Below are 57,671 nucleotides of genomic sequence, written 5' to 3'. Positions count from 1 at the left end.
GGCTGCAACAGGTACCAAGGGTAAACGTGAACCGCATATCATCAACTCCCTCTACCTCTCCCCCGACGAATTGGAAGCCCACAACAAAAAGCTCATTAAAAAATACGAAGCCATTACTGCAAACGAAAAACGCGCAGAAGTTGTGGATGTAGAAGACGCCGACATCGTCTTTACCGCATTCGGTACCACGAGCCGTATTTGCAAATCCGCCGGCGAACTCTTAAAAGCCAAAGGATACAAAGTCGGCCACATTCGCCCGATCACCCTCTGGCCCTTCCCCGACGGAGCATACCATAAGATCAACGACAATGTAAAAGTGATCTTAGACGTCGAGTTGAACCAAGGCCAAATGGTAGAAGACGTTCGACTCGCTGTCAACGGCAAACATCCCGTTCATTTCTACGGCCGTCAAGGTGGCATGATCCCCACGGCCGAAGAAATCGCAGATGTAGCCTTAGAACTATTGGAGGCGTAAAATGGATAAACTCATCTATACCAGAAGTAAAGCTTTAACCGATGCTCCTACTCACTACTGCCCGGGCTGTACCCACGGCGTCGTTCATAAACTCGTCGCCGAAGTTTTGGAAGAACTCGGCATCACCGGCGACACCATCGGCGTCGCTCCCGTAGGATGTGCCGTTCTCGCATACAAATACTTTAACTGCGATATGTTTGAAGCCGCTCACGGCCGTGCACCGGCTGTTGCTACCGGTATTAAACGCTCCAACCCCGACAAATTCGTCTTCACCTACCAAGGCGACGGCGACTTGGCTTCCATCGGTAGTGGTGAAATCGTACAAGTTGCACACCGCGGCGAAAAAATTTCCACCATCTTCATTAACAACGGTATCTACGGCATGACCGGCGGCCAAATGGCTCCGACGACCCTCGTCGGCCAAAAGACCACCACCTCTCCCTTGGGCCGCGACGAAAACTGGTCGGGACGCCCGATCCGCATCGCCGAAATGCTCGCCACCATTAATGGTGCAAAATTCGTAGAACGCGTTGCCGTCAACACACCTGCCAACATTCGCAAAGCAAAACGCGCCATCAAGGAATGCTTCCAACTTCAATTAGACGGCAAAGGCTTCGGTATCGTCGAAGTACTTTCCTCCTGCCCGACCAACTGGGGATTCCCGCCGGCAGAAGCTTTGAAATGGTTAGAAGACAACATGATTCCCTACTATCCTTTGGGAAATTTGCGTAACGGGGAGGATCTATAATGACGACTAACAGAGTAATTGTATCCGGCTTCGGCGGACAAGGCGTTATGGGTATCGGTCAATTATTGACCTATGCCGGCATGTTCGACGACAAACACGTATCCTGGTTACCTTCCTACGGCCCCGCCATGCGTGGTGGCGCCGCCAACTGCTCGGTAATTATTTCCGACGAACCCATCGGCGCACCGAACATTTCCACAGCCGATGCGGCCATCGTTATGAACGAACCCTCGTTGGATAAATTCGAATCCTACGTAAAACCCGGCGGACACATTTTTATTAACAGCTCCCTCGTTAACAAAGATACGTCCAGAAAAGACATTACCTCCCACTTCTTGCCCGTCAACGAACTGACAGCAGAATTCGGCAACCCGAGAGTATTAAACATGATTATGATCGGCGCATTTAACGAAATTCTCAACATGGTAAGCCAAGAAGCGCTGGAAAAATCCGTCGATAAACTTTACGGCAAAAAAGGTGCCAAAATTACCGCTATGAACTTGGAAGCCCTCCAATTCGGCGAAAGAAGAATGAAGGAGATCCTCAATGCAAAATGAAGTTAAAATCCTAAGACAAGCGATGCTCAACGAAGTCGAAGGCGCTGAATTTTACAAGCTCTCCGCAGATAAATTTGCACCCTCCGGCACAAAAGACGCTCTCTTAGATCTCGCTCGCCAAGAAGAAGAACACGTAGAATATTTAAAATCCCTTTCCGAAAAATTAATCGACAACGCAAAAGACATCAACTTCGATCCCGAAACACTAAAAGAGGAAGTACCCTCTCCGGGCATCTTCAACTGGGACAAAGTCGATGAAGACATGGTGCGCTTAGCCGTTACCGTCTTCTCCGTCGGTCTAAACATGGAAAAAGATTCCGTCAAATTCTACGAAGACGCCAAGAGCAAAGTGGAAAGCGAAGAATCCAAAAAACTCTTCGACATCTTGGTGAAATGGGAACAATCCCACGTCGACACCCTTCAAAAACAATATGATATCTACCAACAAGAATGGTGGAACATGCAAAACTTCGAACCTTTCTAAAATAATGATACATTCCTATTAAAAAGGCCCGCATCGGCGGGCTTTTTTAATGGGCGAAACCCGGGCAATTCAAACAGCAGATGCGAATCAAAATCCAAACCCCTTTTAGTGGTACAATACCTATAGCAGACATTGCCCATATCAAAACAATCCGCAGGCGACGACATGGGGCATGACACCGTCGCCCATACCAATAGACAATAAGTGAGAGATCAACATGAAGCAAACGGACAAAATTCAACAGTTTATAAACGCCCATCCCCTTTCCGAATCCCTTGAAAGCCGCATACCCGATCCCAGGTTTCAATACCACGGCGACACCGTTTGGCAAGCCGCCACATCCGCCATCCTTTCGGGAAAAAACATACTCCTCGTCGGCGACAAATCCACGGGGAAAAACGTGTTGGCGGAAAACCTGGCCGCACGATTTAAACGACCCCTTTGGAATGTTTCCCTCCATATGAGCGTGGACGCCTCCTCCCTCATCGGCGACGACAGCTTAAAAAACGGCGCCGTGTACTTTCGGGAAGGCCCCATTACCATGGCGTCAAAAGTCGGCGGCTTTGCTGTTCTCGATGAAATCAACATGGCAAAAAACGAAGCCATGGCCGTGCTCCACTCCGCCCTGGACTACCGCCGCATCATCGACATTCCCGGCTACGATCTCATCAAAATACATCCGGCGACGCGCTTTATCGCCACCATGAACTACGGCTACGAAGGCACAAGAGATTTAAACGAAGCCCTGCTCTCCCGCTTCGTCGTCATAAAAATGCCCACTATTTCCGAAGACGATCTGAAACAACTCATTGCCGAAGCGTACCCCGCCCTGAAAAAAACCTTTATTCACGACCTCTCCCAATTTGTCGCGGATTTAAAGCGAAAAGCCAAAGCCAACGAAATTACGAGCCACGCCACCGATATTCGCGGCATTTTCGACGCCCTGGATTTAGTAGAAGAAGGGCTCGAACTGAAAGAAGCGCTCAACCTAACGATTACCAACAAAATCTTCGACCCCTATGAAGAAGAACTGGTCGCCGATTTATTAAAAGCGCGCTTTCAAGACCATCTCTACCGCAGCGATCTAATGGAATAAACGCCATGGGAACACGTGCAACTAACAGAGCCGACAATCTTCAATGGGCAGGCGCGGAAAATTACCGGTTTAAACCCCTCCTCTACGGAGAAGATCTCGCCGGCAATCCCGACTTTTACTTAAACCTTATCCTCGGCCTCGCCGTAAAATACTTCGGCGACGACACTTTAAAATCCCTCTTTAACCGATGGGCCGGCCACTGGCAACGGGGAAAATACGATTTGCTCGCCCTCTACCTATTGGAAGAACACCTTTACCTGCGGGAAATAAACGATCGCGCCGTCCTCCGGGATTTACGAGAAGATTTCGCACGGCGCTTCTTAGACGATCGCTACGATTTGCGCCGCCGCACCTTGGCATTGCGAGTGCCCCTCTTTTACACATTGCAAATGAAGCGCGCCCACGACATCCTCGGACTGCCCTATACGAAACTAAATAAAAAAGAGCGGCAAATCTACGATCACCTTCACCTGCCCGACGACACCGACGGCGGCAACCTGGAAGAGCACGTCATCGCCCTTTTCGCCGACTACCTCCATTACAGAGAAAACAATAATCCACGGCCGAAGTGGCTCCCCGAATTTCATCTCTTCGCCATTCCAAGCTACGTCTCCATCGAGCGTTCCAACACCCCTTCCCTATTTAAGGACTCCGGCACCAAAGGAGATGCACCCTTTTTCCTAAACCTGTTGAAACCCTTCACCAAAGATCACAGCGCCTACATTGAAAAAACCTTCGGCAAAAACCTTTTTTCCGACGAAAAAAGCTTGGCGCTGAACCGCGCCATCTGCACCGAAGGCCATAGAAAATCCCATATTTACTTTACAAAAGGCATCGACGAACAAGACGAGCGACTCGACCGCGAACTGAACGATCGCACTGTGCGCCGCCACCTGCTCCGCTTTCAACAAAATAAAAACGTCTACCGCCGCGCCATCAACGATCTTACAAAAGCCCTGGAACTGAAACTGGCATCCGTCGCCACCCCCGAAGGCGAGCCTGCCAAGCGGGGCAAACTCATAAGCCGCCGCGCCTTTCGCGCCGAAATATCCAATCGCGCCGCCATCTTCGAGCGGAAAAACTTAGTGCCCGCACCGAGCTTTAAAGTAGACCTCGTGCTGGACGCCTCCACTTCCCTTTTGGACATCGAATCGGACATCGCCATCGAAGCTTACATCCTTTCCAAATCCTTGGAAAACAATCAAATACAAAATCGCATCCTCTCCTACCAAACCGTAGAAGACTACACGATCATCACCCTATTAAAAGATTACGACGACAAAAGCGACATGAAAAAAATCTTTCGCTACAAATCCATGGGCTGGAACCGCGACGGCCTCTTCTTTAAAGCCTACCCCACCCTTATACCGTCGGACGAACGTCTGTTGAGCATTATTTTAACCGACGCCAACCCAAGCGATTTTAAACCCCTTGCGGGAAAAGGGCTCGCCCTTAGTAAAGCCTACGCCGATGATGCCGCCCTTTTCGATACGAAACACTACCTGGATGCGCTGCGCCGCAAAAACATAAACATCCTGGCACTTTTAAACAGCAACCACGTAGAAAATGCCGACATGCTCTACCACAAACAATTTGTCAAAATCAACAAAATCGAGCAAATCGCCCACGTCGCGGGGAAATGGATCCAAAAAGAACTGGTTAAAATGAATTAAGAGCACACAAAAAGACGCCGATTCCTCGGCGCCTTTTTAAATTCTCAAATTTTGAAAGGAACAAGCCTTAATCCTTCCCCGTCGTCGACTGTAGCTTCACCAAATCTTCCATCGCCTTGACATCTCCTCGGCGCACCACATCCGCCGGAACTTCGTAGGCCGAATACATATCCTTCCAGGTTTCCACCTCGCCCTCTTTGCCCCGATCCTTTTCCGGCACGAGATCGATGGCGTAGTCCACCACCTCCAGGCCCTCTTTATCCATAATCTGTTGAAGCTGCTTTAAAACCGCCATAGCTTCATCCGCCGTGGCATCCTTCCCCACGCCGTAGGCCTGAGCCTGAAGCTTATAGGGCAAATGCTTTATATCCACCGGCTGATCCACCTTTAAATACTCCGCGGGATCCTCCTTGTCCCAAGAAGAAAGAGTAATCGTATAGGGGAAACCATATTTCTTTTCAAGACTCCTTCCGTATTGCGCCACGACGCGATCGAAGCGCATCATCGTGTTGAAGATGCGGTCGTCGTAAGAATCCCATGTTAAACGGCCGAAGGAATCGAAGTGCAATGCAAATTGAGAGTCCTCACTGTTTTTATCCTGCAAAAACACATTGTATTCGGCCATTTTAAAATTATATACCACCTTATTGCGGTCAAGATCCAAATGGCTATACTTTTGGGCGATCACCTTATCCGCAGCCCGATCCGCCAAAAACTTGGAAACGGGATTGCCGACTAAAGCATTGGCGACAAAAAGCACGAAAAGCACGAGTACAGTTAAAAAAATCCTTTTCAATGTAAACTTCATACCTGCCTCCTTCATATAAGCGATCGACCTTCCTACCATCATTTTACCTTATAAAACCAAATACAAATCAAGAATATACCAAAGAAAAAGCGAGCAGGCGGACAATGGACAAGAAAAAATCCACGAAAGTTTCCCCTCGTGGATTGTGTTATCTTTATTCTTCATCTCGTCTTTTCTTTGAACCGATGAACCCTAAGGCTGCAACGGATAAAGATGCGAGACCTGCCCATAAATTCATGTCGAAACCGTCACCTGTTTGAGGTGCACCCGGATTGCCGGGTTTATTCGGTTTATCAGGTTTATCGGGAACATCGGGAGTTTCCGGTGTTTCCGGTTCATTGGGCTTACCCGGTTTTTCAGGCTCTTCCGGAGGAGTTTCCGGAGGTATCTCCGGTTTTTCCTTGTTCGTAATCACGAAGCCGGAATCCATAGAACCTTCATAACTAACGTCGAAATCCCTGTCGCCAATGCGAAGGAAACCGCCGTTTTCGCCTCGTTCCTTCACCGTATAGATGTAATCTCGGGAAGGATCGCTTCCGTCTCTCACTTCTAAACCGGTAAAAGAACCGGACCAGTTGTTGCTTTCGTTAAGTTCGAGCACCTTACCGGTGGCCTTGCCATCGCGGTAAAGCTCGACCTCGATACGAGCCACAGGTTTCTCATTCCCTACAAGATCCCACTTCTTTACAATGTGAATATCCCTTGTGGGAGGAGTGGGTGGTGTTTCCGGAGGTATTTCCGGCTTTTCCTTGTTAGTAAGGATGAAGCCGCTTTCCATGTCGCCGGAATAGCTCACTTCAAAGGTTTTGCTTCCAAATTGGATCAGGCCGTTAACTTCGCCAACTTCTTTAATAGAGTAGCGATATTCGACGGCCGGCGTATTTTTATCGGCAATTTCTAAACCTTTAAATTCGCCGCTCCAATTGTTGCCTGCGTTTAATTCCAGCTTTTTACCGGTAGATTCGCCGTTGCGATAAAGTTCCACGTCGATTTTATCTACAGGCTTTTCGCCGTCTACAAGATCCCAACGCTTGGTAACTTTAATGTCGCGCGTTTTCGGTTCCTCCGGCTTTTCCTTATTAGTAATGGTAAAGCCTTTTTCTTTGTCGCCGGTTACAGTGGATTCATAACCTTTAATGCCAACTTCTTTTACAAAATAGGAAATTTCTCCTTTTTCGGAATACATGGGAAGATTTGAAAACGTCGCTTTCCAATTATCATCTTTGGATACTTTTTTCGTTTCCACAAGATACTCTTCATCGCCGATTCTGGCTAAAAGTTGTACCTCGATGGTACTTGGACGTTTGTTATTGGCGTTGTCGCCGTCGTCCCACTTCTTTTCAACCTTTACTTTGGTCGTTTTATCGTCTGTTCCGATAGTGACACTTCCATTACTTCCAATGCCGCCCCCGCGCGTTGCGGAGTGGTTTCCGGAAATAATAACCTTGGTAAGCACTTCTGTAAGTGCATTACCTTTAGAATTTGCATTCAATGCCAGGCCATTTCCCGGAAGGAAAAAACCCGTACCGGCCGGTAATATGCCCTCATGCTTATCATCTGCTAACGGTTTACCATCAGGAGTCGTCCAATTAAAAGGAGCACCGCCAAGCATCCACTTAGAAAGTTTATACTTAGCTTCACCACTATGTGCACCATATCGTTTGTTAGAGTAGGCAAAAAAATCATTTCCTTCTCTTTCAGCGTGGTTACCATATATAGCCGCACCATCGTTCACATAAATCGTAGTTTTCGAAATGGGACAGTTGGCCATACCGGCACCTTGCCACTTAGCAGTATTATCGGTGATTAAAACATTTTTAATGTGCAATTCACCATTAGCACCATAGTAAGTGTGGCCTTGCCATGTCCAAGGATTGGCTACACCGTTAACGTAAATACCGCCGCCACCAAAGGCTTTGTCTGTTTTACCTTTGCCGGTCATTGTATTATTCGTAATCTTTCCTGCCGTAATCTCAGCAATGGATTGATGCCCGTTTCGTATACCACCTTGAATAAAAAGGCCACCGCCGGCAGACCCGGCAGTATTACCGTCGATGGTACCGCCGGTCATATAAAGGTGGTTAGTGCCACCTGCTTGATTTGTTCCAAGGCTAATGCCACCGCCAATTTCTGCGGCGGTGTTTCCTGAAACCTCTGCTTCGCCGGACATTTTTATAGTAGATCCTTCATAAGCAGCGATTCCGCCACCGGCAGAATAATATTGACTATAGGCTGTATCGTGGACTAATTTCGATTCGTTTGCTTTGATAGTACCGCCGGAAAAATTCAAAGTCGATCCGTGAAGATAAACCCCGCCACCATACGTCGCTTGATTTTCTTCGATAAGCCCGCCGGTCATATTGACTGTTGCATTATTTGCATAAACGGCTCCGCCTCTGGTCGCGGTATTCTCGATTTTCTTAATCTTATTGTTTCGCAAAACGGCGCCTTCTTCGATATTTAAGGTACCGCCATCGACATAGACTAAAGAGTTTTCGATGGTTTTATTTTCATCTGAATTGCCATCGATGGTAATATTCTTTAAAGTAGCGGTTTTACCTTCATTTACTTTAAGTAAATAGCCATTGAACTCTTTGTCACGAACAAGTTTTGCATCCTTATCTTTAAGGCTGATGTCGCCTTCTACAGAAGTGGTACCGGTTACGAAGATCTTCGTAATCGCCTTGTTGACCTCTTTCTCGATCAATTCCTTCGCCTTTTTAAAGGTATTCACGGCAGTTTCTTTGGTTAAACCGTCGTTCTCATCTTTTCCGGACTCACCATTAAGATAGATTCCCTTGGCCTCCGGATCATCGGAAGCTACAGATTCCGCTTCCTTTTCTTCGGCTACCTCCAAGGTAGCTTCTTTTTTATCGAGAGCGTCACTCTCTTCGGAAGATTTTAAATCTTTCCCTTGTTCCGCCAAATTCTTACCATCTTGAGACGGCGCTTCAGATTTGGCGTTTTCGTCGTTCACTGCGGAAGTCGCTTCATCGTCGGGAATAGTTTTCTCTTCGTTCAGAGAGTTAACATCGCTTTTCAGTTCATGAACAGATTCAGATTTTACTCCTGTACCCCCCCCGGATAGAATTTTTTGATCCTCATCCGAGAGTTTCCCTTCTGAAATGGCGGGGCTTTCCCGATCGACCGCTGCGTTAGCTTCCGCATCCGCTTTTACTTCGCCGGCCTCGATTGCCATTTCCGCCGTGGAATTCATCTCTTCGGCAAAAGCCTGTGAATTCAGCGAAAACAAACCAAAGACAAACGCCAGTAAAAACGTAAAATAAAGTTTTCTTTTACGGTTCATTATCGACCCCTTTCTAAAATAAGTAGTTTAAATCCGGATAAAATCACAGACTTAAAGCTCGAAGCTTATTGTAGCACAATAGTATAGATCTGTACAATCTGTCATAGCAAGCAATGCTCATGTTCTTTTCATGTTATCTATATATTCTTCGAAAAATACTTAAGACGCCTGCCACAAAAATAAAACGTGTCGACGCATACAAGTAATCATTCCATAAAAAACCGCACAAAAAATCCACGAAGGTTTCCCCTCGTGGATCGCGTTTCTATTTTATTTGCTGTAATCGTAGAAGCCTTTGCCGCTTGTAACGCCCAGTTCTCCTTTTTCGATTTTTTCGCCGACCATTTCGATGAGGCGATAGGTTACGGATTCGGGGTCTTTCGCGTCGGGTTTCATTTTCAATACGTTGCTTACGGTTTGCAGGCCGATGACGTCCATCATTTGGAAGGGGCCTACGGGCGCGCCTGTGCCGATGCGCCAGGATGCGTCGATGGTTTCGGGATCGGCGATGCCTCTCGCCCAAAGGTTTTGCCCTGCATCGAGTAAAGGCACGAGTAGGGAGTTTAAGACGTAGCCCGGTTGTTCTTTGTGCACTTCGATGGGCACCATGTTAATGTCTTTTGCAAATTGAACCACTTGTTTGTAAATGTCTGGATCGGTTCCTTCGTGACCCATACATTCCGCCGTGTTGTGTGCCCAAATGGAGTTGGCGAAGTGAAGCGCCATGTATTTTTCCGGGCGGCCGGTGTGTTCGGCGAAGGTGGAAGGTAAGAGTGTGGACGAGTTGGTGCAGAGTATGGTTTTGTCGTCGAGAATGTCCTTAATACTTTCGTAGAATGTAATTTTTTCCTCGATGTTTTCTGCCATGGCCTCGATGGCAATGTCCGCATCGCTCAGTGCTTTTTTAACATCTAATTCCAGATGGAGATTGTCCTTCATGTTTTTCTTGCCTTCGGCGATGAGGGCGTCGATCCCTTCGACGGTAATGTTGTTCCAATCGGGAATGAGGGCTTTCGGGTAAACGTAAGCGCCCAAGGGGTTGCCGACGAATTTTTTCGCTTGTTCCAATGCGTCCAGTATGGCTTTTGTGTAGTATTCGATTTTTGGTTCTGTTCGGCCGATGGAGCCTTCGCTTCTAAGCCAAATGGTGGTGTCGTGGCCGCTGTAGGCGGACATGAGGGCGATTTGCGTGCCGAGGACGCCTCCGCCTAAGAGTACAACTTTTTTGAATTCCATGGTTTCCTCCTTAATCTATCTATAAAAACAAATCCTTTTCTTTTTTATGAGAAGGGCGTTAAGCCTTTCTGTATTTTATTTATTACCCATGGTTTTTGATTCTATTCTTGTTTTTTATAGTTGTTTTTATAACGAGGCATGGTTTCGCGGCGTTTTGGGCAATAAAAAAATCGGACTGCTTTTGCAATCCGACTTTTGTGGTGGACAGTACTGGACTTGAACCAGCGACCCCTACGATGTCAACGTAGTGCTCTACCAACTGAGCTAACTCTCCTCACCTTTTGTAACAATGAGTAGTATACCAAGTTTTTGTGTTTTTGGCAAGGAGATTTTACCGTTTTTACGCCATGAGCATCAGGGCCATTTTCATTTTGCCCTTCGCTTCTACGGAATGTAGGCCACCTTCTTCAAAATAGATCATGTCCCCTGCTTTCAGCTCGTGTGCGTCGCCTTCGTAATCGACTTTCCCTTCCCCTTCTAATATGGTGAGGATGGCGTTAGCAGGTGCGCGATGGGGGCTTAATTTTTCTCCGGTGTCGAATGCCATGAGGATAAGTTTCATTCCCGCGTTGGATGCGATTTCTTTTTTCGCTACGGTGTCGGCTTCGTACGTGATAAGTTCTTTTAACGTGGCGACGTCGCCGCCTTTAAATAGTGGATTCATTGTTCCTCCTTATGATCTAATGTTTCTTCTATCCATTCTTTTAATACGCGCGCATGGTTTATTTCTTTGCTTTTGGTGCCGTAAACGAGGGTGACGGGCCCATCTTGAAGGGCTTTGAGAATATCGTCTCGCCACGTTTTCGCTGCCTCCGATGCGTTTAATTCTTCCCGATATTTTTCGGCGAATTCCGTAAAGCGATCGGCGCGGTGATCGAACCATTTTCGAAGCCCTGTCGATGGGCACACTTCTTTCGCCCAGCTGTGGAGTTTTGCCGCTTCTTTTTTCACGCCTCTCGGCCAATAGCGATCGACGAGGATGCGCTTCCCGTCGTCGGGGGTCGCTTCTTCGTATGCTCTTTTGATGTTAAGTGGATTCATTTTTATCACCTGAGTCTATAATAGATCCATTTTTGTTTTTATTCCGTTTCATTTGTTACGCTATCCCACGTAGCGATTGTTTTCCATAATAAAGGGCGGGGCGACTTGAGGATCGGTGTAGTCTTTGAATTTATTTTTTAAATAGCGGTAACATGCTTCTTTGGTTTTGAATTTGATGGCTTGGTAAGGTTCTTCAAATGAAATTTTTTCCACGAATAGGTAGCCGTCGCCGTCTTTTACGAGGACGCCTACGTGGCCGATAAATAAGCAGTTGCCGTCGAGATTATCGTGGAGCACCACCGAAACCATGGCGACGTTTTTCGGAAACTGTATTTTGGAGAGGAAGGACGCCATTACTTTTCCCTGTTCCGCCGGATTTTTGCTGCCGCCGGTTTTGACGCGGCTAAAGAGGCGCATAAAATCCGCCATTTCCTTTTCGTTTAGTAGTTTGGAGCGCGTAAGGGCTTCCCGATCCATAAAGAGGAGATCGCCGTCTACCGGCGTGTTGTCGCTGATGTTCATGTCGTTTTTTAATAGAAGGTAAGTGGTAATGCGGCAATTGGTATTGGGATAGGTCATTCCCTTTTTCGTTTGGGCTTCGGTAATTTTGCCCACGTCGTAAGTGGGGGCAATCTTTTTCGTAAAGTCCGCCGTAAGGTACGGGGCGGCAGCGCTATTGTAATCGTCTACGAGGGTCATGAGCTGATCGACGCCGGCGGGCTGTAATGATGCCTTTAGTTTTTCCGCTACATACTGTTTGTCCTCCGCCTTGACCATGTTGGAGATGACGGGCGCTTCCCCTTTTTCTTTGGATGGTTTTTGTTTTTTTGCGGCGGTTTTTATTTTCCGTCTAGAAACCCGCCGTTTGGCGGAGCGTTTTCTTCTTCCCGTGGCTTTTCCCCGTTTGCGCATGGTGGCCGTTACGCTTCTGCGCGCTCCTCGTCTCGATGTTTTTTTCGGGCCTGCGCCGCAAGCGATGATAAGCGTGGCCAGCGCTAAGAGTAAGATTAGAATGTGTTTGATTTTCATTTTGTTTTCCTCATCTCGTTGATTTGCGCTTATTTTATTCTCTCTTATTGAAAAAATTGTGATTAAACGGAAAATTTACGGTGGCGATTGTTTCCATTAAAAAACCGGCGCATGGCGGCGCCGATTTTTTTGAGCTATCTAGTTGATTTCCGCTTTTGCGGCTTTTGCCTTTTTGTATTCTTCGATGAGTTTCGGCAAGACTTTGTTCAAGTCGCCGACGATGCCGAGGTCGGCTACATCGAAAATGGGGGCGCCGTCGTTTTTGTTGACGGCGATGATCAGGCCGGATTCTTCCATGCCTGCCAAGTGTTGAATGGCGCCGGAAATACCGAAGGCGAAGTAAATATCGGGGCGCACGGTTTTGCCCGTTTGGCCGACTTGGCGATCTTTTTCGATCCAGCCGGCGTCTACTGTAGCCCGGGATGTGGAGACTTCCCCGTCCATTAAATCGGCGAGTTCTTGCAAGCGATCGAATCCTTCCGGCCCGCCGATGCCGCGGCCGCCGGATACGAGGACGTTGGCTTCTGTAATGTCGAGTTTTTTCTTGTCGTCTTTGGAAACTTCCAAAATCTTGACGTTCATGTCCTTATCCGTAAGGCCCACATCTTCCATAATGACGTCGCCTTTTCGCCCGTCGTCATTAGCAAGGGGAGTCATAACGCCGGGGCGTACGGTGGCCATTTGGGGGCGGAAGTCTTCGCAAATAATGGTGGCCATTAAGTTGCCGCCGAAAGCGGGGCGGGTCATGCGGAGAAGTTTGGATTCTTCGTCTATTTCAAGGCCGGTACAGTCGGCGGTAAGGCCGGTGTGAATGCGCGCGGCGAGGCGAGGCGCCAAATCTCTGCCGATGGAGCTTGCGCCGTAAAGTACGATTTCGGGATCGTATTTTTTTACGATTTCATAAATTGCCTTGGCGTAAGGTTCGGTGACGTATTCTTTTAATAAGGGGTGATCCACGACGATGACGTGGTCGGCGCCGTGGTGAATTAAGACATCGGCTTTTCCTTTAATGTTGTCGCCCAATAAGACGGCGTAAACTTCTTGGCCGAGATCGTCGGCAAGTTCTCTTGCTTTTCCTAAAAGTTCTGTGGAAACTTTTTGCAGTTCCCCATCGCGCTGTTCGGCAATGACAAATACATTTTTACTCATTTATTTCACGCTCCTTGTTCGGCTCGATTAAATCAAATATTTTTCTTCCAACTTGGAGATAATGGCCTTGGCCGCTTCGTCGGGAGAAAGATCTTTAAGCACGATGCCGGCGCCTTTGCCTTGTTTCGCTTCGGATTTTTTAACTTTCGTCGGCGATCCTTTAAGGCCTAAATTGGCTAAGTCCACATTGTCTTTAACATCGTCTAAATGCCAAACGGTGACGTCTTTATCGTATGCGTCGTATACGCCGCCTACGGTCATGTAACGAGGAGCGGCAAGTTCGGCGAGAGCCGTAATAACGCAAGGTGTCTTCACTTCGATGATATGGTAGCGATCTTCAAATTGTCGTTTTACATGAAGGGTGTTCTCGTCGATTACGTTTAGATCTTCCGCATAGGATACTTGGGGAAGACCTAGGTGTTCTGCAATTTGCGGGCCGACTTGGGCGGTATCGCCGTCGATGGCTTGGCGGCCTGCGAGAATAAGATCATAATCGCCTACGGTTTTAAGGCCGGCGGCAATGGTTTGGCTCGTAGCCCACGTATCCGCTCCGCCAAAGGCTCTGTCGGTTAAGAGAATGGCTTCGTCGGCGCCCATGGCCAGGGCTTCACGCAAAGCATCTTCCGCTTGGGGCGGGCCCATGGAAAGGACGGTAACTTTTGTGTCCGGGTGTTCGTCTTTAATGCGAAGAGCCATTTCGATGGCGGCTTTGTCGTCGGGATTGATAATGCTCGGAACGCCTTCGCGAATTAATGTATTGGTTTTCGGATCCAGTCGAACTTCTGTGGTGTCCGGTACCTGTTTTGCACAGACTATAATTTTCATGTTAACCCTCCTGTTAATTAACGCCCATCCAGCCGGAAATGACCATGCGCATAACTTCAGATGTACCTTCGTAAATTTCGGTGATCTTGGCATCGCGCATCATGCGTTCCACAGGGTAGTCTTTAATGAAGCCGTAGCCGCCTAAAAGTTGCACGGCTTTGTTGGTAACTTCCGATGCCGTTTCCGCTGCGAATAATTTCGCCATAGCGGCGTAGTGGCCGTAGGGAAGGCCGTGGCCTTTTGTGTCGGCAGCTCTGTAAACGAGAAGTCTCGCCGCATCGGCTTTAGTTTGCATATTGGCAAGTTGGAATTGGGTGTTTTGGAATTGGGAAATTCTTCTGCCGAATTGTTTTCTCTCTTTGGTGTATTGAACGGCTTCGTCGATGGCGCCTTGTGCAATACCTGCAGCTTGGGCGGCAATGCCGACGCGGCCACCGTCCAAAGTCTTCATGGCGAGGGCAAAGCCTTTGCCTTCTCTGCCTAAGAGGTTTTCTTTCGGAATGCGGCAATCTTCCATAATCAGTTCGCAAGTGGAAGATGCACGAATCCCCATTTTGTTTTCAGGTTCGCCGACGCGGAATCCCGGAGCGTCTCGATCGACGATAAAGGCGGAAATGCCCCGCGTGCCCTTGGCTTCTCTATCCGTAATGGCGATGATAATAAAGACATCGGCAAAACCGGAGTTGGTGATGAAAATCTTCGTGCCGTTTAAAACATATTCGTCGCCGTCTAAAACCGCTACCGTTTGTTGACCGGACGCGTCGGTGCCGGCGTTCGGTTCCGTTAAACCGAAAGCGCCGATTTTACGGCCGCTTAATAAATCAGGTAAGTACTTTTTCTTTTGCTCTTCCGTTCCGTTTTCATAAATGGGAGCGCAGCAAAGCGAAGTGTGTGCCGACACAATAACCCCTGTGGTGGCGCATTTTTTCGAAAGCTCTTCCACGAGCATAGCGTAAGCTAAATAATCTCCGCCTTGTCCGCCGTATTCCTTCGGAAAAGGTACGCCGAAAAAGCCGGCCTTCGCCATTTTCTTTATGTTTTCCATTGGTGGCTCGCCGGTTTCATCAATTTCGGCGGCAACCGGTTCCACTTCATTTTCCGCAAACTCGCGATAAAGTTTGCGAAGAAGCAGGTGTCGTTTGTCCATCGTAAAATCCATATAAATCCCCCTTGCTTCGACAAGTTTAGATAAAGTGATAATCGTGGAGTGGATGGGGTTTAGATTGATTGTTAAATCTCATTCACTTCTTGGAATCTATTATAAACCTATTTTCCAAAATGTTAAGAGGTTTTCGTGATTTTTTTCACTTTTATTTCGGAGTTTCACTTTAAAAAATAGAGACCCTTTAGCAAAAACTGAATCGTCCTTAAAAAATATTTTTAAAATAAAATTTTTCCCAAATGATTCTGCAGGTTTATATACCATCTCCATGTTGTTTTTGTAAATTTCACGAAAAACAAATTTCCCGGAAATTTTCTTTCACCACCTTGCGCTTTTTGCTTTTATAGCACTTTAAAAGGACATTCGGTATAATTAAATTAATAAAATAATCTTAAAGGTGATGTATGTACCCTTCCAAGCGAAACGATACCGTCGATCTTATAAAAACTGTCGCCATTTTTTCGGTCGTGGCCATTCACGTGTCCGCATCCTATGTGGCGACGGATGTAAATACTTCTATCTGGATCCTCTCCTGCTTTTTCAGGAGTTTGGCATCGGGCGGCGTTCCCCTCTTTTTAATGGCGAGCGGCGCGCTTTTGTTGCGCCCTGAAAAATACATGCCCCTGGAAAAACTTTACGGCAAAAACATGCCCCGTATTTTATTGGCGCTCTTTTTCTGGGCCTTTGTTTACTGCGCCGCGCCTCTTTACGGCGGCATCCATTCCCTCGGTGAACTTCGTTCGGTGTTGGGAAATTTAATTCTCTTTCACCACAAGGAGCATCTCTATTATCTTCACATGATGATCCTCGTCTACGGTTTTTTGCCTTTAAGCCGCATCATCGCCTGCCACAGCACGAAAAACGAAATGAAATACCTCCTCGCCCTTTGGCTTGTTCTGGGCATCTTTCTTCCCACGGTTCGCGCCTTTTATTCCTTGGAGAGCGTAGGCGCCATTCCCCTGCAATGGATTATGGTATTTTCCTACAGCGCCATCGGCTACACTTTTATGGGCTATTTTCTTTCGGAAACGAAGCCGTCTAAAAATCTTTACACGATCGCGGCCATTCTCGGATTCGCCATCGTCTTCGGCTGCACCTATTACTTTTCCAAAGCTTCCGGCCAATTGGATGAGCGCTTTTTTGAAGGAATGTCCGTCGGCGTATTTCTGTGGTCTATGGGCATCTTCGCCCTCGCTCAGCACATACGCCTGCCCGAAAAAGGAAAATCCTTCGTCCTTAAACTTTCAAAAAGCTCCTTCGCCATTTACTTAGTCCACGTCCTCGTTCTGGATTACCTGAAATACTACTTCCCCGCACTGGAAACACTGAATCCCCTCATGGGAATCCCCGCCATCACTGCGGCCGTCACCGCCATATCCTACATCCTTTACAAAATACTCTCCCACATCCCCGTCGTACGGAAGTGGCTTATTTAGAAATAGCAAGAGCGATGTTCAATCATCGCTTTTTTAATGCCTTCCTTAACTAACCATAGATTTTTTCAATCATACACTTATCTATATTTTATTTTTCTATTATTTTTAAGTTTGAAAAAATAATTTGACTCCTGACGTATAATAAGAAAGTATTGATACCGTCGCATAGGCGACAAAAAAGGAGGAACTATGAAACGAACATTGGTCCTATTAATGGCCCTCTTGCTCTTTCTGACGAGCACCGTTCCCACGGCAAATGTATTTGCTCAAAGTGCTGCGCCGGAAACGGGCGGAAATGCAAAATACCAAACGATTTTGGAAACACCGAACCCGAAAGTCGAAAATGGCAAAGAAGGTACGCTGTCTTCGATTGGCGGCTTTATTAAATTCCGCTACGACTCGAAAGACGTTGCGAAGGAAGCCATGGACGTCGTCGTACTTAAAGACGGTGCTGTCCTTTCGGACTACAAGTTTGATTCGATCAACACGCAAGACGGTCAATCTATGCACGGCATTGAGTATTCCGGTCACCTGCCGAAAAACGAAACGACCAAGGATGTAGTTTATAAATTCTATATTAAGGAAAAAGCAGACGAAAAGTATGATGCGAAGAACGTCATTACCATTACGGTAAAGGCAAAGAACACGGCCACCTCTACACTTACGCAAGTGAACCCAGATAACTTTACCTTTGCTGCTACGGACACCGCACGGTCATCACGTGTCAACTTATACGGAGCCAATTTAACCAAAGACAATATTGCTGTTACAACGACAAAGACGCCTGCCGAGGCACCGGATATTAAATGGGGACTGTTTGCTTTCGACTCTACACAAGTATCAGCGTCTGCATGGATGCCCGAGGCACTGGAAAATGAAGATATTGTTTACAAGACGACCTTCACAGCAGAAGACGGCTCCAGCCAAACCGTCACCATGACGATAAAGGCAAAGTCTGCCGCCGCAACCACCGAAAAGACTTTAACGGGCATCACCATCGAACCGACAAGTCTTCCTAAGACCGGCGGCGATGTAGTCGTGATACTGACAGGCGACAACTTGGAAACGACGGATATTACGCCCTCTATTTTTGTAAAAGGCGAAGGCAAAAAAAATATTCCCATAACATGGACAAAAACGTCTGACGGCTTAAAAACTACTCTAATCATTCCCGCAAATACATCAGACGCCGAACAAAAATATTTAATGAAGTTTTTCTTGAAAAACGACACGAGTAAGTTCGTTAAAGGAAATGTCGTCGTCACGACAGAAGATGGACCGGTCGCACCTGCTGTACCGACAGTGAAAGGCTTAACTGCAGATCCCGTAAGCCTACCGACTGCCGGCGGCAATGTCACCTTAGACGTCACGGCGGAAAATGCCAAGGCAAGTGATATTCAATGGACGGTGAAAAAAGGCGATACGCCTGTATCTGACCTTACGCCCGTCGCAAAAGACGATCTTAACTTCACCCTCGCCCTTCCGAAGAACGAAACGGAAAAAGACGTCGTCTACACCGTGGAAGCCAAAGCGGAAAAGGACGCACAAGCGAAGACGGCCACCATTACCGTGGCAAAGAAGGCGACGACGCCCCCGGTCGTGAAAGAGTCAAAAATTGTAATGATAAAACCGTTTGATGGAAATATTCCTAATACGGGAGAGAAAAAAAGTTTTGACATCGTCGTTTCTCCGAAAACGGCTCCTTCCAATGTCAAGCTTCGTATAACTGCTGATGACAAGGTGGTCGACAACATTAATTACTCCGTAGCTGGAGATGGTTTAACGAAAACCGTAAACATCACCTTCCCCAAAAACGGAAAAGCCTCTACGGTCGTTTACAAGGTGACCTTTAACGCCACGGGAAGTGACACCGTCTTCCAAAAGGATCAGTTGGCCACCTTTACCCAAGCTGCCGGGGAAGCCGTTAATGCAAAAATCGAAGAAATTTCTGCCACCAACGACCAACTGTCCCTGGCAGGTGGCGATACAACCGTCACCATTAAGGGTACGGATCTGGACAAGGCAACCCCCGTCACGAAGCTGTATAAAGTAGAAAATGGCGTGGAAAAGGAAGTCAAGCTCGCCGACTACATGACCGACAAATTCGCAGGAGAGGGTATAGCACTATCCGCTCCCTTCACCTTCCCGAAAGTAGATAAGGACACAACATTCGTCTTTAAGGCTTCCGTTGACGGAACCAACTTCGCCGAAAAAACCATTTTCCAAACATCGGAAGGTTCCAATCGCGAAACGGAAGCCCTCGAACCTAAGAAAGTCTTTACGATCGACAACGATACTCTCGTCGTCGACTTCCACGAACCGGTAGAAGAAGCGCGCACCCATTCTATTTTAAAGAATGTGCATATTCTCGCAGGAAGTGACAAAATCCACCTCACCGCTGAGGACACGATTTCCTTCGACGGCAATACGCTGCGCATCGACTTTAAGAATCCGATTTTTAAGGATAGGAAATCCTATAAGCTGGTAGTCGATGGTCGTACGTTTAAGCTCTTCAATAAAAAGGAAAACAGAGAGAAAGAAAATAAAGCCTTTGAATCCATCATTCAAAAAGACGGTCCTTATATCGAAGACGCCAAGTTTGTCGAAGGCTATAAACTTGAATCCGCCGGCGGAAAGGTCGTCCTGAAGCTTAAAGGCTACAACCTTCCCGACGATTTGAAGGTAAAAATTCTGAAAAATAATAAGAAAAAAACCGAACTTAAAGTCCCGACAAATATTACAGGCAGCGCCAACGAAAAAACCATTGCTTTTACCGCTCCTGAAAACACGACGGATCGCGTACAAAGTTACAGCATCCTCGTCTCCACCGACGGCGTGCAATACTCCTCGGAAGTTTCCAATATGCAAAACCGCTTCCGCCGCATGGTGGTTTCGGTTCTGCCGAAAAATGCAGATGTCAATGCACCGCAAATCGACTTTATGCAAATTCAATCCTACGGCAATGCGGACGACGGGGATATTACCCACACCAATTTGCCTACGGGACAGGAATCTAAGAAGACTTTGGTTTGGATCTACGGCGCCAATTTAAATGCCGACCACACCCGTCTTCGTCTCATCGACAAAAACGGCGTCTACTGGTCGCCGATTTACGACGCCACTCAAGACAGCGGCACCCGCATCCTCATGACCATGCTCGACGCCATTCACGGCGGTACACCGGGCATGACGGGCAAAGGCAACAATATGCTTATGGAAGTTATTCTTCCCCGGGGCTATCAACCGGACAATTGGAACGACAAGGATAAAGGTACTGTCTTTAAATATGAAGTCGCCCCCGACGGCGTAAACTTCGACAGCAAAGTCACCGTCACCGCCAATGTTCGCTTCGACAACGAAGATTCGAAGAAAAATCTGAAATCGTTCCTCACCGACGTCACCGTTCGCCACGTGGATAAAGACGGCAAGGACATCGTCGCTCCTGAAAAAATCAAAGCTTACAACCATCTCCACCCCTGTGATCTTCAAAAGCTTTTGCCTCTGAGAGATAAAGACGGCTTCGTAAAAGACTTTGAAGGCTATAAAGTTGCCGACACCGACGAAATCGTAAAGGGCAAGACCGGCCCAAATGATTACGGCCCGGCATATTATGACGGCAAAACTGTTAAGCAACTGAAAAACAAAAAGGGCGAAATCGTCTTGGTTTACGGAAGAGCTAAGGCTCCGGAAAAACCTGCCGAACCGTCGAAACCCGTTACGCCCCAAGTACCCGATTCTTCAAACACGGTTTCCGACACCGGCTACACGTTAACCCCCGTCGCAACGACGAAGAATGTTACGAAACCGGCGGAAAAACCCGAAGATAAAAAAGAAGAGACAGCGGCTCCCACAAAGGGCTACGTTTCCGGTTACCCGGACCATACTTTCCGCCCGGAAAAATCCATGACCCGAGCAGAAGCGGCCTCTACTTTAGCGAAACTTCGCAATTTATCCACTGCCAATCAATCGAAACCTGCTTTTACAGATGCCGACGGCTGGTATAATGCATCGATTAACGCTGTAGTCGAAGCGGGCTATATGAAGGGCTATCCCGATGGAACCTTTAAACCCGATCAAGCCATTACACGTGCAGAATTTGCTCAACTTCTCTCTTACTTCTTAAGTGATGAATCTGTCGCCAATCCCTTTGCGGACACGGCAAACAACTGGGCAAAGAGCGCGATCGACAAGGCATTCGCCCAAAATATCGTCAAAGGCTATGGAAACCATACCTTCCGTCCGGAAGCACAGATTACACGTGCGGAATCTATTGCTATGATCAATCGCACCTTTAAGCTTTCCAACAAACCCAAGGTAGCCAATCCCTTCGTGGATTTAAAAGAAAATCACTGGGCTTATAACGATATTCTGACGGCTATTAGCAGCAAATAAAAAATAATTTTTTAGGGAGTACATGACGTACTCCCTTTTTTGTTGAGAAAATCTATGGGACAAATAAAAACCACCCGAAGGTGGTTCCATTGAATCTATTAGATTATAATTTTTGCAAAAAGGTGTCGCCTAAAACATAGGTTACGGGGCGACTCTTAATTCGTTTGATGTAGCCGCTTTTTTCTAATTCATCGAGTTCCTGTGCCCCTTTATAGTCACTGATTTCTTCATTGAAAAAATCCATAAGCTCTCGCCGCTCAATGCCCGAATTGTAATCAAAGTGGTAATTTTGAGCCAAGATTAACACGGCACTCCTCTTGAATTTCGTTTCTAATTCACATTCTTCAATGCACGCTTCCGCTCGGTTTAATTTATCCAGATTTCGATTAAGGTAGTCGATGATGTCTTCCTGCCCGGCAATGAGCAGTTTTAAAAATGAATTGATGAAGTAATTCATTTCCCCTCGACTTTGAGGCAAGTTCGTCGTGCTAAACGCCTTATAGTAATCTCTTTTCTTTATCCACGAGCCCCGCGCCAAGGACATGGCGGTCAGGTAATTATATTTTTCGACTAAATACAGACTGCTTATAAATCGGCTGACGCGGCCGTTTCCATCGTAAAATGGATGAATGTAACCGAAGTAGTAATGAGCGATGGCGATTCTCAACAATAAATCGATACGTTCGTCGGAGATAAAACCGAGAAGCTGAAGCACTTCCCTTTCGATTTCAGCTTCGCCGAGGATCCCTCGATGGATAACTTCGCCGTCCACTGCATTCATTTTTTGAACGTATACCGCGTCTTTTCTAAAGTAATGCCCATCCGGTCGATCGGATGCCTTAATTTCTCCCGCTGTTACTTCATCGTAAATCTTTCGAATATCCCCTAAATCTTTGGGCGCTTTCAGAGAATCTTTTAGCAGAAAATAAGAGTTGATCATACTTGAAAAGCGCTCGCTTCCCCTATGCCCCGATGTCACACGCTTACGTGTAGTTTCCGCGATTTCATCTTTGCTGGACTGCACGCCTTCCAGCTCATTGGTGCTCTGAAGTTCGGCGGAAATGATCTCGACTAAAAATGCCCTCTGCGCGACGACAGGTAATTTACTTTGTAAATCATTTAGAATGGTGTCGTTTTGCCGAATACGATCGATGAAACGTGCCGTCTCGCGATTATATACGTAGTAAAGTTGATAGATTTCTTCGTGGCCATAGGGCTTTATATACAGTTTTGTTTTCAGTGTCTCTTCAAAATCAAAACGGCTTTTATGCACGGACTCATAATCCTTTTTATCGGCATAAAACACTTTGTGTAAATACATCATAGAATCACCTCCTCACAACGATCTGCTTTTCATTGAAATTGATTTAATTATACCATTGTATTTTTAAAAATACCTCTTTTTCGTAAATAAGAGCTATTTATTCCATCTCTTATTTTCGAAAATGCCCATTTTCGCAAATTACATTTAGGATCGTCCCTCGTTTTCTCTCTAAAACCCATTTTTTAAATTTAGAACGCTATCCAAATAACTTTTAAGGGCATTTTAAAAGCCGGACTGCTTTTGCAATCCGGCTTTTTTGGTGGAGACGGCGGGGGTCGAACCCGCGTCCGAGAACTCTTCCACCGAGGTGTCTCCAAGCTCAGTTTTTCTTTAAGTTTCCCCTATGACGAAAAGAAAAACAAAAGGTCGTCATAAAGTAGCTTCATGGATTCCACGTACGGGGCAAAGCTTGGCCGCACGCGTTTCACCACTTATTTGACACTTCCCTAAGCCGTGGTCCTCTTAGTTCCGTGAGCAGGGTAATTACGCTGCTAGTGCTAAATTATTTTCGTTAGCATTTAATTTTTTGAGCCATTTTTACGTTGCCTGACTCATCAACGGCTTGCTACCTCGGATTCCGAATCCCCGTCGAAGCCAATTCGTCCCCGTAGGTAGTAATAGAGTATCTTGTTTTTTTCCCCTTGTCAAATCCACTAAAAAAGTCTGCCGAAGCAGACTCTTTTATTTTTCGAAGTTTTCCACGAGATCGCCGCCCTTGGTGTAAAGGTAATAATAAAGTCCTTTTTGCGCCATGAGCTCTTCGTGATTTCCCTGTTCCACGATGCCTTTTTCTTTTTCCATAACGAGGATGGTATCCGCCGCTTCCACTGTGGAAAGGCGGTGGGCGATGGTGAGGGTTGTGCGACCTTTGGTTAATTCGTCTAATGAACTTTGTATGATCATTTCGCTTTCGTTATCCAGCGCCGAGGTGGCCTCGTCCAGTATTAAGATCGCGGGATTTTTTAAGAACACGCGGGCGATAGAGATACGCTGTTTTTGTCCGCCGGAAAGTTTAACGCCTTTTTCCCCTACGTGGGTTTTAAAGCCGTTTTCCAACTCCATGATGAAATCATAAGCGTTGGCAAGTTTCGCCGCTTCCATGACGTCTCTGTCGCTGGCGCCGGGTTTGCCGTAGCGAATGTTTTCCATAATGTTGGTGTTAAAGAGGTACACATCTTGTTGCACCATGCCGATATTGTTGCGCAAGCTTTCCAGCGTCAAATCTCGCACGTCGTAGCCGTCAACTTTTACCGCGCCTTTGTCTACGTCGTAGAAGCGGGGAATGAGATTGCAGATCGTCGTCTTTCCTGCGCCGGAGGGGCCGACGAGGGCCACGTTTTCGCCGGGGGATACGTGAAGATTAAAGTTTTCCAAAACCTGTGTCTTGCCTTCGTAGGCGAAATCCACGTTGTCGAAGACGATGTCTCCTTCGGGGTTTTTTAATTCCACGGCGTCTTTTTTGTTTCTGATTTCGCTTTCGGTGGACATAATGTCCCGGAAGCGTTCGATACCCGTGGTGCCTTTTTGGAAAGTTTCCGTAAAATCGATAATGCGGCGAACCGACGCCACCATGGTGGTAACGTACATAATGTAGACGATCATGTCGCCGGGAAGAATGTCTCCCCGCATCATGCACCAGCCGCCGGCAATAATGACGATAAGGTACATAATGCCGTCGAAGTTACGGGTGACAGCGTTAAAGCCCGCCATGGCTTTGTAGTATTCCCGCTTGGTTTCCAAGAAGCGCATGTTTTCGTCGTCGAAGCGTTTCTTTTCGATGTCTTCGTTGGCGAAGGATTTCGTCACCCGAATGCCGGAGATGGAATCTTCGATGGTGGCGTTTAAATCCCCCATCATGGCCCGCTGTTTACGCTGTGCGATGAGCATGCGAATGCGGAATTTCCGCGCCGCAATGAGCATAACGGGAATCATGATGTAGAGGATAAGGGTGAGTTTTAAATGAACCGACGCCAAAATAATAAAGGTCGTCACGACTTTTACGATGAAGATGAAGTATTCTTCCGGCGCGTGGTGGGAAAATTCCGTAATATCGAAAAGATCGTTGGTAATGCGGCTCATGATTTGGCCGACTTGGGTGTCGTTATAAAAAGACGCACTTAATGTCTGCAAATGGTTATAAACGTCGCGGCGCATATCTTTTTCGATATTGGCGCCCATCATGTGGCCGATACTGGTCATGTAATAGGCGGCGACGATTTCGACGGCCTTAATGACTAAAAATAATAGGGCGAGCCGTCCAATAAGGGTCGGCGTAATCAGGCCGATATCTTTCGAGCCTAAGTTGGTCATATACCGTAAAATAATCGGTAAAATAATTTCCGACACGGTGGTGAGCCCTGCGCAAAATAAATCGGTCAGCAAAATGCCTTTGTACGTTGCAAAGTAAGGTTTGATGACGTCAAATTTTTTAAACAATACATTCTCCTTTCGTTTCAGCTATATCCAAAGGGATAGTAAATATAAAAGCAAGAGATGGCCGGGGTAAAAAATGTAAAAGCCGTAGCGGCTTCCCCTGCCCCGCTTGCCGTTGTAAGCGTGTATCAGCGGTAGGGACAAGTATACCATACCGTAGAGAGGGGCTTCAAAGAGAAAGCCGAAAAGCCCCATGGCCATGGTTCGCTTCCTGCTCCACGCCGCCAAATAAAAAAGTACGATGGCGATAATGCCGGCGAGACCGTAATCGAAGTTGAGTAACTCGCATAAAACAGCTATCAAGATAAAGAAGAGGGCTTGAAGTAAACTCTTTTTTCTTCCCTGAAAGCGATCTTCCATTTTGCGAAGTATGGCCACGGTGGCGGCGCCGAAAGCCAATTCAAAGAACACGTTTTGGTGATCCCAGTAAAGGGGCGTGCCCGAGCAACATAAGTCGAAGGGAATTTCCGATATCAAGGCGAAGACCAAGAGCCGAAGGATTTGTTTTTTGTAATCCCTGCTCAGCAAGACGCCCTGTACCAGCAAAAAGCAGAAAATGGGAAAGGCGATGCGCCCGAAAAGCGTGCCGATGGTCGCCAGTGTCTGGGGAAAAGGGATGCCCCAAATCATGGGGAGTCCCCAGGAATTCAAGCTGTCGGTGACGCGGAAATCGATGGAATTCAGCGCCACCCCTTGGCTCAAATGATCGATAAACATAAAAATGCAGGCGATCACTTTTAAAGTATTGCCGCTGAGGCCGCCCTCTTTTTCCCACTTGGCCAGGAGGGATGCTTTCCCTTCCGCCGTCAACAGACTATTCATTTTCTACCCCCAGAATATTTTGGTAATCCAAATCGTAGGTAATCCTAAGTTCATATTCCGGATGGCTACTCGCGATGTGGGCTCTTAGCGCCTTGTCGATAAAGCGCTTCCGATTTTTCAAATGCATGGGCACGAGGACATCGAAGACGAGGTTCAAGCCGTCTTTGCGATTGACGATTCTAAAATCGTGAAGATCCAGGGAAGGATCGATCTTGTGCAGATTTTCTTTTACATAGTCGTAAAGGGCGTTGCTCCGCGGGTCGTCGATGCGAATGGGATCCATGTGAATGGTCGTGTTCATGTGGTATTTCTTTGCGATGTAGCGCTCGATCTCGTCGATGTCTTGGTGAATGTCCATGACGTTTCGCTCGCTGTCCACTTCCACGTGAAGGGTGAGGAATCGATGGGTCGCTCCGTAATCGTGATACATGACGTCGTGTACGCCTAAGGTAACGGGGAAGCGTTTAATATCATCGAGTATATTGCGTAGCAATTGGGGATCGGTTTTTTGACCGAGAAGGGAATCTACCGTTTCCCGCAAACTTTCCCAACCGCTTTTTGCAATAATGGCTGCGACGATAAGGCCCATCCACCCGTCGATGTTAAAGGAAAGCATGGAGGTGGCGATTAAAGACAAAAGCACCGCCCCGGTGGCGAACATATCGCCTCTGGCGTCGTATGCCGTGGCGACGAGTAGCTCGGAATCCATACGCTTCCCTAAAATTAAATTATAGCGATATAAAAAGAGCTTGCCCAAAATGGAAAGTAAAAGAACGGCAACGGCCAAGGGCGTGGCGTCGATGACCCCCGGATCTAAAATACTTTTAATCGATTGCCACATGAGGCTTCCCCCGGTCCAGAGGATGATGACGCTCACCAAAAACGACGCCAAGTATTCCATACGGGCGTGGCCGTAAGGGTGGTTGGAGTCCGCCGGCATGGAGGCGAAGTGGAAGCCGATAAGGGAAATAATGGAGCTCAGCATGTCCATTAAATTGTTCATACCGTCGGCGATCATGGAAATGCCGCCGGTGAGAAAGCCTACGCCGATTTTAAAGCCCGCAAAGGCGAGGTTGGTGACAATGCCTACTATCGACGCCTCTTTCCCCATGGCCATACGCACGTCCTGATCGGCAGGGTTCGGCGTTCGCTTTTTTAAATAAGCTTCTAACATAAATTTCCTTTCTCATGTAAGGTAGGGAGCCTTTCAGCTCCCTATCCTTCACTTCCGATTTTTATTTTTAACTTCGTAATTTTTAAACCTTGCATTTCGTTAACAGTAAAGATCAGGTCGCCGTAGCGAATAACATCCCCTTGTTTGGGAATGCGATCCAATCGCTCGATGACAAAGCCGCCGATGGAGTCCGCTTTTTCGCTGGCGAGGTTTAAATGGAAATGGTCGTTCACTTCGTCGATACGCATTTCAGGATCGACGAGGTAAACCCCTTTTTCCAAAAGAATGACGTCGCGGGAATCTAAATCGTATTCGTCGTCGATATTGCCCACCAGTTCTTCCAAAATATCTTCCATGGTAATAATGCCGCTTGTGCCGGCGTATTCGTCTACGACGACGGCGATGGAAAGATTACGAGCCTTCATTTCGCGGAAAATGCGATCGGCCACGGCGCTTTCGCCGATAAAATAGGGGTCGCGCAAAATGTCTTTCAGGTGAATCTTTTCCCCTTGAGCCAAGAGGCGCACCACATCTTTCATGTATAGGATGCCGATAATATTATCGATGGAATCTTCGTAAACGGGCACGCGGCTGTAGCGATTTTCGCCGAGAAGCTCTAAAATTTCCTCGTCGGTGGATTCCACATCCAGCGCCACCACCGATGTCCTCGGTTTCATCATTTCCGATGCCGTCGCCGACGAAAAATCCAAGACATTGTCGATATAGGTGCGCTCTTCCCGTTGCAGCACGCCCTCCTCTTCCCCTACTTCCACGAGGGTTTTAAATTCTTCTTCTGTGATGGTCGGAGATTGGCTCCCTTCGGGGAACAGCATTTTTGTGATTAAGTTAGTCAAAGCCGACAGCAAAAACACGACGGGCTTCAATAAAAAAGCGATGCGGGCAATGTGTTTCGATACGCCGCGGCTCACCATTTCAGGCTGTTCCTGAGCGATGGTCTTCGGGAGTACTTCCCCGAAAATTAAAACCAACACCGTCATCACCATGGTGGCGACCAAGGGTCCACTTGCGCCGAGAAGTTTTGTGAAAAAGACGGTGGCCACGGCGGAGGAGCCGATGTTCACAATGTTGTTTCCGATTAAAATGCTCGAAATCAGATCCTGGGGCTTTTCTAAAAGCTTGAGCACCACCATGCTCTTTTTGTCGCCGTCGCTTGCCCGTTGGCGCAGGCGAATTTGATTCACCGACAGAAGCGCCGTTTCCGACGAGGAAAAAAACGACGAGCAGGCGATCATAAAAAGTATTACCGGTATATATATCCAAACATCATCCATTACGACACTCCTAATTGTCCTTCAAATACGTAGCGATCCTCTTTTACATTTAATTCTTTTACGCGAAAATCTCCTTCGACTGCACCTTCAAATAAGGCGGCGAGATCGAAGCGGATTTCGCGGCGGGAAACATCTACCGCCATGCCCTCCCGATTTATTACGCGGCTAAATAGGGCAAGGCTCGCCTCTTCGGGAAGGGGCAAGCGTCCGAGATCCACCCTTTGAATGGCCATGCGCATCCGTCCGTCGCTTGTAACCGAGGGCAAAGCGCGCACGATCAATTGGCTCTTAAAACCGTAGGCCTCCACGGGCACGGTAAAATTAAATGTTTTATCGATGGAAAAGCGCGCCCCTTCTCCCGATTTTTCCAATTCGCGATTCACTAAGGTTTGGAATCCTTCCCCGTTTAAGCGAAGTTCCATAGAGGGGCGAGAGGCGATTTTCTTTTCCGGAAGTTCTGCCATATCCTCTTTCGGCCGCGTCGCCGTAAAGAGGAAGAGGGCGAAGAGAATATTCAATCCGAGCAACATGAAAAAGGCAAGTTTCCAGGGTGATTTGTGCATGGTTTACTCCTGTGATATTATTTTCTAGTAAGTGAACTCACTTATTCTTTCATCATACTATAACGGAAAAAATAATTGTAGAAATTTAGGAGGAAATATGCTGGAAAATATGAATACAAAGCGGTGGATCGCCTTTGGCGTCGCCCTTTTAATTATCGGCATCTCCGCTTTATCCACCGGCCTTAGCAATAAGATCAACAAGGAAAAGCGCATGAAGCAAATGGAAGAAACTGTGCGAAATTCCGTCGGCGATTTCGACGAAAACGTCCTGGAAGACGGCAGCGCAGACAAACGCATTGCCGTCGTCACCGTAGACGGCACGATTTTAGATACGCCTCAATCCAGTATGCTCGGTGCAGGATATGATCACAAGGCCACTCTGGAAGCCCTCGACGATATTTTACAAGACGACACGGTAAAAGGCGTGCTCTTAAAAGTAAATTCACCCGGCGGCGGCGTTTACGAAAGTGCGGAGCTTTACCAAAAACTCAACGCCCTGAAAGATCACAAGAAAAAACTCTACGTCTCCATGGGCAATGTGGCGGCAAGCGGCGGCTATTATATTTCTTCCCCGGCGGATAAAATTTACGCCGCACCTTCCACCCTTACAGGCTCTATCGGCGTCATTATGGGCGGCAACAATTTTTCCGGCCTTATGGAAAAATTAGGCGTAAAAGATCAAGCCATTAAAAGTGCCGCTCACAAAGATATCGGCAGCTCCACCCGCCCCATGACCGACGAAGAGCGCGCCATTTTACAAGGGGTTATCGACGATATGTACGGCGAATTTTTGCAAGTAGTATCAAAAGGCCGCCATATGACAGTAGATCAAGTGCGCCCCTTGGCGGACGGCTCCGTCTATACGGGTAATCAAGCGAAGGCGAATGGCCTCGTCGATGCTATCGGTTATGGCGACGACGCCCTCACCGCCTTAAAGAAAGATTTAAAACTGGACGATCCCCAAGTCTTTGAATACTCCTCTGACTTCGGCTCCACCTTCCTCTCCAATCTCTTCTCTTCAAAATTTACCGCACCGCCGGTAACCGAAGAGCAGGTGGCCGCCAAGCTTTTCCTCGAATCTCTTTCGGGAACGTCCAGACCCATGTACCTCTATGGAGGGATTTAGATGAAACGACATCACTACGATCCTTTTAAAAAAGAAAAAAAGAGTTTCTTCTCGAAAAAAGAAGAAACCCCCGAAGTCGAAGACGAAATGGTACAGCCGCCGGAAGAACCTGCGTTTGAAAATATCGACGAGCTCCATAAAATCAAAGAGCGTCCTCTTCCCCGCAGAAGCAAATATCCCATTTCTTCCGTGGTGGCGGCGGGCTTTTGGATTCGCTTCGTCGCCTTTATCCTCGACCTCATCGTGGCGAAGGCATTTTCTTCCCTCATCGCCTCGCCCATTATCGCCATTGCCGGCTGGCCGAGCGGCCTTTTCCCCGTGGCGATCAAGGGCATCGCCTTTTACCTTTACTTCATCCTCGCCACCTATTGCACCAACGGCCAAACCTTGGGTAAAATCATCTGCGGTCTCCGCGTCATTCACCCCGAGGAAGAGCGCCTGTCCTTTACCACCGTCCTCGTTCGCGAAGGCGCCGTCCGTTTAATTCAAACTACCTTCTTTATCCTCTATGTAGTAACGGCCTTTACAGATCGCAAACAAAACATCGGCGATCTCCTCGCCGACACCTATGTGGTAAAAGAAGAACTCTATGCCATGGAGCAAGAGGACGAAACATTGTTTTATAATTACAGTATGTAAAATCAGCCAAGCCTTTAGGGCTTGGCTTTTTCTTTACATCGTTCTTATATTGTTGTACTATAAATGTAACATATTTGGTACTATAAAAGGTACAGAGGTGGCAAATGGACATTACGATTGAAAATAGAATTCGAGAATTTCGTAAAGAGAAAAATCTTTCCCAACACCAGCTCGCCAAATTAGTAGGGCTCAAGAGACGATCTATTATGGCGTATGAAAATAACACCATCAGCCCCACACTTGAAACGGCTTATAAAATTGCGAACGTGTTGGAAAAAGATTTTACCGATGTCTTTATTTTAAAATAGGAGGAAATAATGGGCTTATTTACAAACAATAAACAAGAGATTCAACAAATGGTAGAAGAACAGTTCGGCCCCGGCAAAAACTATGTCCTGGCGCTAAAACATAATAGCGTAGCCAAATCCACCATAAAGCTTCTCATAAACTCCCTCTACTACTCTTACGATTCGAATCGCACCTTCATCCTCGTCTTCGATTCCAAGGGGATTTACGAAAAAGAAATTTCCATGTCGGATAAAAGCAATTTCTATCTTATGCCCGAAAGCGAAATAGAAGAACTTACCCTTAATGAAAAGAACAAAAAAGGATACGTCAACTTCCGCCACATTACTAAAAACCTTTCCTACGAAATACCTTTTACGGGTAGATTATTTGACGGAAATAAAGAACACTTTGAAAAACTTGAAAAAGAATGGACGGAACTGTAAAATTTTTCCAACGATCGACCAAAGAAGTTAACCGATTCGATGCTGCCCCTTTCTGATTTGTGAATGTAACAAAGATAAACCGGAGGTACAAAATGAAAAAGAATCTATGGCTTGTACTGACTATCCTCTCATTTGTCGTGCTTTTAATATCTATCGCCCTCTCGATCCGCACAGGACGAACGGAGTACCCATGGATCATAGGCTCTATGCTCGTAGGTATAGGCTGCGGAAATCAATATCACCAAGCGAAAAAGAAATAAATGGAAAAATAGTGAGCACCTGCTAAAAAGTAGGTGCTTCTATTAATAATTGTTATTCATCTTTTTTTGTAAGAAGTTTTTTATACTCTGTTTCTAACTTTTCTCTTTCTTCTTTAGATATATCCATTGCCAATCTTGAATTAATGGAAGATATTTTAAATCTACGTAAGAACTCATTCTCATCACAAGTCCTATCTTTTTGATTCTTCCTGTTCTTATACTGCTGCAAACTCCCTTTAAAAGGTGTGATTTTTTCGTCCTTAATTATCAAAAGAGCATTTGCTACATTGTTTATAAATTCTTCATCGTGAGTTACAAATATTAAAGGTCTATCATAAGATTTTAATAGATTTTCTAAACTCTCAATAGCCCTTATATCAAGAAAATTTGTCGGTTCGTCAAGAACAAGGTAGTTAAAATCAGAAGTCAGAATTTTAGCCAATTTCACTTTCGCTTTTTCACCATCACTTAGGACTTTAATTGTTTTGTGGACATCATTATTCCTGAAACCTAATCTTGCGACTACAATCCTTGTCATGGTTTCATCATAGATAGATGTCGTTAACAGGTTTTCCAATACGCTATTGTCTTCATCTAAAATATCATCCATTTGGCTAAAATAGCCTATTTTAAGATTTGGATGCACCCATATATTATCTTTATTCAGAATCATTTTTAAAAGAGTGGTCTTTCCACTTCCATTGTCACCGATAAGCGCCACTTTGGAATTATTCTCTATTGTAAAATCAGATTTCTCAAATAAGAGATTTTTCTGAAAAGCTTTATTTAGATCTTCAGCTCTTATTAAAACTTTAGAGTGAATTCTCTTATTATCCGGAACAGATAACTTTATTTCCACTTCTTCACTAGGTTTTTCCTTTGATTCTAGTTGGTTTATTCTGGACTCTACCGACTTAACTTGTTTATCCAGTTTCTTCTTGTTCCCTTGTCCACCCATCTTATGAAGCCTGGCTTCTGAATTTCCCATTCTCTTTGGTGTTGTTTTAACTTTTGAAGACTGTTCTTTAATACTGATAGCCAGATTCTCAAGTCTTCTTTTTTCCTTTATATAGTTCGTGTATTCTTTTTCTTTAAATTTTCGTCTTTTTATTCTTTCATCGAGATAAAACTTGTAATTCCCATTATACTGTTCGATTCTAACATCTGATAGTTCTAAAACTTTATTACAAGTACTATTGATAAAGTCGCGATCATGCGAAATTATTAGGTATCCGAATTTTCTTGACTTTAGTTTTTCTATTAATTTTTCTTTTTGCTCGATATCTAAATGAGATGTCGGCTCATCCATTAAAAGATAACTTGATCCATCAGCCAGTAGGTCCATAAGTCTTAGCCTTCTATACTCTCCGGGGCTGTACCTATCTTTAAGATTTAATTTCACCTTAAAGTAAATTTCTCTGGGGATGTATTTATCCTCATCGACATCATTCAATAAATATTCCAACTCTCTCTCTACATTAACTTCCCCCGTATACTCCTTGTCGAGTCCTAAAACAATTCGAAATAGTGTTGTCTTTCCTGCTCCATTTTCCCCTATCAGAGCCACTCGATCGTTTTCATTAATCGCTAAGTTTTCGATTTCAAGTAGTTGTCTATCGGGCAGAGTCTTCCTTAAATTATTTATATATATCATAAATCCTCCTATTATCTTTGAGAGGATTTTCCTCTCTTAACAGTTCTTCACAAGATTTATGCTGATCATTTTTTATACCTCCAAGTGTTGTTATTCTCTATATACCCAGATACAAAGTTAAAATGATTCTTTCATACCGAAGCTATCTTCATCAACCACTTGTCTTTAACCCATATCTTTTCTCATTTCCTTCACTGGATATTATCACACAAAAAAAGACCGCCCTAAGGCGGTCCTTTCAGTTTGGAGCTATCGACGGGACTTGAACCTGCGACCTCTACATTACCAATGTAGTGCTCTACCGGCTGAGCTACGATAGCATCTCAATACCTTTCTTATTATAGGAAAGATACTGATTTTTGTCAACTCCCATTAACAAGTTATTTAAAACCTCTTGTCACCGATTGAATAGGGCTTTCTTTTTCGCCGAGCGATGATTAAACAAATCCTCCCGATCTTCCGTATAGACGATTTTGTCGCCGACATAAACCATCGTTTCTCCCGACGGCACGAGAATATGATTGTCTCGCTCCACCATGAGAATCAGTTCCGACGGTTTCAAGTCCAAATCCATAATGCGCTTATTCGCCCAAGGGTGATGTTCCCGAATGGTAAATTCCTGAAGATTGCGACCCACTTCGTCGAAATGGCTCTTGCCGCCGATGACCACCATATCCCCTTCCTCGAGGATCGTTTCGCCGTGGGGCACGATGGTCTTTCCGTCGCGGACGAGTTTCGCCACGATGAAATCGAAGGTTAGGTTTAAATCTTTTACGGGAAGGCCGATGAGTTCTTTGTCCAACACTTTCGTCTCTAAAAATCCGATGGCGCTTCTATCCTGGTAATAGTTGAAAGTCTTTAACACTGTGTCGTCGGGATTGAGCATGTCGGTTTTTTTCACGACCCACGGAAGAAGGGATCCTTGAATTAAGCTTGATACGATACACACGGCAAATACCGCGTGGAATATATCCCCTTCCAAGGGCGCGCCACTGTTGACCACCATAATGGCAAAGGCGATGGCCGCCGCCCCGCGCAGCCCCGACCAGCAAAGGACGATGTTTTGCTTAAAGGTGGATTTGAAAAAGGGCATGACGCCGAAAATGGTAATGGGCCGGGCGACGAAGAGCATAAACACCGTCACCACGACGCCGAGGGGCAGCCATTGAATAAGTTTCGTTATATCGGAGAGGAAGCCGATTAAGAAGAACAAACTGATCTGCATAATTTCCGTGAGTCCGTCGAAGAAAAAGACCACTTCCCGCTTGCCCATGTATTCTCTATTGCCGATTAAAATGCCGAAGAGATAGACGGCGAGGTAGCCGTTGCCGTTTAAGACGCCGGTTAAAGCGTAGGTGCCGAGGGCCATGGTAAAGACGAAGATCGTAAAGAGTCCTTCTTTTTGAAAGTTCACCCGCTCTATGATGATGAAAAATATGCGGGTCATGACGTAGCCGAAGAGAAGCGCCAGCCCGATTTGCTGTACCACGAGAAGGGGGATGGACATGGACCATCCCAGGAGAATGCTTAAAAAGATCATGGTCATGGTGTAGGCCGTCGGGTCGTTGGAGCCGCTTTCCAATTCTAAAAGGGGCGCGGAATGATTTTTAAGGTTCAGATTTTTACTCTGAAGCACAGATGAAACCGATGCGTAGTCCGTAGAGCCGATGACCGATCCGAAGAGCATGGATTCCACCATGGAAAAGCCCAGAGCGTAATGAGCGAAGAGCCCGGTCACCAGGGCGGTAATGACGACGCCGAGGGAGGAAAGCAAGACGGCGGGCTTTAGGACGGGAAGCCCCATGGCAAGCTTCGTACCGTATCCCCCGTAAAACATAATGATGAACAGGGCGAAGGAAGAATAGCGCTCCATAAAGTCGAAGTTTTGAAAATCGATAAGGTAGCCGGCGCCGATGCCTAAGAGAAAAAACAGTAGCAACGACGGAATGCCGTAGCGATGGGAAAAACGTATGGCGAAAAGTGCCAAAATAAAACTGACTGCTATAAAAAGTAGTATCTCATTCACTATGACCCTCTCGTTCTAAACGTAGTAAACATTCTTTTATCTCCCGGCCACCGTTAAATCCGCCGATGCCGCTCTTTGCTACGACGCGGTGGCAAGGCACGAGGAGAAGATGGCGGTTGCGGTGGAGTGCCTGCCCTACGGCACGGGAAGCGCCTGGCTTTCCTATGGCCGAGGCAATAGCGGAATAGCTTCGCACCTCGCCGTAGGGAATTTTTCGAATCTCCTCGTAAACTTTTGCTGAAAAGGGCGTCGGCGCCGGAGCTATCGGCAGATCCTCTATCTCCCTACTGCCCTTGAAATAATTTTCCAGGGCGCGGGCACCTCGTTTACTTAAATTATTTTCCCCTTCCCCGGACTTTTCATTTGAAAAGCTAACGGAAAGAATGGATTTGTCGTCTGCCTCAATTCTCATAAACCCCAAGGGCGTATCGATAATGGTGGAATAAAGTTTTTCCCGAGTTTTCATCTTTCGCCCCCTTCTATGGCCCATTATATCAAAATTTTAAAAGAGGGGCCCTTTAATAGAATAAATCGATCACCGGATAAATTAAAAATCGACAGGTTTCCCTGTCGATAGTCCTATTTTTATCCGAATATTTTCTTTATAAATTTCGTAAAGAAATTATCCGGTTTTACTCTTTCACTTTTTATCGCTACAACTTTTTCTTCCCTGCGTTCTTTTCTGTTACGCTCATACTCTTCGGCTTCTTTCATCAGATGATCCTGCGCAATAAAGTTTTCCTTGTTTTCCACGGGAACGTATCGTTTGGAAGGGAGGAGTTCCCGACGCTTTACATCGTCTTTAAACATAATATCCATAAATTCCAATACTCGCTTCTTCACCGAGGGATCGAGAACGGGACAGGCTACTTCTACACGCTTTCTCACATTTCTCGTCATAAAATCCGCCGAGGAAATATACACCTTTGCATCGTCTCCTTTTCCGAACTGATAGACGCGATGATGTTCCAAGAAGCGCCCCACGACAGAATAGACGGAGATGTTTTCGGTACGCTCGGGAATTTTCGGCACGATACAGGTAATCCCTCGCACGAGCATATCTACTTTTACGCCGGCGTTGGAAGCTTCGGAGAGTATATCGATTATTTTTCGATCGGAGATGGAGTTCATCTTTAGGCGGATGTAGCCCTCTCCACCATTTTTTACTTTGTCGATTTCCTCGTCGATGGCCGCCTCTACCCCTTCGGGCAAGCTTTTCGGACTCACCCACAGATATTCATAACTTCCCTTTAACTCGCCGATGAGAAAATTATCGAAGAGACGATTCACATCCCGCCCGATTCCCTGATGAGCGGTCAAGAGGGCGAAATCTGTATAGAGCTTCGCCGTCTTTTCGTTGTAATTGCCCGTAGCGATCTGCGCAATATAGACGGGTTTCGAATCGACGACGCGGGTAATGAGAAGCACCTTGGAATGGCACTTAAATTTATTGAAGCCGTAGATGACCCGGCAACCGGCACTCTCTAAATTAGAAGACCATAGAATATTGTTCTCTTCGTCGAAACGGGCACGAAGTTCCATTAGGACGATAACGTCTTTCCCGTTTTCCGCCGCCTCCATGAGTTTTTCCGCCACCAAGGAGTTTTTTGCGATGCGGTAAAGGGTGACTTTAATAGAAACGACGGAGGGGTCGTTGGCCGCCTCGTCCAATAGGCGAATAATGGGCTCCATGGATTCGTAAGGATAGGAGAGGAAGATGTCCCGCTTTTCGATCTGCTCCATCATGGGCAGGTTCTCGTCCACATCCCGCCCATTTTGCGGCTCAAAGGGTTCGTCCAGATTTTCAGGCCCCATATGAGGTGCGAGCTCCTCCACCATATCGAAGAGATAGCCGAGACGCACCGGACTCGTAGTGACAAATACCCGGCTTCGATCCAGGGATAAATTCTTTAAAAGGTAGTCCAATACCTCTTTCGGCGGCAGGCGGTCGAACTCCAAACGCACGGGCATGAGACGCTTTCTTTTTTTCAGCATCTTTTTCATATGGGAGCGGTAATCTTCCGCAAATTCGTAATCTTCGTCGTCCCAGTCGATGTCCGCATTCCGTGTCAGGCTCATAGTATACGCATCTTCCACAGAATAGGATTCAAAGAGGACGGCGCCGTACTTTTCGATCACCTTCTCCAAAAGAATATGTTTATTTTTATCCAGGCGGATGGCCCGTTTTAAATTAGGTGGCACCTGAATAATGCCGATGCAATTTTCGTCGTCCGATCCTTTTTTCCTCAAGCGGTAGAGAATGACGATCCCCAGATTGGGAATCCGGGGAAAGGGATGGGTTAAATCGACGATTTGATAGCTTAAATAGGGGCTTACGGTGTTTTCAAAATAGGCTCTTAAGATTCTTTCCTCGTGTTCCGTCAATTCCTCATTTTCTACGGCATAAAAACCCTTGGCCCGACACTGATCTCTAAGATCTTTAAAAACGTAATCTTTTTTCTGGTATAAAACCTTGACTTGATCCATAATGGCGGCCAATTGCTCGTCCTGATCCATTTCGGATTTATTGTCGATGACGCGCTTGTTGAGCATAGAAAGATCCGTGAGGGACCCTACCCGTACCATAAAGAATTCGTCGAGATTGGAGTCGAAAATCGACAGGAATTTTAAACGCTCCAGAAGGGGAACTCGCCCATCCTGAGCTTCTTCCAAGACGCGCTCATTAAAGAGCAACCATGACAATTCGCGGTTTTGAGTGAAAGAAATATCGTGCATTATTAGCCTCCTATAATGCGGCTGATAACGTATCCCTCCCGAATACCCGTCTGAGCGACGGCAATTTTATCCACGTGAAAATATTTTGCGATTCGATAAAGAATCGTTAAGCCGGGCAATAAGGTATGGATACGGTCTGCTTTTACCTTTAGAATAATTTCCATTTTTTCTTTATCATCAATGTCCAGCAAATGTTTCATTAAGGTCTTCAAATCGTCGATGTTCATCTCATCGTTGTCCGGATGCTCGTCGAAAAGAGTATTATACATTTTCAACGTCGCCCGGGCGCTTCCGCCCACGGCGCAGAGAATAGGATAGTGGACCCTCGGAATGTCTTGAGCGTTTAATAAAAATTTCAAGCGCTCGTCCACTTCTTTGCGCTCATCATTGTCGATAAACAGGCCGTCTACATAGTCCCGAAAGACGGACAGTGAGCCGATATCCAAAGAGGCTGAGTCCACGACGCGCCCCTTTTCAAAGAGCACGAGTTCCGTGGAGCCGCCGCCGATATCGGTTAAGACGCCGTTCAGGTGGCCTTCGATTGTGCCCGCTGAGCCGACGAAGGCCAGATGGGCTTCTTCTTCACCGCTTAAAATCTCGATATCGAGATCGAGGGCTTCTTTCACACGGCGAAGAACCTCCTCCGAGTTTTTAATATTTCGGATGGAAGCGGTCGCGATGGCGTGGGTGTAGCGAATGGCATCCAACTGATCGAGAATATAAATAAAATGCCCCAGAGTTTCGATTAGGGCGCGAATACCTTCTTCAGTAAGTCGCCCGTTTTTTCGATACCCCGCCAAGCCGACGGTTTGCTTTTCATTGAATAGATTTAGCGCCTTGCCGTCTTCTATGCGAAAAACCGACAGGCGCACGGTATTGGAACCGATGTCGATGACACTGTGCATCGTGCACCTCTTTTCACTTTAACATCAAAATGTTTTGTTTATGTTAAATTCAGTTTAACCCTTCATTAGGTTCCACAATATAGCGTTCGATAAAGTCTTCGTAATCGGTTTTGACGTCGAGGACCGTGCCGTCGTCGCGAATTTCAATAATGCGATTGGCAATGGAGGAGATAAATTGGTGGTCGTGAGCTGTGAAGAGTACATTGCTCTTAAAATCGATGAGCCCGTTGTTCACCGCCTCGATGCTTTCCAAATCCAAGTGATTGGTAGGCTGATCGAAGATAAGCACATTGCTGGGATCGATCATCATTTTGGAAAACATCATGCGCACGCGCTCCCCACCGGAAAGGACGTTGACTTTTTTAAGCACTTCGTCGCCGGAAAAGAGCATGCGGCCTAAAAGGGAACGCATGACGATTTCCGATTGGTCCTCGCTGTAATTTCTGAGCCAGTCCACGAGGTTTTCGTCGCGATCGTCGAAAAATTCGCTATTGTCTCTGGGGAAATAGCGCATGGTAATGGTTTGTCCCCATTTATATTCCCCTTCGTAATCGTCGCAATGGCCCGTAATAATTTCAAAGAAACGGGTAATGGCCACGTCGTTTCCAATAAAGGCAATTTTGTCGTCTTTGTCGATTCTAAAAGAGATATCTTTAAAGAGCAACTTGCCGTCTAATGAAGAGGAGAGATTTTCCACTGTTAAAATTTCGTTGCCTACTTCCCTCGAAAGGGTAAAGCCCACGAAGGGATAACGTCTCGAGGAAGGGCGGATTTCGGTGAGGTCGATTTTATCCAAAAGCTTTTTACGACTAGTAGCTTGTTTGGATTTCGATTTATTGGCGCTGAACCGTTGAATAAAATCCGTAAGCTCTTTGATTTTTTCTTCTTTCTTCTTGTTTTGCTCTTTTAAAAGCTTGGCCGCCAATTGCCCCGATTCGTACCAGAAGTCGTAGTTCCCGGTGACCATATTGATCTTGCCGAAGTCGATGTCCACCATGTGGGTACATACGTTATTTAAGAAGTGGCGGTCGTGGCTGACCACGAGGACGATGCCGGGGAAGTCGGCGAGGAAATCCTCAAGCCACATGACGGCGCGCACATCGAGACCGTTGGTGGGCTCGTCTAAAAGCAAAATGCCCGGCTCGCCGAAAAGAGCCTGCGCGAGAAGAACTTTTACTTTCTCAGCTTCAGAAAGTTCATACATGGTCTGCTCATGCTTTTCCAGGGGAATCCCCAAGCCTTGAAGCAAACGGGAGGCTTCCGATTCCGCTTCATAGCCGTTCATTTCCTGGAATTTCGCCTCCAATTCCCCGGCGCGAATGCCGTCCTCGTCGGAAAAGTCGGGCTTCATGTAGATGGCGTCTTTTTCTTCCCGAATGGCGTAAAGTTCTTCATTCCCTTGAATTACCGTGTCCAATACGGAAAAATCGTCGTAGGCAAAGTGGTCTTGCTTTAATTTGGAGATACGTTCATTTTTATCTTTCGATACGTGGCCCGTGGTAGGTTCCAATTCGCCGGAGAGAATTTTTAAAAAAGTGGATTTTCCCGCACCGTTGGCACCGATAATGCCGTAGCAATTGCCCCCTTGAAAGAGGAGATCCACATCGTCGAACAATTTCTTGTCCGGAAACAACACGCTGACATTTGATACTTGTAACATATTTCACCTTCTAAATTTATTTCAATTGACTGTATTGTACCATAAGACGCCGTCTCCACACCCCTTTTGATAGAGATCCCATAAGGATCAGACATGAAAATGTTTGCTACCGTCGGTTTTTGGGCATACTGTGCTATAATGAAACCAATTGATCGTATAATTTGAGAAAGAGAGTATTATGAAATTTACAGATAATAACAACTACACGCTCCTGGCGGACTTTTACGAGTTCACCATGGGAAACGGTTATTTTGAAAACGGAATGAAAGATGAAATCGTCCACTTCGATATGTTCTTTCGCTCCGCACCGGACGATGCCAGTTACGTTATTTTAAGCGGACTGGAACAACTTATCGAGTATTTGGAAAATCTCCACTTCGACGAAGAGGACATCGACTTTTTAAGAAGCAAGGGCATTTTCAGCGAAGAATTTTTAGACTATCTGGCGAATTTTAAATTTGAATGCGACGTGCGCGCCATTCCCGAAGGCACGGTGGTGTTCCCCTCCGAGCCGCTCGTTACCGTTCGTGGACCCGCCATTCAGGCGCAAATGATCGAAACCATGGTGCTTTTAACCATTAATCACCAAACCATGATTACCACCAAGGCCAATCGCATTTGCAAAGCCGCCGGCGAACGCCCCGTCACGGAATTCGGTTCCCGTCGCGCTCAAGGTTACAGCGGCGCCAATTTAGGCGCCCGTGCCGCCTACATCGGCGGCTGCAACGGCAGTGCCAATACTCTCGCCGAACAGCTTTACGGCGTGCCCGCCCTGGGCACCATGGCCCACAGCTGGGTGCAAATGTTCGACGAAGAAATCGACGCCTTTAGAGCCTACGCAAAAGTTTATCCCGACAGCTGTTTCCTGCTCATCGATACTTACGACGTGCTTCATCAAGGCCTCCCCAATGCCATTCAAGTCTTTAGGGAACTGCGGGAGCAAGGCTACGAAGGCCGCGGCGTGCGCATCGATTCCGGCGACATCGCCTATCTTTCCAAAGCCTGCCGCAAAATGTTAGACGACGCCGGCTTCCCCGACGTGACGATTATGGCGTCTAATTCCTTAGACGAATACGTCATCGAAGACCTTTTAAAACAAGGGGCCCAAGTGGATTCCTTCGGCGTCGGCGAACGACTCATTACCTCGAAGAGCCACCCGGTTTTCGGCGGCGTGTACAAACTGGTAGCCCGCGAAGAAGAGGGCGAGGTCATCCCTACGATTAAAATTTCAGAAAATGTGTCGAAGATTACCACCCCCGGCGTAAAAGACGTTTACCGTTTTTACGACAAGGAAAAGGGCAAAGCTCTCGCCGATGTCATCGCCGTTAAAGGGGAAGAAGTTCCGGATGAACACTATGAAATCTTCCATCCCCTCTTTACTTGGAAGCGCAAGACGCTGAAAAATTACGAAGTGCGCTCCCTTCTGGAAGATATTTACGTCGACGGCAAGCTGGTTTACGAAAGCCCCTCTCTGGAAGACATTCGAGAAAAAGTACAACGGGAGTTGGCCAGCCTTTGGGACGAAATTAAACGGCTCAACACGCCGCAGGAATACATCGTCGACCTTAGCCCGGAACTTTGGAAAATCAAAGACGATTTACTCAAAAAACACAATTCCAATTAAAAGAAACGTCAGGTTTTTGGCCTGACGTTTTTTAGTTGATTTTATTTTTTGTTTTCTTTCAGTTTATCAAACTTGAAGTAAAGAATACTATTGAAAAGGACATAAAAGAGAAGGGTTAAATTGGCGCTGTCCTGTAAAGCCGACGGGAAATCGCCGCTCTGAATTCCCTTGACCGCCAAAAGGGATAAAAACCATATTACAGGCACCGCAAGTTCGTAATAGAAAAATTGTTTTCGCGTCATCGTCTTTCCTCCTTATCGCAAGAGTACCAGTTCTTCCCCGCCGTCTAACACCATGCGCCAGGCTACGGTGGAGTAGCCCCTCGTGGCGTGGGAGAGGTTTTCCACCGATCCCTGATCTTCCAAATTGAAGTAATAGCAGGGATCGATTGCTTCGATGGTACGCCCCTTTAAGCTTTCATGAGAGAGAAGGCGCAAAAGGGATTGGCTGGCGAGAGGCAGTGCTTTTTCGCTGTCGGTTTCGGCGATGACATTGACCCAAAGGCGATCCATTTTTACCACGGCATCGCCTAAAATATCGATCTCAGTATAGGTGGATTCCATGTGGCGATCGTTATACATACAGGTGTAAGTCAGTCGCCAGCGATTTCCCTCCTGATCCGCCGTAACCAGTTGCATATCCCGAGTGGAAAATTTCCGCTCTTCGAGGAAGCGCTTCGCCACTTGCTCCGCTTCTTTTTTCTCCAGTGAGCGGTTGGATGTGTGGTCGGCGGTGTAAATAATTCGTCGATTGTCGGTGATCTTTAATTTCGCGTGAATTCCTTCGATCGTAAGGAGTTGATCCCGATCGGCGGTAATTTTTCCCTTTCCCCTAAACATGCGCTCGTTCCAATGATCGGCGGTGTCGTGTTCGTATTCCACATCCAGTATGGGAAGTTTCTCTCCGTCTTTGGGAATGGAAGCAACCAAAGTAATGCCGCTTTTTTTCAAAAGTTTTTCCGTCTCCCTATGAAAGGCGGCGGAATCTTCTTTCGGCGAAATACGCCGTTGATCTAAAAGGAGTACGCCTGCGAGAAATAAATCGGTAAGCAGGAGGGCGATAAGAAGAACGGTTTTCGCTTTGTGCCAATTCACTTCTCATCACCTCCTACTAAAACGCCGCTTTCGCCGTCAAAGATGTAGCGCTCGTCGCCCATGTCGATGACGTAGCCGTAGCGTAGAGGTTTTTCGTCCGATTGCGTGTCGTCGATGTAGCACATAAAGAAATTATTCAGATTCTTTAAAGTCTTATCGTATCCCTCTTCCGCCGTGCCGAAAATGGCGGGATTGCGTTTCATAATCTCTTCAAAGGGCAACCCTTCTTGGGTCACGTCGCCTCCCAGTCCTTCCACCTTATTGCGGTAAATGGAGCGCAGGCGTTCCACACGGTTGTTGTAAATTTCAAGCTCGATGAAGTCGGCGGGCTTGCCCTTTAGGGGAAAGACCGTCATGCCTTTTTCCGTAAAATCCATAATCACGCGGAAGCCCGTGCGCTTTCCCGAACCGATGGGCTCGATGCGCTGCATGTAGAGGTCGTCGATATTGCCCGTGGTCTTGGCTAAAAATTCGTAAGCCACTTGCAGGGCGCCGGCGGCGTCGGTAACGGTTTGCGTCGTGTCGGAATTGTTGTGGTAATCCAGCATACCGTTATCGGAAAGGCGCACATTGCGCTTGCCGTAAACGTAGAGAACGGAATCCTCTTCCCTAATGACGTGAATGTCGTCGATGGACGTGCTTAAAAGACGCTGTACTAAATCTGTGCGGTAAGGGCCTTTCATGTCTTTTATTTCATTGCGGTAGACCATGCCCCCTTCAAAATGAGGCGTGCCTTCCGGCAAATACACCGCTCGCGCAATGCCGTAGCGCTCCCAAAGGGAAGTGTAGGCGGGGTAGTGTTCCTTTTCCAACGTGCGAATGTACTGGTTAATGGCGGAAAGAGGAGTCCATTTTTCCGTGCGGTACACCCCGCGATCGGTTTCAAATAAAATGCCGTCGGCTTCGGAAAAGTAAATGCGAAGGAGTTTGCCCTTTAAATCGTCGATATTGTAAATCTTTTTAAAGAGATCGGAATAGGTGTCGTTTCCCAAATCGAATACTACCGAAGGCTCGTCGTGGAGCTTCAGGTATTCCTTGTAATCCATTCGCGCCCACTGCTTGTCGTCTTTATCGGCGATGTTTTGTTTCAAAAGGTTGCGGTAAAAAGGCCACAGGTTTTTAAGCTGATAGAGTTTGGTATGTTTGCCGCCGCCGAAATTGACTACGGCGGAAAAGGGCAGCAAGCGACCGGTTACCGATTCGCTCAAGGTAACCTCCGATGCTTTAATTAATTTTTTCCCCGTAGGCGGCGGTGAAATCCAAATCTGGCGCGCCAAAAGCACGGTAATGACGAGCAATACCGCAATGGCTCCGCTTTTTAGCCTTTCTTTCATTGTTCCTCCTGATCCATGGGAAAGCTCAAGAGCACTTCCGTACCCTTGTTCAGTTCACTTTTTATGCGAATGCGCCCGCCCATGTTTTCCATAATGTCCCGTGCAATGGAAAGGCCCAGTCCGCTGCCGCCGCCGTCGCGGCTTCTGCCTTTTTCCGCGCGGTAAAAGCGTTCGAAAATGCGCTCTAAATCGCTTCTGGAAATGCCGATGCCGTTGTCCTTCACCTGAATGTGCACCCGGGAACCGTAATTTCGCCCGACGACTTCGATTTTTCCGGCATAGGTGGTGTACTTAAAGGCGTTGGTCAGAATATTCGTAATAACCTGGTAGGCGCCGTGGCGATCGGCGAGGAAGGGGCGAATATCTTCCGGAATATCTAAATACACTCGGTGATGTCGCTCCTTAATCATGGGCTGGAGGGATTCCAGAATATTGGTAATCACTTCGTAGGCATCCATGGAGACGAGATCCCAGTTGGTGCGCTTGGCGTCCATATTGGAAAGCTGCAATAAATCGGTGACCAAATGGGTCATGCGGTCGGTTTCCCGATCGATAATCGACAAAAATCGCTGCTGAGCATCTCGATCCAATTGGGCTTTGAGCATGGTTTCCGTGTAAGATTTAATCGTCGTAATGGGCGTCTTTAATTCGTGGCCCACATTGGCGACGAAGTCTTTCCTGAGAATATCCAAATTATGTTCTTCCGTAATATCCTGCAACACGGCGATAATCCCCTGGGGATTTTTACTGTCCCCTTTGTAAGGGGCGTAGCGAATATTGTAAAATTTGTTTTTAATTTCGATTTGGCTAAGCCCCGTCAAGGAGCCGAGCTCGTAGTAGTTGATCTTTTCGATATTGAGTCGCTTTAAGTCGAAGGGCTTGCCGATGGCGTCTTCCGGCACATTTAAAATTTCCCGAGCCACGGGATTAATGTGGAGCAGAAGGCTTCCCGAATCCACGGCAATAACCCCTTCCGACATATAGTGGAACATGGTATCCAATTTAGAGCGCTCGGAATCCATTCTGGAAATAGTCTCTTCCAATTCGCTGGTAAGGTAATTGAACATACTGCCCAGCCTGCCGATTTCATCGTTGCTTTTGACGTCGACTTTTTGGTTAAAGTTGCCTTCCGCCATTTCCCGCGCCTGCCGCGTCACATCCCGAATGGGAAGGGTAATGGAACGGGCGAGGATATAGGCGAGGACGGTGGTGACGGCAAGGGCCACAACTGTAGCGTAGGTCATAATAACGCGGGCATCGCCGACCACATCGTATACCGAGGAAAGATTGGCGACCATGTAAAATAAGCCCATGACGCTGCCGTCTTTTGCATAGACCGGCATCGTGTAATGGGCATAGCGCACGCCGCTTTGATTGTCTTCTCTTAAAACGGAAGACCCTTCTCCGCGAAAGGCATCTAAAATAAGCTTAGGGGAAAGATTGCCGTCCCCTAAGGCATTGGTGCCGGACACGAGATTGGCGGAATTGGTCGTAGTGGCGAGAATCTTCGGCACATTGCCGGGACCGATGGCGTAAATAGTTTCGTCGCTTCCGATTCGCCACGCATCCAGCGTGTTTTGAATGCGATCCGCCGCCGCTTCCCACTTCATTTCCGTCAAATAGGGAGAGGAATTGGCGATGGAAGACAATGTCTGCTCCATATCCGTCTGCACTTTTTCCAATTGGGCGTCTTCCAATCGCTTGACGATAAAGGCGCCGACGATGGCCATAACGACGGTGACGAGCATCACATAGATAAAAATGAATCGCCATTTTATACTGGCGTAATGCTTATCCTCCAAAGTAGTAGCCTACTCCTCTCTTGGTTAAGATGTAGCGGAAATCACCGCCGTCTTCGATTTTTTCCCTGAGACGGCGCACGGTAACGTCTACGGTGCGAATGTCGCCGTAGTATTCGTAGCCCCATACTTCTTCTAAAAGTTGTTCTCTGCTGAACACGGTGCCCGGAGATTGGGCTAAGTATTTAAGTAATTCAAATTCCCGAAGGGTCAGGTCCACGACCTTGCCTCGCTTCGTCACTTCGTATTTTACGGGATCGATGTACAGATCCGCTTCTTCGATGACTTCTCCGGGGAGATAGCCTTCGTTTTCAAAATCGAGCCGGCGGAAGTTGGCCTTGACCCGCGCCACGAGCTCGCCCATGCTGAAGGGCTTGACGACGTAATCGTCTGCGCCGTATTCCAGGCCGCGAATGCGATCCCCTTCGGCGTCTTTTGCCGTGAGCATAATCACGGGGACGCGGCTTTTTTTGCGGATTTCGCGCAGTGCTTCAAAGCCGTCCATTCTCGGCATCATAACGTCTAAAAGTACGAGATCGGGCTGAAAGCCGTCGAACACTTCGAGACATTCCACGCCGTCGGATGCGATTTTCGTTTCGTAACCTTCGCCTGAAAGATTATAAGCGATGATTTCGGCGATGGCCGCTTCATCTTCCGTAATTAATATTTTCATAAGTTCCTCCTTTTTCGATTATATCACAGGAAATCCGATATAATCAGGTAGAAGCCTTAAGCTTGAAGACCTCTGGAAAGTTCGAAGAGACGAGCGTATAATAAAGCGATCTCCCCGTTGTATTCGGGCGCCAATTTTTCAATTTTTTCTAAAATAAATGTTTCCCTCTTTCCGTCCTTGACCTCGCGCTTTTCTTTTTTCTTTTCCTCGCCGATGGCACGGGAAAGTGCAAAGCGCTTTTCCAAAAGGCGGATCACATCGTCGTCGATTGCGTCGATTTCCATCCGCAATCTTTCCACCACATCCCTCGAGGAGGCAGTATGATTCACATTATCTATCACGGTTATTTCTCCTTTACCATTCATAAAGTGGTCGCCGATTTTACTAAAACCTGCGGCAAGGTGCTGGCCAAAGCCCACACCGATTACGCATTGGAACATGTCGGCGGTAAACTTCGCGCCGTGGATTTAAAAGGGGATCCTCGACCGAGTAAAATCCTTTTTTTCGATAAAGACATTCGCCTCGCCCGCGCCCTGGCGGAAGAGGTGCCCGTCTATAACTCGCCTCGATCCATTGAAATCGCAGACGACAAACTTCTTACATGGGAAGCCTTGGCGGGACACGTGCCCATGATCGACACCATCCCCGGCCCCTTCCACTACAAAAGTGCCGCGCCGAAAGAGGACTTTCTCCGCTACGTCGAAAAACGCTTCGGCTACCCTATGGTGGTGAAGGCGGCGAAAGGTTCTTTCGGAGAGCAGGTGTTTCTCGCCGAAAATAGGGACGAGCTCGTGACCCTCGCTGAAAACTTCGGCTCCGCCGATTATCTCCTTCAGCGCTATGTAAAAGAAGCGAAAGGCGTGGACAAGCGGGTCATCGTCGTCGGCGACGAGATTCTCGGCGCCATCGAGCGACGCAATCCGACAGATTTCCGCGCCAATATCGATTTAGGCGGATCGGCGCGCCCCGTTTCCCTAACGGAGGAAGAATCCGCCATGGCCTTAAAAGCTCACCGCCTCTTGGGCCTTACCTTTTCGGGCATCGATCTTATCCAATCGAAGGATGGCCCTCTCCTCGTGGAGGTGAACAGCAATATGAGTTACCTGGGCTTTCAACGAGCCACGGGCATCGACGTGACGAAAAAAATCCTCCGCGCCATAGAATAAAAGTCGAAACGCCTTTACACCTCAAGCTTACCACGTTTTCCGTAAAGGGTAAAATGTGGAATGATTCCTATTTCGCCGAATTTTTTAATTTTTTAAAAAATCTCCTTGACTCCTTTTGCTCTTTCCCCTATAATTCCATTCATAACGTTGAAGAGGAGAGTACAAAAGGGAAGTGCTTACAGAGAGATTTCATTTGGTGAGAGAAATCGGCATGGAAGTTTTGGAACATGGCCTCGGAGTGTTCGCACCGAAGCTTCGGTTTAGGCTGCGACAGGTACGCCTGTTATAGCGTCACGGGTATGATGGTACTCTGTAAGGTTATTTTAGCGATAAAATAATGAAAAAAGGTGGTAACACGAGCATTTTGCTTTCGTCCTTTTGGGGCGGAAGCTTTTTTTATTTTCTCGCAAATAACAGAAGAAAAAAGGAGAAAGACATGAAACAGAAAAAACGAGACACACTTTACATCGGCTTGGCGCTTTTCGCTTCCTATTTCGGAGCGGGAAATTTAATTTTTCCCGGCGCTCTCGGCCTGGTATCGGGAAATGAATGGAGTTTAGGTGCTATAGGGCTTATGATTTCGGCCGTACTCATGCCTATCGTCGCCCTTTACGTTATTTCGAGGGCAGGTTCGGTAGAGGCCCTTACGAAAAATATCCATCCGGAATTTTCCAAATACTTACTGCTTTTAATTATGCTTTTCGCAGGCCACATTTCCGTTCCCAGAACCGGCGCCGTAGCCTACGAGCTGGGCGTTCAGGCGCTTTTTCCGAAAGTACCCATGGCGGTATTCGCCCTGTTTTATTTCGGAATCGCCCTATACTTCGCCCTGGATCTGAGCGCCATGGTCGATAAAGTGGCCCGCTACCTTACCCCCGCCCTCGTGGTGATTTTATTTTTCATCGTGATCAAAGGCGTGCTCTTCCCTATAGACGCCGTAGCAGCCCCACCCCAAGTAAACAACGTGCTCCTGCATTCCTTCTTAGGCGGCTACCAAACGGGAGATTTGCTCGTAAGCTTTTTAATCGGCACGGTCTTTATCGGCGACATTGTGCGTAGAGGCTACGCAAGTGATAAGGAACGAAACGGTATCGTCGCCAAAGCAGGCGTCATTACTTTCTGCCTCTTCTTCGTTATCTACGTCGGACTCTTATATTTCGGCGCTAAATTAAGCGGCAAGTATCCCACAGATATCGATCACGCCGCCCTTTTGCTCAACATCGTGCGCGCCATTTTAGGCGAAAAGGGACTGGCACTTTTAAGCATCGCCGTCGTCCTCGCCTGCTTAACCACGGCCATCGGGCAGATTACATCCATTGCAAATTTCTTTCACGAATTTACCAATGGTAAACTTTCCCACAAACAGGCGGCGATTTTATTTTCCTGCATCGGCGCGGGCATTACACTTTTGGGCGTGGAAAAAATCGTCTTCTTGGCGACGCCCATTTACCTCATGGTTTACCCCAGCGTCATTATGCTCATGATCTTGGGCGTCTTCTACAAACCCCTGGAAAATCACGCCCCGGCCTTTCGCGTCGCCATGGTTTTTACCCTGATGGTCAGCTTGCTGGAAGCTGTAAATGCCTTTACCGGCCTTCCCCTCTTGCAAGCCGCCGTCGATGCCATTCCCCTTTCGGGAGCGGGCTTCGCCTGGCTCTTGCCCGCCATAACGGGCTTTGTACTCGGTTTAATCTATGAATTTGTGAAGGGACAAAACAGAAACACCGCCCCTTCCACTGTTAATAATGAATTTTAGGAGGATATGATGACAAAACAAGGACTTGGAACTTTATGTGTGCAAGCGGGATACGATCCCCAAAACGGCGAACCTCGCGTGGTGCCCATCGTTCAATCGACTACATTTAAATACGATTCCTCGAAACAAATGGGCGATCTCTTCGACCTGAAGGAATCCGGCTATTTCTACTCTCGACTTGCCAACCCCACCAACGACGCCGTGGCGGCGAAGATCACGGCCTTAGAAGGGGGCGTCGCCGGCATTTTAACATCGTCCGGTCAGGCGGCCAATTTCTACGCACTCATTAATATTTTAAAAGCCGGCGATCATGTCGTAGCCTCTTCCGCTATTTACGGCGGTAGCTACAATCTTATCGCCCACACCATGAAGGATATGGGCATCGAATCCACCTTCGTCGATCCGGCGGCGACGCGAGAAGAATTGGATCGCGCCTTCCGCCCGAACACCAAGGCGGTTTACGGAGAAAGCCTTGCCAATCCGGCACTTAAAATTTTAGATATCGAAACCTTCGCCGACGCGGCACATGCCCACGGCGTACCCCTTATCGTGGACAACACCTTCCCCACACCCATATTCCTCCGCCCCTTCGAATACGGCGCCGATATCGTCACCCACTCCACGACGAAATACATGAACGGATTCGCCAACTCCGTAGGCGGCGCCGTCATCGATTCCGGAAACTTCGACTGGACAGCCCACAAAGAAAAATATCCCCAGCTGACCGAACCCGACGAAACCTATCACGGCGTCACCTATACGGAAACCTTCGGTAAAGGCGCCTATATTACGAAAATGACCACGACGATTATGCGCGATCTGGGAAGCATTCCCTCGCCGCAAAACTCCTTCTATTTAGGTCTCGGTCTCGAAACCCTTCACCTTAGAATGCCACGCCATTTCGAAAACGCCTTCGCCGTCGCCAAGTATTTAAAAGGCCACGACAAAATCGCCTGGATTAATTTCTCCGCATTGGAAGACGACAGCCAACACGAACTTGCTAAAAAATACCTCCCCAACGGATCTTGCGGCGTCATTTCCTTCGGCATTAAAGGCGGACGGGAAGCCGCTACAAAATTCATGGACAGTTTGAAACTCGCCGCCGTCGTTACCCACGTCGCCGATTCCCGCACCTGTGTCCTCCACCCGGCCAGCACCACCCATCGCCAAATGAACGACGATGAACTTCTCGCCGCCGGCGTCAGCGCCGACCTCATTCGCATGAGCGTAGGCATCGAAGATAAAGAAGACATTATCGCCGACATCGAACAAGCTTTAGAAGCTCTATAAAAAATCGCCCTTCGGGGCATTTTTTATTTCTATTTATTTTTTCTATACATTTTGTTCCTTCATCATTTAATTTTATAAAGCAAAAACATGTCGTTTTTTACGCCTGTGTTATAATGAAGCCATGGAGGGATACTATGCATTTAGACGTTTGTGGAGGTTGCAATGCCAAAATCGGCGCAGGCGACCTATCCACTATTTTAAGAAACTTACCCATTTATAAACGCGAGGATATTCTCGCAGGTTTCGAAGGCAACGAAGACGGCGCCATCATCCAAATTACCGATGACATCGCCATCGTCACATCCCTGGACTTCTTCCCGCCCATGGTGGAAGATGCCTACGCCTTCGGCAAAATCGCGGCGGCTAACGCCCTTTCGGATATTTACGCCATGGGCGCCGAGCCCATTAGCGCCATGAACATCGTCGCCTTCCCCGAGGAAGAAGACATAGCCATTTTAGATGAAATTCTAAAAGGCGGCGCCGAGGTTTGTAAAGAAGCCATGACCACCTTAACCGGCGGCCACTCCATTCACGACCCCAAGATCAAATACGGCTTAAGCGTTATCGGTAAATTAAACCTGAAAGATATTAAGCGCAATAATACGCCGAAAGTCGGCGACGCCCTTTACCTTACCAAACCCCTCGGCGTGTCCCTTTTAATGAGCGGCTACACCGTCGACGAAGTAAGTAAAGAAGATTATCAAGCGGCCGTGGACTCCATGTGTCGCCTGAACAAACATCCCTACGATGTTTTGAAAAACTACGATGTTCACGCCTTAACCGACGTCACGGGATTCGGGCTATTGGGTCACTTATGCGAAATGACCGATGGCGCCAGCGCCGTCATTTACGCCGACAAACTTAATATTTTAAGTGGCGCTAAAGAAGCGGCGGAAAACTTCCTCTTTACCGCCGGCGGCCAACGGAATCGCAACGCCTACGGCGACAAGATCGCCTTTGAAATCGACGACTTCGCCTTGGAAGAAGTGCTATATGATCCCCAAACATCGGGCGGACTCTTAATCAGCGTGGATCCCGACGACGGCAAAAAAATGTTCGACGAAATGAAAAAGAAAGGCATCGACGTCGCCTACATTGGCGAAATGATCGAACCTTCCGAAAAATCCATTTATGTGAGGTAATACAATGAAAATAATCGACGCCATGGGGCTCGCATGTCCTCGCCCCGTTATTTTAACGAAAAAAGCCATTCGCGAAGAAAACTTGGAAGAAGTTACCGTCAAAGTCGATAATAAAATCGCCACGGAAAATCTTTCTAAAATGGCAAAACAACTCGGCTTCTCCGCCGATGTTAAAACCAATTCCAATACGGATTACGAGGTTCACCTCGTTAAAACCGGCGATGGCGAAAGCGTCGCCGTTGCGGAAGAAGGTCTTTGCGGCGAATACGTCGTCGCCATTTCCAGCGACAAAATGGGCACGGGTGACGAAACCTTTTCTAAAAACTTATTGGAAGGCTTTATCTACGCTCTTACCGAACAAGATATTACACCGACCTACGTCATCTTCTACAACACCGGCGTTCTTCTCCCCTCCCTTAACGAAAAAGTTATCGGCGATTTAAAGGAACTGGAAAAGAAAGGTACACAAGTTCTTTCCTGCGGCCTTTGCCTCAATCAATACGAAGTAAAAGAAAAATTACAAGTCGGCGATATTACCAATATGTATCGCATTGCAGAGCTCATGATTCAATACAAAGTCGTCAAGCCCTGCTAACTTTCCAAAAGCAAAACGGACCTTCGGGTCCGTTTTTTGTTGCTATCTACATTCATTAATTACGATCCAGTCGCAACTTTTGTGCATCAAAAAAGCAGGTCTTATGGACCTGCTTTCGTTTGCTGTTTATGCAGCTGCTTTGGACTTACGGATATAGGTTACAGCCGTGTAGATTACAACAGCGGTAATAATAATCGTAAGAACGTTCATGGGTAAGCCTGTTACGAATTTAGCTGCGATGAATACGCCGACGATACCGCCGATGGAAATAGCGATACTGGATTTACGAGCGTAAACGCCTGCTTTAATAAATTCAGCACTGGCTACGGGCATTAAGCCTGCGCAGGATGCCATCATGATCGGGAATGCAACCAAGGGGTTTAAACCGAGCATGTAGACAAGTGCCATACAGGGAGCGTAAAGGCCGACACCGATGGTCATTAATGCGCCGAGGAAGAAGTTGATAACGACGGCGATGATAAGTTTGATGCCTGTTAATGCAACAGCTTCGTTACCGGTTCCGAGAGCATCTAATGCACCGAATTGTCTTAAGAGCATAAGAGCTGCCGTTACGAGAAGTGCAAGACCCATGTAGAATTGAACTTTCTTTTCGGGAAGCTTGGATACGGTTCTCGATCCTACGAAGGAACCTACGGTTGCAGCGGCTACCATGGCAAACAAGGTTACCGGGTCTACTTCAACCGATTTAATAAAGATAAATGCTTCCGTCATAACGGGGATGGTACAGGATACGTTTAAAGTACCGGGAAGTAAACGGTCGTGGTCTAATTGCTTAAAGAAGTCGAGTAAAGCGGTAAGAGGTGCGAAACTTCCGATACCCAATGTATCGAAGAAATTTACAAATGCGCCGATGAAACCAGATTTAACCCAGCTGGCTTGTTCTTGTGCCATAACTTCTTTGTTAGCGGCAACGTCTTTAACGAAGAAGAATAGGAAGTAAAGGGTGAGGGCACCCAATACTCCTAAAAGTAGTGTTACAATCATTTGCTACTCCTATCTAATGGAACTTATCCGAGAATGAAACCGTGTTTTACAGGGTCTGTTTCGTCGATTACAAAGTGGTTGAAACCTGTGATCCAAGCGGAACCTGAAATTTGAGGAATGACGGCATCTAAATCGCCGACTTTAGCTTCTTCAAGGATCTTGCCGTAGAATAAAGTTCCGAGGATGGATTCGTAAACGAATTCTTCGCCAACTTTAAGTTCGCCTTTTTTGTAAAGGGTAGCCATTTTAGCACTGGTACCGGTTCCACAGGGCGATCTGTCCACTTGGCCTTGACCGAATACGACGCAGTTTCTAAGGGTTGCGCCCGGTGTATCGGTTTCGGACCACCATTCGATAAGGTCGACGGTGTGAATATGGGGAAGTTCGGGGTGTTGAACTTTGATTTCTTTATTGATGATATCGCGAAGTTGCATACCAAGTTTGTTAAGAACTTGTGCGTTTTCCGGTTCGATGGTAACGCCGATTTGGTCAACTTTTACGATAGCGAAGAAGCTGCCGCCGAAGGAGATGTCGAATTTGATCTTGCCGTAGCCGGGAAGTTCAACTTCTTGGTCTTCTTTGTAAAGGAATGCGGGAACGTTGGTGAAGGTAACTTTTTTAGCGTGACCGTCTTCAACTTCTACTTCGCCGCGGATAATGCCTGCAGGAGCTTCTTGAACAACTTTGGTAACGGGTTCTTCGCAGGGAATGATGCCGGTTTCAACAGCAACAGACATTGCACCGATGGTACCGTGACCGCACATGTTAAGGTATCCGCCACCATCCATGAAGATGATACCGTAGTCAGCTTCATCATTTGTCGGTTGGGTAAGGATAGATCCGAACATGTCATTGTGTCCGCGGGGTTCTAACATAATGGCGGTACGCAAGTAGTCTAGATTATCTTCGAGGTATTGTTTCTTTTCGGGCATACTTTTTCCCGGAATGTTAGGGATGCCGCCAATAACGACACGTGTAGCTTCGCCGGCGGTATGAGAGTCAACGGCGTGGATGCTTCTAGAAAATTTCATTGTGATCCTCCTTAATACTATAAAAACATTTTCCCATTTCAGAACATAAACCCGTCGACCATTTATGTATAAATGGCGGGAACATGTGGGAATCGAACCCACCCAAGAAGCTTCGAACTCCTCACGACGGTTTTGAAGACCGCGAGGCACACCAGACACCTATCTGCTCCCAGGAATATGAAAAGAAATATAAATAAGGATAAAGAACCGAGGTCTCCCTCAATAGGTATCATACCATAATCCTGATAATAAATCGACGAAGATCTCGGCATCCTTATTAATTATTTAGTTATACAAGTGCGCGAATGGCACCGTCGCGATATTCATTCGGTGTTAAATAAACGGGCATATTGTACATGTCGATAATGGAGAGTCCATCAAAGCCGGAGGGCTCCGAGGGGAAGATCATATTATCGTACATGGCACCTTGGCCGGCAATTTGTTTCAACAGCACGACCTTCATGCCGCCTTTTCTCTCGATATCGTAATAATCGTGAGATTCGGTAGCTTTTGCTCCGTTTAATTCTTTCATCATCTTACGTATAGGTTGAATGTAATCTTCGGCAACTTGGAATGCCGCATTGGCAAGCTCACGGCTAAAGGGTTGACCGCCTTTAACGAGGACATCGATATGAATGATCACATCGTCTTCCCCCGGGGTACCTCTTCTACCGAGATAAAGTTGTTCCTGTAAGTTACCTTCCGATGAACCGAATTCACCGATTTGACGGCCGTCTTCATCGACACCTGTCAGTACAACATAGCAGCCGGTAAGGGTGTGTGTTACACCCTCACCTAATCTGCCAAGTACCTTGGTTGAGATAGGGATAACGTCCATGATGCTGTTGACTTCCACATCGTGTTCATGGGGTTGTAAGATTTCGACTGTCGATTTCACGACGAGATCGCTAGTATTTTCGGCATGGTCTACTACTGTAAGTTTGCCGTCTACCATAGCGGGTTTATTGCCGAATTCAACCTCATCTGCGTGGAAAGCGCGGATCACTAAGCGACGTTTTTGAATGTCTTCCATTCTATCCCTCCAACAGTTATTTTATACGTGAGCGATATATTCGAAGGGCAGGGGAACAATTTTGCCTGCGCTTGGAATTTTCACGAGCTCTTCTAAGGTTGCCTTCAAAATGCCTGTTTGCATTTCGACGTTGTGAGGTTCACCTGCGTTAGCGCCCATCGGTACACGAGGAGCAACGGCACGCGGAGATCCGTTTTGACGGACAACCGGAGGTAATGCAGCGATCAAGATGGTAGGAATACCCGATTCCTCTATCGCACGTTGAACAATTGTCGCGGTGCGGTGACAGGTACCTCAGCCACCGGTGAGGATAACTGCATCTACATCCTCATCTTTAAGTTTTTGAGCAATTTCCGGACCGGTTTTGTGCGTAAAGGCGTCTTGGTCGCCACCGCCGCCCATGAATCCGTAGTGGAAAGGTGCTACTTCTTTAATAAATCCTTCATCTGCAAGTTCTCTCAAACGGTCGATGGGGAACATGCAGTTGATGTCTTTGTTAACGTCCGAGTTATCGTAACCACCGTGGGATACCATTAAATCTTCGTCTTGTGCGTCACCGGGGATTTCACGATAAGTCGTGTCACCTGCTAAGTTAAACCGTTCTTGGCTAACTAAGTGAATACCCGCAGCACTCGCAATAGCGACTCGCATATCTTTCAATTCCTTGGTTACCGGGGTCCATACAGGATCCGGGGTAATGGGAACGAAGATTTCAGATTGCAAGCCTTTTACGGTTGTAAGCTTCATTCTTTTTCCTCCTTAAACAAACTCAGTCCAGAAGACCTCTTTCACGCCTAAGCTCGATATTTCGTTTATACCCCTCATTGACTTCGTCATTGATGACTTCGGGAATAGTCATTAACATACCAACTTCCATTCCCTCTTCAAGGGGATATTCGGAAATGATGTTGCGCATGGGAACTTTTAATTGTCCCATTCTGCCCTTAAAGTCGATGGTTACCGAAACATCGGTTAGATTGACGATAATGCCTTCGACATATTGTTCCGTCGAAATATATTTGAGCCTATCCATGAATTATTCTTCTCCTGCTTCGTCCTTTTCGTAAATTTCGCGACGTTTCTTGCTCATCTTCAAGCTGGTTTCGTTTTCTACAAGGTCGAATTCGCGACCGGTTTGTTCCTTGATTAAGTCAATGTTGTTGAGCTTAACGTTCGGGTTCCATTTACGTTCCGGAGCTTTGATTTCTTCGCCTGCCATTTGGTTCTTCAACATAGCCAAAGCGCGGATTGCGTCTTCTTGACAGAGGGTGTTGTTTTCGAGAATTTCGTTTTCAATACCTTGTCTGGACTTGTTGTTGTCGACCATAGCTACCATGTATTCGTTACCGGTTACGAGAGCACCTTG

Annotated in this window: 51 protein-coding genes, 3 tRNA genes, 1 other RNA gene and 1 other annotated feature (2 of these 56 cut by a window edge); of the genes, 18 read left to right on the top strand and 37 right to left on the bottom strand. The window is 47.0% G+C overall.

The features are described from left to right. The 6 genes from HMPREF1863_RS02625 to HMPREF1863_RS02600 all read left to right on the top strand — a co-directional run. A protein-coding gene (locus HMPREF1863_RS02625; RefSeq protein ID WP_068367128.1) for a 3-methyl-2-oxobutanoate dehydrogenase subunit VorB crosses the window boundary here: on the top strand, positions 1-475 show its 3' portion. The gene continues 584 nt to the left of window position 1, outside the view; 475 of the gene's 1,059 nt are visible here — the last part of the coding sequence; the start codon falls outside the window, past its left edge; its stop codon occupies positions 473-475. Position 476: 1 nt separating this feature from the next. After that, positions 477-1,223 (top strand): thiamine pyrophosphate-dependent enzyme, encoded by a 747-nt coding sequence (locus HMPREF1863_RS02620; protein ID WP_068367127.1) that lies wholly within the window; start codon positions 477-479, stop codon positions 1,221-1,223. Next, on the top strand, positions 1,223-1,780 hold the full coding sequence (locus HMPREF1863_RS02615; RefSeq protein WP_068367125.1) for a 2-oxoacid:acceptor oxidoreductase family protein: 558 nt from the start codon (positions 1,223-1,225) through the stop codon (positions 1,778-1,780). Before HMPREF1863_RS02620 ends, HMPREF1863_RS02615 begins: the two co-directional genes overlap by 1 nt. Next, positions 1,770-2,264, top strand: a complete 495-nt coding sequence (locus HMPREF1863_RS02610; protein WP_068367122.1) for a ferritin-like domain-containing protein — start codon at positions 1,770-1,772, stop codon at positions 2,262-2,264. The genes HMPREF1863_RS02615 and HMPREF1863_RS02610 overlap by 11 nt, the downstream gene beginning before the upstream one ends. A gap of 217 nt (positions 2,265-2,481) precedes the next feature. Continuing rightward, positions 2,482-3,360: an AAA family ATPase gene (locus HMPREF1863_RS02605; RefSeq protein ID WP_068367120.1), complete on the top strand. Its 879-nt coding sequence runs from the start codon at positions 2,482-2,484 to the stop codon at positions 3,358-3,360. A gap of 5 nt (positions 3,361-3,365) precedes the next feature. Then, the gene (locus tag HMPREF1863_RS02600; protein ID WP_068367118.1) at positions 3,366-5,033 is read left to right on the top strand and encodes a hypothetical protein; all 1,668 of its coding nucleotides are present in this window, start codon (positions 3,366-3,368) and stop codon (positions 5,031-5,033) included. 67 nt (positions 5,034-5,100) lie between these two features. On the opposite strand, the gene HMPREF1863_RS02595 is transcribed toward HMPREF1863_RS02600, so the two are convergent. The 10 genes from HMPREF1863_RS02595 to HMPREF1863_RS02550 form a co-directional block, all read right to left on the bottom strand. After that, positions 5,101-5,841, bottom strand: coding sequence for a YfjL-like protein (locus tag HMPREF1863_RS02595; RefSeq protein WP_068367115.1), 741 nt, complete (start codon positions 5,839-5,841; stop codon positions 5,101-5,103). 154 nt (positions 5,842-5,995) lie between these two features. After that, positions 5,996-9,148 (bottom strand): Cna B-type domain-containing protein, encoded by a 3,153-nt coding sequence (locus HMPREF1863_RS02590; RefSeq protein ID WP_068367113.1) that lies wholly within the window; start codon positions 9,146-9,148, stop codon positions 5,996-5,998. 270 nt (positions 9,149-9,418) lie between these two features. Beyond that, entirely contained in the window at positions 9,419-10,384 is a 966-nt protein-coding gene (locus HMPREF1863_RS02585; protein ID WP_068367111.1) for a 3-hydroxyacyl-CoA dehydrogenase, read from the bottom strand. Positions 10,385-10,582: 198 nt separating this feature from the next. Next, positions 10,583-10,658 (bottom strand) — tRNA-Val (locus HMPREF1863_RS02580). A gap of 66 nt (positions 10,659-10,724) precedes the next feature. Next, positions 10,725-11,048, bottom strand: a complete 324-nt coding sequence (locus tag HMPREF1863_RS02575) for a cupin domain-containing protein (protein ID WP_068367109.1) — start codon at positions 11,046-11,048, stop codon at positions 10,725-10,727. Beyond that, entirely contained in the window at positions 11,045-11,425 is a 381-nt protein-coding gene (locus tag HMPREF1863_RS02570; protein WP_068367107.1) for a DUF488 domain-containing protein, read from the bottom strand. The genes HMPREF1863_RS02575 and HMPREF1863_RS02570 overlap by 4 nt, the downstream gene beginning before the upstream one ends. Positions 11,426-11,485: 60 nt before the next feature. Continuing rightward, the gene (locus tag HMPREF1863_RS02565) at positions 11,486-12,454 is read right to left on the bottom strand and encodes a DUF4300 family protein (RefSeq protein ID WP_068367105.1); all 969 of its coding nucleotides are present in this window, start codon (positions 12,452-12,454) and stop codon (positions 11,486-11,488) included. A gap of 138 nt (positions 12,455-12,592) precedes the next feature. Then, positions 12,593-13,603: an electron transfer flavoprotein subunit alpha/FixB family protein gene (locus HMPREF1863_RS02560; RefSeq protein WP_068367103.1), complete on the bottom strand. Its 1,011-nt coding sequence runs from the start codon at positions 13,601-13,603 to the stop codon at positions 12,593-12,595. A 27-nt stretch (positions 13,604-13,630) separates the two neighbouring features. Next, positions 13,631-14,428 (bottom strand): electron transfer flavoprotein subunit beta/FixA family protein, encoded by a 798-nt coding sequence (locus tag HMPREF1863_RS02555; RefSeq protein WP_068367101.1) that lies wholly within the window; start codon positions 14,426-14,428, stop codon positions 13,631-13,633. A gap of 13 nt (positions 14,429-14,441) precedes the next feature. Beyond that, a complete protein-coding gene (locus tag HMPREF1863_RS02550; protein ID WP_068367100.1) occupies positions 14,442-15,587 on the bottom strand; it encodes an acyl-CoA dehydrogenase family protein in 1,146 nt (381 codons plus the stop codon). Positions 15,588-15,994: 407 nt separating this feature from the next. Between HMPREF1863_RS02550 and HMPREF1863_RS02545 the strand changes: the two genes are divergently transcribed. Further along, positions 15,995-17,026, top strand: coding sequence for an acyltransferase (locus tag HMPREF1863_RS02545; RefSeq protein ID WP_068367099.1), 1,032 nt, complete (start codon positions 15,995-15,997; stop codon positions 17,024-17,026). Positions 17,027-17,215: 189 nt separating this feature from the next. Further along, positions 17,216-21,418 carry an S-layer homology domain-containing protein gene (locus HMPREF1863_RS02540; protein ID WP_068367097.1) on the top strand — a complete coding sequence of 1,401 codons (4,203 nt, stop codon included), beginning with the start codon at positions 17,216-17,218 and terminating at the stop codon, positions 21,416-21,418. 103 nt (positions 21,419-21,521) lie between these two features. Here HMPREF1863_RS02540 and HMPREF1863_RS02535 read toward each other — a convergent pair whose 3' ends face one another. The 7 genes from HMPREF1863_RS02535 to HMPREF1863_RS02505 all read right to left on the bottom strand — a co-directional run bounded on the left by HMPREF1863_RS02535 (position 21,522) and on the right by HMPREF1863_RS02505 (position 29,026). Continuing rightward, entirely contained in the window at positions 21,522-22,742 is a 1,221-nt protein-coding gene (locus HMPREF1863_RS02535) for a Fic family protein (RefSeq protein WP_068367095.1), read from the bottom strand. Positions 22,743-22,999: 257 nt separating this feature from the next. Beyond that, positions 23,000-23,349, bottom strand: a transfer-messenger RNA (tmRNA) gene (ssrA, locus tag HMPREF1863_RS02530). A gap of 74 nt (positions 23,350-23,423) precedes the next feature. Next, positions 23,424-25,199, bottom strand: a complete 1,776-nt coding sequence (locus HMPREF1863_RS02525; RefSeq protein ID WP_068367092.1) for an ABC transporter ATP-binding protein — start codon at positions 25,197-25,199, stop codon at positions 23,424-23,426. Then, positions 25,200-25,997: a TraX family protein gene (locus HMPREF1863_RS02520; protein ID WP_068367089.1), complete on the bottom strand. Its 798-nt coding sequence runs from the start codon at positions 25,995-25,997 to the stop codon at positions 25,200-25,202. Continuing rightward, positions 25,990-27,171, bottom strand: coding sequence for a cation diffusion facilitator family transporter (locus HMPREF1863_RS02515; protein ID WP_068367088.1), 1,182 nt, complete (start codon positions 27,169-27,171; stop codon positions 25,990-25,992). Before HMPREF1863_RS02515 ends, HMPREF1863_RS02520 begins: the two co-directional genes overlap by 8 nt. Before the next feature lie 41 nt (positions 27,172-27,212). Further along, positions 27,213-28,463, bottom strand: a complete 1,251-nt coding sequence (locus HMPREF1863_RS02510; protein WP_068367085.1) for an HlyC/CorC family transporter — start codon at positions 28,461-28,463, stop codon at positions 27,213-27,215. Then, complete coding sequence (locus HMPREF1863_RS02505) at positions 28,463-29,026, bottom strand: DUF2140 family protein (protein WP_068367084.1); 564 nt, start codon at positions 29,024-29,026, stop codon at positions 28,463-28,465. Before HMPREF1863_RS02505 ends, HMPREF1863_RS02510 begins: the two co-directional genes overlap by 1 nt. A 97-nt stretch (positions 29,027-29,123) precedes the next feature. Here HMPREF1863_RS02505 and sppA point away from each other — a divergent pair, with 97 nt between their 5' ends. From sppA to HMPREF1863_RS02485, 4 genes are all read left to right on the top strand, one after another. Next, a complete protein-coding gene (sppA, locus tag HMPREF1863_RS02500) occupies positions 29,124-30,152 on the top strand; it encodes a signal peptide peptidase SppA (RefSeq protein ID WP_232300095.1) in 1,029 nt (342 codons plus the stop codon). Further along, a complete protein-coding gene (locus HMPREF1863_RS02495; protein ID WP_068367083.1) occupies positions 30,153-30,791 on the top strand; it encodes an RDD family protein in 639 nt (212 codons plus the stop codon). A gap of 104 nt (positions 30,792-30,895) precedes the next feature. After that, positions 30,896-31,099 (top strand): helix-turn-helix transcriptional regulator, encoded by a 204-nt coding sequence (locus tag HMPREF1863_RS02490; RefSeq protein WP_068367082.1) that lies wholly within the window; start codon positions 30,896-30,898, stop codon positions 31,097-31,099. Positions 31,100-31,108: 9 nt separating this feature from the next. Beyond that, positions 31,109-31,522 (top strand): hypothetical protein, encoded by a 414-nt coding sequence (locus tag HMPREF1863_RS02485; protein WP_068367081.1) that lies wholly within the window; start codon positions 31,109-31,111, stop codon positions 31,520-31,522. Between the two features lie 312 nt (positions 31,523-31,834). Here HMPREF1863_RS02485 and abc-f read toward each other — a convergent pair whose 3' ends face one another. The 7 genes from abc-f to HMPREF1863_RS02450 all read right to left on the bottom strand — a co-directional run bounded on the left by abc-f (position 31,835) and on the right by HMPREF1863_RS02450 (position 40,763). Next, positions 31,835-33,436, bottom strand: a complete 1,602-nt coding sequence (abc-f, locus tag HMPREF1863_RS02480) for a ribosomal protection-like ABC-F family protein (RefSeq protein ID WP_068367080.1) — start codon at positions 33,434-33,436, stop codon at positions 31,835-31,837. 244 nt (positions 33,437-33,680) lie between these two features. Then, positions 33,681-33,756 (bottom strand) — tRNA-Thr (locus HMPREF1863_RS02475). A 77-nt stretch (positions 33,757-33,833) separates the two neighbouring features. Further along, a complete protein-coding gene (locus HMPREF1863_RS02470; protein ID WP_232300094.1) occupies positions 33,834-35,462 on the bottom strand; it encodes a potassium/proton antiporter in 1,629 nt (542 codons plus the stop codon). Beyond that, on the bottom strand, positions 35,455-35,928 hold the full coding sequence (locus HMPREF1863_RS02465; protein ID WP_068367078.1) for a methylated-DNA--[protein]-cysteine S-methyltransferase: 474 nt from the start codon (positions 35,926-35,928) through the stop codon (positions 35,455-35,457). The genes HMPREF1863_RS02470 and HMPREF1863_RS02465 overlap by 8 nt, the downstream gene beginning before the upstream one ends. 119 nt (positions 35,929-36,047) lie before the next feature. Then, positions 36,048-38,198: a polyphosphate kinase 1 gene (gene ppk1, locus HMPREF1863_RS02460; RefSeq protein WP_068367077.1), complete on the bottom strand. Its 2,151-nt coding sequence runs from the start codon at positions 38,196-38,198 to the stop codon at positions 36,048-36,050. A 2-nt stretch (positions 38,199-38,200) separates the two neighbouring features. Then, positions 38,201-39,103 (bottom strand): Ppx/GppA phosphatase family protein, encoded by a 903-nt coding sequence (locus tag HMPREF1863_RS02455; protein ID WP_068367076.1) that lies wholly within the window; start codon positions 39,101-39,103, stop codon positions 38,201-38,203. Positions 39,104-39,152: 49 nt separating this feature from the next. Further along, complete coding sequence (locus tag HMPREF1863_RS02450; protein ID WP_068367074.1) at positions 39,153-40,763, bottom strand: ABC-F family ATP-binding cassette domain-containing protein; 1,611 nt, start codon at positions 40,761-40,763, stop codon at positions 39,153-39,155. A 178-nt stretch (positions 40,764-40,941) separates the two neighbouring features. On the opposite strand from HMPREF1863_RS02450, the gene HMPREF1863_RS02445 reads away from it, so the two are divergent. Further along, positions 40,942-42,387 carry a nicotinate phosphoribosyltransferase gene (locus tag HMPREF1863_RS02445; protein WP_068367072.1) on the top strand — a complete coding sequence of 482 codons (1,446 nt, stop codon included), beginning with the start codon at positions 40,942-40,944 and terminating at the stop codon, positions 42,385-42,387. 41 nt (positions 42,388-42,428) lie between these two features. Here the strand turns inward: HMPREF1863_RS02445 and HMPREF1863_RS02440 are convergent, their stop codons facing one another. Genes HMPREF1863_RS02440 through HMPREF1863_RS02415 form a run of 6 tightly spaced genes read right to left on the bottom strand, consistent with a single transcriptional unit; the run spans position 42,429 to position 47,628 of the window. After that, positions 42,429-42,629, bottom strand: a complete 201-nt coding sequence (locus tag HMPREF1863_RS02440; RefSeq protein ID WP_068367070.1) for a hypothetical protein — start codon at positions 42,627-42,629, stop codon at positions 42,429-42,431. A 12-nt stretch (positions 42,630-42,641) separates the two neighbouring features. Next, positions 42,642-43,481, bottom strand: a complete 840-nt coding sequence (gene yycI, locus HMPREF1863_RS02435) for a two-component system regulatory protein YycI (RefSeq protein WP_068367068.1) — start codon at positions 43,479-43,481, stop codon at positions 42,642-42,644. Continuing rightward, entirely contained in the window at positions 43,478-44,815 is a 1,338-nt protein-coding gene (locus HMPREF1863_RS02430) for a hypothetical protein (protein ID WP_068367067.1), read from the bottom strand. The genes yycI and HMPREF1863_RS02430 overlap by 4 nt, the downstream gene beginning before the upstream one ends. After that, on the bottom strand, positions 44,812-46,617 hold the full coding sequence (locus HMPREF1863_RS02425; RefSeq protein ID WP_232300093.1) for an ATP-binding protein: 1,806 nt from the start codon (positions 46,615-46,617) through the stop codon (positions 44,812-44,814). The genes HMPREF1863_RS02430 and HMPREF1863_RS02425 overlap by 4 nt, the downstream gene beginning before the upstream one ends. Then, positions 46,607-47,287, bottom strand: a complete 681-nt coding sequence (locus HMPREF1863_RS02420) for a response regulator transcription factor (RefSeq protein ID WP_068367066.1) — start codon at positions 47,285-47,287, stop codon at positions 46,607-46,609. Before HMPREF1863_RS02420 ends, HMPREF1863_RS02425 begins: the two co-directional genes overlap by 11 nt. 56 nt (positions 47,288-47,343) lie before the next feature. Further along, positions 47,344-47,628: a chorismate mutase gene (locus HMPREF1863_RS02415; protein ID WP_068367064.1), complete on the bottom strand. Its 285-nt coding sequence runs from the start codon at positions 47,626-47,628 to the stop codon at positions 47,344-47,346. Here HMPREF1863_RS02415 and HMPREF1863_RS02410 point away from each other — a divergent pair. From HMPREF1863_RS02410 to yedF, 5 genes are all read left to right on the top strand, one after another. Then, positions 47,608-48,453 (top strand): ATP-grasp domain-containing protein, encoded by an 846-nt coding sequence (locus tag HMPREF1863_RS02410; protein WP_068367063.1) that lies wholly within the window; start codon positions 47,608-47,610, stop codon positions 48,451-48,453. The genes HMPREF1863_RS02415 and HMPREF1863_RS02410 overlap by 21 nt on opposite strands. Before the next feature lie 138 nt (positions 48,454-48,591). Next, positions 48,592-48,834, top strand: a binding site (T-box leader). A 55-nt stretch (positions 48,835-48,889) separates the two neighbouring features. Beyond that, the gene (gene brnQ, locus HMPREF1863_RS02405) at positions 48,890-50,209 is read left to right on the top strand and encodes a branched-chain amino acid transport system II carrier protein (RefSeq protein ID WP_083508480.1); all 1,320 of its coding nucleotides are present in this window, start codon (positions 48,890-48,892) and stop codon (positions 50,207-50,209) included. Between the two features lie 9 nt (positions 50,210-50,218). Further along, on the top strand, positions 50,219-51,499 hold the full coding sequence (locus HMPREF1863_RS02400) for an O-acetylhomoserine aminocarboxypropyltransferase/cysteine synthase family protein (protein ID WP_068367060.1): 1,281 nt from the start codon (positions 50,219-50,221) through the stop codon (positions 51,497-51,499). Positions 51,500-51,633: 134 nt separating this feature from the next. Next, complete coding sequence (selD, locus tag HMPREF1863_RS02395; protein ID WP_068367058.1) at positions 51,634-52,641, top strand: selenide, water dikinase SelD; 1,008 nt, start codon at positions 51,634-51,636, stop codon at positions 52,639-52,641. A gap of 4 nt (positions 52,642-52,645) precedes the next feature. After that, entirely contained in the window at positions 52,646-53,236 is a 591-nt protein-coding gene (gene yedF / locus HMPREF1863_RS02390; RefSeq protein ID WP_068367057.1) for a sulfurtransferase-like selenium metabolism protein YedF, read from the top strand. A gap of 126 nt (positions 53,237-53,362) precedes the next feature. Here yedF and HMPREF1863_RS02385 read toward each other — a convergent pair whose 3' ends face one another. The 7 genes from HMPREF1863_RS02385 to prdA form a co-directional block, all read right to left on the bottom strand. Beyond that, positions 53,363-54,241 (bottom strand): sulfite exporter TauE/SafE family protein, encoded by an 879-nt coding sequence (locus HMPREF1863_RS02385; protein ID WP_198142701.1) that lies wholly within the window; start codon positions 54,239-54,241, stop codon positions 53,363-53,365. A gap of 23 nt (positions 54,242-54,264) precedes the next feature. Further along, entirely contained in the window at positions 54,265-55,272 is a 1,008-nt protein-coding gene (locus HMPREF1863_RS02380) for a proline racemase (protein ID WP_068367056.1), read from the bottom strand. A gap of 73 nt (positions 55,273-55,345) precedes the next feature. Beyond that, positions 55,346-55,443 (bottom strand) — tRNA-Sec (locus HMPREF1863_RS09040). A 118-nt stretch (positions 55,444-55,561) separates the two neighbouring features. Continuing rightward, the gene (gene prdD, locus HMPREF1863_RS02375) at positions 55,562-56,305 is read right to left on the bottom strand and encodes a proline reductase cluster protein PrdD (RefSeq protein WP_068367054.1); all 744 of its coding nucleotides are present in this window, start codon (positions 56,303-56,305) and stop codon (positions 55,562-55,564) included. A gap of 21 nt (positions 56,306-56,326) precedes the next feature. Continuing rightward, entirely contained in the window at positions 56,327-57,052 is a 726-nt protein-coding gene (gene prdB / locus HMPREF1863_RS09390) for a D-proline reductase (dithiol) protein PrdB (protein ID WP_083508477.1), read from the bottom strand. 22 nt (positions 57,053-57,074) lie between these two features. Next, entirely contained in the window at positions 57,075-57,338 is a 264-nt protein-coding gene (locus HMPREF1863_RS02360) for a CBO2463/CBO2479 domain-containing protein (RefSeq protein ID WP_068367048.1), read from the bottom strand. 3 nt (positions 57,339-57,341) lie between these two features. Further along, positions 57,342-57,671, bottom strand: partial view of a D-proline reductase (dithiol) proprotein PrdA gene (gene prdA, locus HMPREF1863_RS02355; protein WP_068367047.1) — the 3' portion only. Its footprint extends 1,566 nt past the window's final position; the window shows 330 of its 1,896 coding nt (coding positions 1,567-1,896); its start codon lies beyond the right edge, outside the window; it ends in the stop codon at positions 57,342-57,344.

The organism is Aedoeadaptatus coxii (assembly GCF_001553115.1).
GTDB classification, from domain to species: domain Bacteria; phylum Bacillota; class Clostridia; order Tissierellales; family Peptoniphilaceae; genus Aedoeadaptatus; species Aedoeadaptatus coxii.
Note: the sequence above shows the minus strand (reverse complement) of the source record. Positions and strands in the feature narration are given on the sequence as shown.

Excerpts from the sequence above, each read along its gene's own strand:
- HMPREF1863_RS02410 (WP_068367063.1), top strand. The coding sequence starts at position 47,608 with ATGATTCACATTATCTATCACGGTTATTTCTCCTTTACCATTCATAAA.
- HMPREF1863_RS02455 (WP_068367076.1), bottom strand. The coding sequence starts at position 39,103 with ATGCACAGTGTCATCGACATCGGTTCCAATACCGTGCGCCTGTCGGTT.
- HMPREF1863_RS02440 (WP_068367070.1), bottom strand. The coding sequence starts at position 42,629 with ATGACGCGAAAACAATTTTTCTATTACGAACTTGCGGTGCCTGTAATA.
- HMPREF1863_RS02400 (WP_068367060.1), top strand. The coding sequence starts at position 50,219 with ATGACAAAACAAGGACTTGGAACTTTATGTGTGCAAGCGGGATACGAT.
- HMPREF1863_RS02555 (WP_068367101.1), bottom strand. The coding sequence starts at position 14,428 with ATGAAAATTATAGTCTGTGCAAAACAGGTACCGGACACCACAGAAGTT.
- HMPREF1863_RS02615 (WP_068367125.1), top strand. The coding sequence starts at position 1,223 with ATGACGACTAACAGAGTAATTGTATCCGGCTTCGGCGGACAAGGCGTT.
- brnQ (WP_083508480.1), top strand. The coding sequence starts at position 48,890 with ATGAAACAGAAAAAACGAGACACACTTTACATCGGCTTGGCGCTTTTC.
- HMPREF1863_RS02385 (WP_198142701.1), bottom strand. The coding sequence starts at position 54,241 with ATGATTGTAACACTACTTTTAGGAGTATTGGGTGCCCTCACCCTTTAC.
- abc-f (WP_068367080.1), bottom strand. The coding sequence starts at position 33,436 with ATGATATATATAAATAATTTAAGGAAGACTCTGCCCGATAGACAACTA.
- HMPREF1863_RS02380 (WP_068367056.1), bottom strand. The coding sequence starts at position 55,272 with ATGAAATTTTCTAGAAGCATCCACGCCGTTGACTCTCATACCGCCGGC.
- HMPREF1863_RS02510 (WP_068367085.1), bottom strand. The coding sequence starts at position 28,463 with ATGGATGATGTTTGGATATATATACCGGTAATACTTTTTATGATCGCC.
- HMPREF1863_RS02360 (WP_068367048.1), bottom strand. The coding sequence starts at position 57,338 with ATGGATAGGCTCAAATATATTTCGACGGAACAATATGTCGAAGGCATT.
- HMPREF1863_RS02540 (WP_068367097.1), top strand. The coding sequence starts at position 17,216 with ATGAAACGAACATTGGTCCTATTAATGGCCCTCTTGCTCTTTCTGACG.
- HMPREF1863_RS02595 (WP_068367115.1), bottom strand. The coding sequence starts at position 5,841 with ATGAAGTTTACATTGAAAAGGATTTTTTTAACTGTACTCGTGCTTTTC.
- HMPREF1863_RS02620 (WP_068367127.1), top strand. The coding sequence starts at position 477 with ATGGATAAACTCATCTATACCAGAAGTAAAGCTTTAACCGATGCTCCT.
- HMPREF1863_RS02520 (WP_068367089.1), bottom strand. The coding sequence starts at position 25,997 with ATGAATAGTCTGTTGACGGCGGAAGGGAAAGCATCCCTCCTGGCCAAG.
- HMPREF1863_RS02430 (WP_068367067.1), bottom strand. The coding sequence starts at position 44,815 with ATGAAAGAAAGGCTAAAAAGCGGAGCCATTGCGGTATTGCTCGTCATT.
- HMPREF1863_RS02420 (WP_068367066.1), bottom strand. The coding sequence starts at position 47,287 with ATGAAAATATTAATTACGGAAGATGAAGCGGCCATCGCCGAAATCATC.
- HMPREF1863_RS02445 (WP_068367072.1), top strand. The coding sequence starts at position 40,942 with ATGAAATTTACAGATAATAACAACTACACGCTCCTGGCGGACTTTTAC.
- HMPREF1863_RS02485 (WP_068367081.1), top strand. The coding sequence starts at position 31,109 with ATGGGCTTATTTACAAACAATAAACAAGAGATTCAACAAATGGTAGAA.
- HMPREF1863_RS02590 (WP_068367113.1), bottom strand. The coding sequence starts at position 9,148 with ATGAACCGTAAAAGAAAACTTTATTTTACGTTTTTACTGGCGTTTGTC.
- yedF (WP_068367057.1), top strand. The coding sequence starts at position 52,646 with ATGAAAATAATCGACGCCATGGGGCTCGCATGTCCTCGCCCCGTTATT.
- HMPREF1863_RS02565 (WP_068367105.1), bottom strand. The coding sequence starts at position 12,454 with ATGAAAATCAAACACATTCTAATCTTACTCTTAGCGCTGGCCACGCTT.
- HMPREF1863_RS02450 (WP_068367074.1), bottom strand. The coding sequence starts at position 40,763 with ATGTTACAAGTATCAAATGTCAGCGTGTTGTTTCCGGACAAGAAATTG.
- HMPREF1863_RS02505 (WP_068367084.1), bottom strand. The coding sequence starts at position 29,026 with ATGCACAAATCACCCTGGAAACTTGCCTTTTTCATGTTGCTCGGATTG.
- HMPREF1863_RS02570 (WP_068367107.1), bottom strand. The coding sequence starts at position 11,425 with ATGAATCCACTTAACATCAAAAGAGCATACGAAGAAGCGACCCCCGAC.
- HMPREF1863_RS02605 (WP_068367120.1), top strand. The coding sequence starts at position 2,482 with ATGAAGCAAACGGACAAAATTCAACAGTTTATAAACGCCCATCCCCTT.
- ppk1 (WP_068367077.1), bottom strand. The coding sequence starts at position 38,198 with ATGCACGATATTTCTTTCACTCAAAACCGCGAATTGTCATGGTTGCTC.
- selD (WP_068367058.1), top strand. The coding sequence starts at position 51,634 with ATGCATTTAGACGTTTGTGGAGGTTGCAATGCCAAAATCGGCGCAGGC.
- HMPREF1863_RS02600 (WP_068367118.1), top strand. The coding sequence starts at position 3,366 with ATGGGAACACGTGCAACTAACAGAGCCGACAATCTTCAATGGGCAGGC.
- HMPREF1863_RS02550 (WP_068367100.1), bottom strand. The coding sequence starts at position 15,587 with ATGGATTTTACGATGGACAAACGACACCTGCTTCTTCGCAAACTTTAT.
- sppA (WP_232300095.1), top strand. The coding sequence starts at position 29,124 with ATGCTGGAAAATATGAATACAAAGCGGTGGATCGCCTTTGGCGTCGCC.
- HMPREF1863_RS02495 (WP_068367083.1), top strand. The coding sequence starts at position 30,153 with ATGAAACGACATCACTACGATCCTTTTAAAAAAGAAAAAAAGAGTTTC.
- HMPREF1863_RS02465 (WP_068367078.1), bottom strand. The coding sequence starts at position 35,928 with ATGAAAACTCGGGAAAAACTTTATTCCACCATTATCGATACGCCCTTG.
- HMPREF1863_RS02490 (WP_068367082.1), top strand. The coding sequence starts at position 30,896 with ATGGACATTACGATTGAAAATAGAATTCGAGAATTTCGTAAAGAGAAA.
- HMPREF1863_RS02545 (WP_068367099.1), top strand. The coding sequence starts at position 15,995 with ATGTACCCTTCCAAGCGAAACGATACCGTCGATCTTATAAAAACTGTC.
- HMPREF1863_RS02515 (WP_068367088.1), bottom strand. The coding sequence starts at position 27,171 with ATGTTAGAAGCTTATTTAAAAAAGCGAACGCCGAACCCTGCCGATCAG.
- prdD (WP_068367054.1), bottom strand. The coding sequence starts at position 56,305 with ATGGAAGACATTCAAAAACGTCGCTTAGTGATCCGCGCTTTCCACGCA.
- HMPREF1863_RS02560 (WP_068367103.1), bottom strand. The coding sequence starts at position 13,603 with ATGAGTAAAAATGTATTTGTCATTGCCGAACAGCGCGATGGGGAACTG.
- HMPREF1863_RS02610 (WP_068367122.1), top strand. The coding sequence starts at position 1,770 with ATGCAAAATGAAGTTAAAATCCTAAGACAAGCGATGCTCAACGAAGTC.
- HMPREF1863_RS02575 (WP_068367109.1), bottom strand. The coding sequence starts at position 11,048 with ATGAATCCACTATTTAAAGGCGGCGACGTCGCCACGTTAAAAGAACTT.
- HMPREF1863_RS02585 (WP_068367111.1), bottom strand. The coding sequence starts at position 10,384 with ATGGAATTCAAAAAAGTTGTACTCTTAGGCGGAGGCGTCCTCGGCACG.
- HMPREF1863_RS02535 (WP_068367095.1), bottom strand. The coding sequence starts at position 22,742 with ATGATGTATTTACACAAAGTGTTTTATGCCGATAAAAAGGATTATGAG.